Consider the following 57671-nt stretch of genomic DNA (forward strand, 5'->3'; position numbering starts at 1 on the left):
AGCTTTAGTAAAAATAAAAGCAGTACCGCAAGACAGGGATGAGGCGGAAAAGCAACCCGCCTCATCTTTTTATTACACTCACCCATCAGGAGACAAGCATGAAATTCGTATCCGCTATCATCAAGCCATTTAAGCTTGACGAGGTACGTGAAGCGCTATCCGCTATTGGCGTACAGGGCATCACAGTTACTGAAGTTAAAGGTTTTGGCCGTCAAAAAGGGCACACAGAGTTATATCGTGGCGCTGAATACGTCGTAGATTTTCTTCCTAAAGTTAAACTGGAAGTTGCAATCAAAGACGACCTGTTAGACCAAGTCATTGAAGTCATAGAAAAATCTGCAACCACTGGCAAAATTGGTGATGGCAAGATTTTTGTCTTTAATCTCGAACAAGTTTATCGCATCCGCACCGGTGAAACCGGTCCAGACGCGCTTTAACAGGAGCATGAAATGAAACAAATTCTATCTATTATCGCTTTAGTGAGTGCATTAGGCTTTGGTGGCCTAAGTTTCGCTGAAGATGCAGCTCCTGCTGCAGAAGCACCAGCAGTAACTGAAGTTGCTCCAGCAGATGCAGCCGCACCAGCTGCCGCAGCTGCACCTGCAGAAGTTCCAAATAAAGGCGATACTGCCTGGATGATCGTAGCAACCGTATTAGTATTAATGATGTGTGTACCAGGCTTGGGCTTATTTTACGGTGGTATGGTACGCACAAAAAATATGCTTTCAGTGCTTATGCAAACATTCATGATTACCAGCGTGCTTGGTGTTCTCTGGGCCATCTACGGATACAGCTTAGCTTTCACACAAGGCTCAGGTGCAACCAGCGCTTTCTTTGGTGGATTTGATCGCTTGTTTTTGGCTGGTATGACTCCAGATTCAAATGCTGCAACATTCAGTAAAGGTGTTGTCATTCCTGAGTACATCTATATGTGCTTTGAATTAACTTTCGCCGTTATTACACCAGCACTAATCGTTGGTGCTTTTGCTGAGCGTATGAAATTCTCGGCAATCCTGCTGTTCATGATTCTCTGGTTCACATTCTCATATATTCCTATCGCACACATGGTTTGGTTCTGGTCAGGCCCTGATGCTTATACAGACGCTGCTGCTGCTGATGCTGCTACTGCTACCGCTGGCTTCATATTCCAGAAGGGTGCTCTAGACTTTGCAGGTGGTACCGTTGTACACATAAACGCTGGTATTGCCGGCCTAGTTGGTGCACTGGTATTGGGTAAACGTATTGGTTTTGGTAAAGAAGCCATGGCACCGCATAGCGTTACATTAACTATGGTTGGCGCTGCGTTACTATGGGTAGGTTGGTTCGGTTTCAACGTTGGTTCAAATCTAGAAGCTAGCGGTTTCGCTACCCTGGTATTTGCTAACACCTTAATTGCAACATGCGCTGCCGCAACCTCATGGATGTTCAGTGAGTGGATATTCAAAGGCAAGCCTTCAATGTTGGGTGCTGCTTCAGGCGCTGTTGCAGGCTTGGTAGCAATTACACCAGCTTGTGGTTTCGTTGGCCCAATGGGTGCGATTGTATTAGGCCTGTTAGTTTCACCACTTTGCTTCCTCTTTGTAACTAAAGTAAAAAGTGCACTTGGCTATGATGACTCACTAGATGTGTTTGGTGTTCACTGCATCGGTGGTATTTTCGGTGCTTTAGGTACTGGCATTTTGGTCAATCCAGCATTAGGCGGCACTGGCGTATATGACTACGTCGCTAACGCTGTTGCTCCATACGACTTGGTTGCTCAAATGACTAGCCAAGCATGGGGTGTAGGTATCACCATCATCTGGTCTGCTGTAGTCGCATTCATTGCTTATAAGCTGGTAGATCTTGTAGTTGGTCTACGTGTAAGTGAAGAAGTAGAGCGCGAAGGTTTAGATACAACAGAGCATGGCGAACGTGCTTATCACTATTAAGATTAATTAGATTTAGTTGCTTAGTAATGATTTAAAACGGACACTTCGGTGTCCGTTTTTTATTTTATAAATGGTTAGGGGATTTTTTCGACATTAATCAAACTTAGCAATGCTTTTGCACCACAGCTGTGCAGTGGGCACGCAAATATAAGTTGAAGCTGTATTTTCAGCAATAAAACTACTATTTTTGGCACATTTAAGTTGGCACAAGTATTGCTAATACATATACAAGCATTATTGCTTCTCAGTTGTCGAAAGACATAAAGAATTCATGAGTGCTGGCTCCATGCATTATCTCCTCCTCTTCGGACACTTCGGTGTCCGTTTTTTTGCCTGTAAGATTTATAATCAAGCATTGATTCATTCACGGGCAACTAGGCTAAAATCAGTAATGACTGTTTATTCAACATTCTGTTAACTATTGTCATCAAAATCTGAGAACTAAATCATGCGTATCGCTATTGTTATTGATCCAATTGAATCACTAAAAATTGCTAAAGATAGCTCTGTGGCCATCATGCGTGAAGCCATTAATCGTGGACACAGCGTTTTTGTCATCATGCAAAGTGGCCTGTTATTGCGTAACAACAAAGTAAAGATGATTGCGCAAACCTTTAAGTTTCAGACAGGCAATAGTTGGTATGGAGTTGGCAGCTTTGAAGAATTCGAAGCTACAGATTTTGATGCAATCATTATGCGCAAAGATCCACCCTTCGATAATGAGTACCTATACAGCACCTACCTGCTTTCAATGGCAGTAGATCAAGGCGCGCGAGTATTTAACAACCCTCAATCCATCAGAAACTGGAATGAAAAACTCGGGATTACGCAATTTCCCCAATTCACTACTGAATTTCTGGTCACCAGCAACAATCAGCTCATACGTCAATTTATCAAAGAGCAAGGTGATATCGTCGTTAAGCCATTAGACGGAATGGGGGGCAGCAACATTTATCGCCTGAGGGCAGATGACCCGAATATCAGCGTAATACTAGAGACCATCACCAATTTTGGCCAGCAAACTATCATGGCTCAACGCTATTTGCCAGCCATTAAACAGGGTGACAAACGCATATTGGTGATTGATGGTGAACCTGTACCTTATGCACTAGCCCGTGTACCTCTAAAAGGCGAAACTCGCGGCAACTTGGCAGCTGGCGGCACAGGTATCGCCCAGCCTTTAAGTGATAGAGATTACGAAATTGCCAGCACTGCTGGCACAACACTCAAAGAACAAGGTCTTTTTTTAGTAGGCCTAGATGTGATTGGCGATTACCTTACAGAGGTAAATGTGACAAGCCCAACTTGTATGGTTGAGATTGCTAGCCAGACTGATTGTAAACCAGCCAATATATTCCTAGATGCCTTAGAACTTAAATGAAGAGTCAATAATCTTCTTTTATAAAAAATGGCCACATCTAGAAACAATCTTAATAACTCACGTAATAACTCTGTTTTAGTTATCACTCTACTGATATCGCTCTTAATACATTCTTTATTAGTCATTAAAATTAGGCTTCCCTTACAGCACCTAATAAATAGTCAATCAAATAAGCCATTGGAGATCAAGCTAAGTACCCATCAGAATCCTATTAGTCAGTCTATACCTGATATAAAATCGTCAACGGAAACAGAAAGTGTTGGCTTAGTACATACCGCTAAATCGGTAATAACTGAGCTAGTTACTGAACAACCAATCCCAATATCTAATCAGCTATTAAACCCTGTCGAATCATCACCAGCTCAACAGTCTAATGATATTAAAGTTCAAGCTATAGATCACAAACAAGCAGATATTGGACAAGATCAATTAACTCCAGCAACTGATATTAAAATTGAATTCCAAATAATTTCTGGCAATGATGGTAAATTACTTGATTCAGGACAGCAGCATTTTGCATTGGATGGGAGAAATAACTATCAGTTAGATATCAATAGTAATCATAGTGAAAATGATGCTTATGAAAACTGGGATATAGAAATTACAGGTGCCCTATATAGCAATAGGTTAAGCCCTTCGAAGTATTACACCAATGGTACGCAAGCATATAAGTTATTACGTTTGAGTCGAATATCTAGAGAGGAGTTAATATCAGCAGAACCAACTAAAGGAATGATGCCAGATGGTTTACTAGATAGACAAAGCCTAATTTATCAATTTATGTTTTCACCTCCGACAAGCACTGACAGTAAATTATTCCTTACTGATGGCGCAAAAATTAGTATTTATACAGTACATCTTTTAAATATTGAATTACTAGATACAACTTCATATGGAAAACTGACTACGGTACATCTAGTACTATCAAACTCCGATAATAATGAAACTATCGATTTATGGTTAGCGCCAACCTTCAAATATTTACCATTTAAAATACGGCATGTACAACCTGATGGAAAAATAACAGAACAACTCATACAAACAGTATCTATTAAATAGATTTAGCTTTATTCATTTTATAAATGGCCACAAACAAGGCTTTGTAAGTGACCATTCGCTACTGTTATATGCTAGCAGATATTTCTAATGAGTTATCAACTCTCTCCATGAAGTACGACGAGTATCAGCTGGCGTTGGATTATCTAATGTGCCTTTGTTTATTACATTGCCTCCCAATATTGTACCCGTCTTACCAGACCCACCTCCAGTAGCACTGCTACTAGTCGTGTATACCGTTGCGCCTGATGCCAGCTGATTTCCCAGCTTGAACGCTACTACTCCACTGGTAGAACCGCTTGCAGGGCCTCCCGTTCTATAATCTACTTGATACTGGAAGCTGTATCCGCCTAAATTGCAGGCTAGTGTAGTAGGAATATTAGTATTAAATATAAGTAAGTTTAAATCAAATGAGGGGTCTGTATTGGCACGTTCCCCTGCGACAGGCAAATCAAAATACCATCCGCCTTTAGTTGTATAGTCGACTAAATTACTCGAACTAGTCCTCACTGGGTCGCCAGCAGTACATATTAATGCTGAAATCCCGAGCGGACATGTACCTACTGATTGAGTCTGTTGAACAAAACTTGAACGCGGATCTGAATATATTGCAGTGCCTGATGCAGTAGTAGTTCCTGGGTCTTTCACTGCATAAAATGACTGAGTAGTTACCTTAGCCACATCAGTTGCATCTAAATATGCACCAGTTCCTGCATATACAACCGTGTAAGTATCAACAATTCCCAAAGTTGGCTTCGCTGTCAGCGGTTGAAGATTGCCAGCAGTGTCTTTAAAAGTTGCCATTAATTGCGCAGTTGACTTGAAAGGTATGAAAGGTACTGGAGATGTTGAAGTAAGCTGATTAGTATCGAATCTCCATAAATTACCATACATATCACCACCATAAACTGCTTTCATGCTGGCATCAGTATTTCCATTTGTAACTTGAGCCACAATTTTGGATAATCCACTTGGGGACGCAGTACTGCCAAATCCAGTACTCACACCAACAGTACTTACACCGCTCGTAGTCTGAGTCTGAGTCGGTATTCCAGTATTAGCATCAACAACAAAAAGCCGGCCTACACCATCCCCCCCCGTACTCGTGGCATCAGGAACGTTATTGTAGCCAGAGCTAAATAGCACCACCCATTTACCATCACTTTGTTTAGCAATCTGAGGATTGCCATAAGTGTATCCAAGATTAGGAGTACTGTATTCCCATAAAGCTTTTGGATTATTGGGGTCAGTAATATCTAGTGCATAATAAACTCTACCCCCTCCACCCAGCCCACCTATTAATATAGTTTTCCAAACTGCATTATCAGTACTATCGCAAGAACTAGTACAAATATCTCCAACCTCTTGTATGCCATCAACAAAATAGCGATGATATGTCGAATAATCCTTACTAGCCAGCTTGTATAAGTCTTTTAATAAGACTGATGGAATATAAGCCCAAAGCTCCTGACCAGCATCTATTCCCTGACTGATATCACTATTTTGAGCTTGAATATTTGCTGTTGCTTTAGCAGCATCTCCAGGATCAGCAATTGTAGCTTTTAGTGCTGCCTCAGCAGTAGCTGAACCCTGTGCTCTAAACGCGTGCAACATGCCATCATTAGCACCAACAATCGCAAGAGAAAGTCTGTTTGCCTTATCAGCCGCAAATTTACTATATCCAGCATCAGCGTATGAATATTTAGGTGGGCCGACATAAGTGACTGGAGAATTCACAATATCCCCTAATACATGACTCCGCTGGCGGAAGTATTTCGCATTATCAGTCACTGCACCTTCATTACTTCTATCACCAATCAAGTAATTTACGAGCGCAGCACCTGCTGCTGCATCTTGTGATGTACTAGGAATACAAGGAACGGCTTTGGCGCAAGTGAACTGAGCGATACCTGTTGTCGAATTAGTAAGCGTTGCTTTATTAAAACGAGGGTCTGTTCCAAAATTGTTCACAGTGAAGTTTTTTAAATTCGTAGATGTATTAGTGCTGTCAAATGTATATATCACACGCGACGATACTGATCTGTTATCTAACTTTGATTGCGCAGCCCAGTCAATCCTACTTGTAGTAAGGCCAGTATTAGGGTCAATTTGTTTACGAATGACTTCACCATCCCAACTTCCACTGGCAAATGACGTGCTAAAGGCAAAATTGTCTACTGAAGTCACATTTGCTGAGCTAGTAGATAGACCAGTAGATGATCCTCTCGCATTGTTCACTGTTGAAAGAGCCGTATTGATACTGTTAGCAAGACTAGTTGGGTCAGTCGCACTGTAATAGTCACCACGTCCATTAATGCCTGCATGCCACAGATCATCTATACCGGACTGATCATTTGTCAGTGGAAATGGCCAGTTACAAGTACCGCTATTTTGCCAGCTACATATTCCTGAAGCTGGAACTGCTGTAGTATCAGTAGCCACTGACGCATAATCAGGACTACCGCCATTTTCTACACTGTTGGCATACTTTTGAGTATATTGCATAAACCCTGAAGCACCCAAACCCAAGGTAAAGGTTGTCATATGCTGTGCCGTATTTAGGTCTGCTCCAGTAGGTGCAACATTATTGAGACTATCTGGACTGGCATTGGCACATATCGCGTTATTAATGGTGGTGGTACCATCAGCCGCTGTCACTGGTGCTCCAACACAATTGCCCAGTGAATAAGTGCGTAAATCTGTTTTATAGTAATACTCAGCAACGTCTGCCAGTGTATTTGATGTACCAGTGCCCGCCGCAGTGCTGCAGGTAATAGTTTGATATCCATTATCAAAAGTAGGCGACCGCGGTGTGCATACCGCAATATTGGTTGCCACAGGTGGCAGTGACTGACATGTTGTTGTTACATAGTCAGAAGTTGTTGAAGGCGTACAAGCTGGCACAAAAGTTACTGAATGCTGCTTACTTACACAATTGGTCTGCAAGTAATTTGGTCCAGCTCCAACTGATGTAGTATTAGGAGTACATGTGCTTACGGGAACGAATGTATCTGCTGTATTTGTCGTTTGAAGGCACTGCACATTTTTACCATTAGCATCAAATGTAAACAGCGGTGTAGCTGTTGCAACAGGCGTACAAGAGGGAACATTTACAAACTCATTTGCATCTACTACGCTATTAGTAGGTATCCCTGGATTAGTAACTACATCACATTTTGTCGCAGTTGTTGCTGCAACTCCATTTACGATTGAATCTCGCGCTTTGCTATCAGTATTAGCACAAGCACTTGCAACTGGTGTTGTAAAAGCATTATAAGCGCAAGCAGTATCAACCCTTCGGGTAACTCCAGAGTTTGGCACATTACTGGTAGATATAGAGCTTGGGGTGCAACTAGATACATCAGCAGATGTTGCTAAAGATGTTTGCTCAACAGTTTGGGCAGTAGATAACAAAGTACATGCCACAGCCTGCGCATTTACAAAACCTGCTTCAGACTTAACTGTACACGTGCCAGCATAAGTTGTTACAGCTGGCGCGTATTGGCAGTTCACTGCCGTTTTTGTTGTATAAGTAGGCCCCGCATCTCGTGCTACTACTGCACAAGATGAAGCATCAGAAAACAAACTATAAGCTGAGTATTGACATGTATTGGTGATAGGGCCGACATAATTTGTTCCATTGCCCCCATTGGAAGGGCTGCCAACGGTGCAGTTAGTCGCAGTAACGTCCGCAAGAGCCGAATTGGCGCTATATGTGCAGCTACGTATAGTATAAAGACTCCACGGCTGTGCTGACTGCTGATCGATTCTAGCGCAGCTGGTTGCATTAGTATTGGTACTAGTTTGCGCATAAGAACAGGTTTTGGTGTAGCCTAAACCCGCTGCTAACGAGACATCACTACATGTGCCACTGGTCACATTAGCCGCAGTACCTTGCACATATTGACATTCGGTAGCTGTTGTTAAATTTGCAGATGTTGTAGTGGTGCCAGCAGCAGGATTTCGGGGACTAGAACTGCAGCTTGTAATAGTAGGATAAGTTTTAGTAGTTGTTGCGGTACTAGGATACTCACAAGTTGTCAGAGCGGTACCATTAATAAGACTGCCAGCACTCCCTTGGCATGGAACGGCGCTTGCGCCATTAGTACCATTTGAGGGGGAAGTAGCGAATCGACATTGATTGATACTGCCATAACTTGTGCTGTTAGCAGCCTCCGATGATGGCACTGCTCCCCCAGAAATGCAAGCCTGGCCTATACTTGTGGCTGCTTGTGATTGTATAGTCGTAGAACTTGGGTAAGTGCAACTGACCTTATCTATGATGCTCCATGCAGGTCCAGTTGAATATGATTCATTGCAGGTGGTTACAGAGGTTGCTGCGCCAGCTCCTGTCTCGGCTGTTGAGTTATATTGGCAATCTTGCGCAACTACATATTGAGCATTATTACTAGTGCTAGTCGTTGATTTAGCCGTTGTATTACAAGTAGCAGTCGTATTTGCATAAGCTGCGTCCGGGGTTGTACCGTTGTAATCACAAAGAACTTTATCTCCAGTATAAGGTGATGCAGTTTGATTATGAACCGTGCAAGTACCTGATGTTGAAGTAGGGCCGCTACTTTTAGTAGCGGAATATTGACAACTCGTTTGTGTAAGTTGATCTATAGAGGTACCTGCGGTACAAGTTGGTACACTAGCGACCTGGCTTGCAGCCACCCAACCCGCTTGTACATAGGTGCAACTCACTTGCTTGCTGTAAGGAGAACTTGTGTCAGCGCCATGAGCAACACATAAGCTTGCCGTAGTTGAAGTTAATGGATATTTACTACCCTGCGCTTGATATGCACATGCATTGTACGGTAACCATTTACCACTCCCGCTACTTGGAGTACCTGCAGTGCAAGTGTTTAGATTCTGAGTAACGTTACCATCTGCATACTGACAAGCCACCACAGTCCGAGTGGTATAGCCAGACTGAGCAATTGGTGTGCAGCTACCATCCGATGCTGTCGAATCGACATACTGTGGTGAAGTAGCATCTACATATTGGCATGTCACTACTGTAGTAGTACTCCCAGAATTAGTAGTGCCTGGTATACAAGTGCCACCTGCAGGAACGTCCAGCCAACCAGTATCATTTACGTTACCGTCGGCAGTACTTACGGTTTCTTTTTGTAAATTTCTAGTATAGACCTGTAATTTTCTTGCGGTTTGTTTCAAAAGAGTATCTTGCTCATTACGTGTCGCCACGTTTTGCTGCAAAGGATAGACTGTACTACGTGGAGTGTAAGTTCTTTGTTGTAAAGAATATTTAGTTTGTATAGGTTTTACAGTAACTGTTTCAACAGGATATATTTTCTTTATTGGATCATAGGTCGTTTGCTGCAACAAATTAGTTGTTTGCTGTAAAACACTAGTGACTGAAGTGAGAGTGTTATAACTAGCCTGTAATGTCGAGGTGGCTTTTTGTAGATTTTTAGTATCCACCTGATAAGGATATATATAAAAAGTTCTCTGATTTTGATGCAAATTGCTTGTGCTTTTCGTTTGTTGCGTAGTCTTACTCATTATAAAGTTCGTATTTGTGGCAACTTGATCTACTGTTTGTGTAGTCTGCTGGATAATTTGCTGAACCGTTGCACCATCATAATATGGACGTGGTTCATTACCATCCTGTTCGCCAATTGCAGAACCGTCTAACTGAGTAGGTGTTGCGCTTTCATTCCAATATCCGTCAGTTGATAGAATTGTATAGTTTTGCTGGCATGAATACTGTACAGGGTCACTTACAGTTCTTGAGTTCAAAGTTGAACTTGGCAACAGGTTCGCATAAATCTTTCCTGCATTGGATAATGCCGTGCGAAGTGGTGTTTGCCCTGTAGGATAAGCTCTGAATAACTGTGTGTACCATAGATACTTGTTCGGATTTGAGAATGTCGTAATATCCAGATAATCGTTAATTTCTGATCGTGGAGCTGTCGGTGGAGTTTTATTTACATTTAAGGGATCCTGAGTTCCATTGTTGATAGTGAAATAACCCACCCTAAACTGACTCTCTGTTAAGTCAAATGCTTGGCTCACGACAGTTTTCATCATTTGCATACGCGTCTGGTAATAGGCATACCAGTTAGCATAATTTGTCATTTCTTCAGAGTAAGTACACAAAGTACTCGCGCAATCGGTACGGTTAGGCGCTTTTGCACAACCTGTTGTACCTGCAACACAAGCATACCCATAAGTAGATAAAATACCTACTACAGAAGTCTTGAATACACTTCCTGGCGTAGCTGTAAACGCTGTAGCAGATGCTGTTATGTTAGTAGTGATATTAAATTGTGGTGTATTTGTACTGTTCTGAGTAATAGCTGGGCTATTTGTCGTAGCAGATGGAGCAGAAATGATAAGCGTATTTCCTCCATCATAGAAAGCGCTGTAGCCCGAAACATTACAGTTACCAGTAGCTACGGCAGTACAATTATTGATTTGAGTTACAATTGCATTTAGCAAACCTGATACCGAGCTGACCGTGGTTGTAATTGGCTGACTTAATATTTGCGCACTAACTGCGGTGGCGCCAATAGTACCAACTGAAATACCACTAATAGTTGTAGAGCCAGCTCCCGAGAAAGTAATGTTTGAGATGCCGCCAGGGCTAGGTGCCCGGAAATAAGTATAACTAGTGACACTATTATTTGTGTTAGTTGTAGTTGCGACAATTTGTTTTGCTTGGCACCCACCAGTTGCTGTTGCATCTGCGCTAGATGTTGGTGCAATCGCCTCTGCAGCCGTATGGCACCAGCGCAATTTGGCCTCATATTTGTAAATAGTATCCTTAGTGGTTTTGCAATTTCTCAATAAAGGACTATCGCAAAACTCACCAGCAATTGTTGTGTAATAATTAACATTTCCAACTAAATTACCGTAATTCTTGGGGTCATTAACAAGGTCGACGGTGGTCGGATTGACTATACGATATTGAACGCCATAGCGATCCTTCGGCACCTTTGTCCATGCAGGTGTAGCTGTGAATGTGGCTGTATTAATTGCATTCTGTGAGGGATATGTAGTTTTATCGACATTGCCACCTTCGTCATACATCGTTGGCGGGGTGTAATTAATAGCAGGATTATAGGCAACACCATTAAAAGCAGAATTACTAAATAGATGAGGGATTAATACGTTTGCCCAATCTGGCAGATATGCCCAGCTCATACTAAAAGAGTCATCTAGCACAAACATAATATTTGGAAGAACTTGTTGCGAAGTATATTGAGTAGTAATAGGTTGGGTAGCTAGCTTCGTAACATCCGCATTACTGGTACCACTCAATAATACTAATAGAGTGGAAACACCCGCGATATTTTTAAAAAATTTATTAATGTTCATTATAATTCTCCCTAAACTAAACTACAGCGCAACAATTGTTTGTACATAGCTGACGGTATTACGAGGTCCTAAAACTTGACTAGTAATTCTATAATATTGCTGTCTAGGAGGAATTATAGGTACACAACCAGCTGTAATACATACAGTAGAAATAGAAGCTGGAACTGCGCAACCTGCAGAAGGTGTATCAGGATCTACATCTACACCTTGTAATTTACACATCCGCTGAATAATATAATTCACACTATTGCCTGTGCCGCCTACATCTGAACCTGCTGACTTTGCATGCATTTGCGGTATCGCAGCCAGTACACTCCAGTCATACCCAATTGTTGGATCCCAAGTAGCGGCATAGCCATCACCCAAGCTATCAACTCTCAATTTAGTACCCACGTTATTATCTTGTAACCACTTAATAGCTAGCTCAGCACCCACATCAGCCGCGTTAGTAGCAGATTGTTGAAACGCAAGATTACCTGCAATGATATTGGTTGTATCAACAGATCGAACCATAGCAATAGCTGCCAACGTCATAGCAACAAGTACGATAAGTGCTACTAGAAGAATTACACCTTCTTGTTTTGCAATTTTTGGATAATAAATTTTCATTTTAATGAATCTATATTTAGTAAAATTCAAGAATTACATTGAGATTCTGATATTGCGAGTATTGAAGTAATGTTACGTAGTGGCACTACTGTTTGAAAAACTTTGTAACGGTAGTTCTGCCATGAAAATCCGCTCGCCATAATTGTAGTGGGTATACCCGTTAGATCTATTGGAGTAGAAATAATGGCAGGAGGAGGTGCTCCAGATAAACTAGCTTGCTGACCTCTCCAAGTAATAGTATTGGTACTAGTAGTATTTGTGACCAAATCTTTTTCTGGCTGCGAACTGCGCGAAACTAATGCAATCTGAATTGACGATACTTTAAGCCAATCACAATTGGTAACTGGCTGAACTTGATCATATATATCGACAATCCCATCTAATTTTGCGCTTGTATCACGTCCATACTGAACCCGCATACTTACAATATTGTCTGAAATTGGCTCCCATATAGTTGTATCAGTAAGGTTTGCTGAGCTAGTAGAAGCACAGTTCTTAATAAAATAATCACAAACTGTAAGCCTTCCATTTCTAATGGCATAAGCCAATATTTTTAAGCTAGAACCAAGGTTATATAGATTTCCTGGACTCGCACCTGGGGGTGGTACACCTATTGGCACTTGCACATTCAAATTAGGCGCCTGAATAGTGGCTTTTTCAATATTCAAAGTACACGGATTTGGCCTGACGGCAGGTTCAGCAACCACGTAATCACCAGTAGTAAATGCTGAAATGGTATTAACGCCATATTGCTGTTGTACCGGTTGTGCAGTAATAACATCCCCTTCAGAAGCACCGTTACTACTGCCATAGTACACAAGCAAGGTATCAGTATTCGGATCACCCGCTGGAATATCGCCTGAATTAATTGTAACTGGTGCAAGTGGCAAATTTACACCCGAAGTTCCTGCAGGCAACTGAGCTTTGCAACCTATTAAGTTAGGAGCCATGAGGTTCCATCCACTTTGCCGAATATCCCTTTGAATACCATACAATGCAATAGCTCCATTATTTTGAGCATCAGCACCACCTGTAGTGCTTCGCTTTTGCCCCTCAAATAAAGAGAAAACCTGCATGATTACAATCACTCCCAAAAGACCGATAACCATAGCGACCATAACCTCAATCAGTGTAAAACCATTATTTCTATGGTTAGCTAGACTCAGAATGCCTTTATAGGAGCGAAAGCGTGAACAATCAGATTTGCGTAAATTCATAGTTTGGGCTTATACAACTTGAAAAACGACGGTGTATGTATGCGCGGGATCTGTTGATTGTTGCTTAGGTGCGCGCCACCTTACAGTAATTTGTACTGTGCTACTTAAAGTATATCCACCTGTAGTTACAGGAGTAACTGTTACTATAGGTGGCAAACCAGCACTATTAGCATCACCAGCAACACCTGGCAAAACCTTAGCGACTTCTGCTGACCATAAAGTATATGCACAAGCAGTACAATCACTCTGAAAATTAGACTTTAATGTTGCAGGCGTCCTATCCCCCACCCACATCTGACCAATTAACTGGTTTGCAAACAAACTTGCATCTGAGCGATATTTAGCATCTGAAGTGGCGCTTATAGAAGCAGCCTGAAGACCAACAACAGCTAATATGCCTAGTGAAAATATCAATATGCCAATTAAAGCTTCAAGTAACATCACACCCGATTGTTGTTTATGCATGACCATTAACATCCTTGTGGATCAGATGAGTTGAGTGCAGGGTCGCACATGCGAATATTCCCCCCCGTACTAACTGCAACATTCATACAACGTATACCATCCACAGAAGCTGTGGTACAAGCACCCCCTTTGGAATTAATAACTGAAATAACAATTGGGGCAACAGGTATAGCATTACCGCTAGCGTCAGTGCCACTACTTACTTGACGTCCCAATCCATTAAAAATGATAGTAGATGCAGTTGTTGAAGATACCTCCGCGTTAGATGCGCCATCTTTATTTGACCATGCCTGAATAACACCTGTTGAAGACGTATCAGTAACAAAACTGGCACATGCGCTCACAGGACTTCCCAAACTTACAACCCAATTTGTTCCAGAATTACTAATGGCGCAACTAGCATCAATACTAGTTGTTAACTGAAAACGAACATTTGCATTACGTCTTACAGCTTCTGCACGCGCCAACTGTAAACCATTCTGAATTGACTCAGCAGCAGTACGCACTTGCGTACTTTGTATCCACAGGCGTAAAGATGGAATGCCAGAAGCAATCAATATCCCTAATACTGCTAAAGTAATAGCAATTTCAATTAGAGAAAAACCTTTTGAATGCGTACTCATATTATTAACAGGCTCCACCAGTTCTAAGTATCCAGCAAGTTGGACTATTAGCGATCCATGAATTTTTTGCTGGGGAAGCGATAGCTGAAGCTTTCACATTGGATTGATCGATTGTGTATGAAAATCCGTTCATTGAGCTGATACCACTTGCGGTAATGATAAAAGCTGTTGCTGTATTAGTTGAATTACAGGAAAAAGTGAAATACTTACTAGGTGTAGCTGAAGCGCAACCTAGAGGAGTTCCAGCATATGTATGATTGTCTTGATAGAACTGCTCCATCTGTACACGTCTTGTCGATAGCTCTGAGGTTGCATCGGAAATTTTTGCGCGAATCACATAGTCTTGATAGGAAGGTAATGCAATAGCTGAGAGAATGCCAATAATTGCCACAACAATCATTAGCTCAATCAGTGTAAATCCTGCATTCTTGGAACTATCCATAAAATTAGTCTTGTAAAAGTCTCTCAGTGATGAACTGTCGGTGATGTTTTGAGCAATCGGTGTAATAAGCATTTTTACCCTTTCTTCCTAAAATAATATTGCCAAGATCAAAATACAAAGTCGAACAGTATCCGACAATCGGTAAATATCCGAGTATAAAGGGTAAACCAACATTATTATCGGGCTTGAAATTCCCTTTATGCTAAAATTATTCCAATTTATAGTTTTGAGTTGATAAGAATAATGTTGAGGCTTTTAAATCTATCTACGCTTTTTTCCACATGCTTGCTAAGCCTTGTTTTATCAGCATGTGGTACTAAGGGTCCACTTTACATTCCCGAGAAAAAATATCCACAGACAGCGAGCCAAGGTCAGCAGCCGCAGACTGAAAAAGCAAGTTCTACCCAACCCTAATCCAATCCAGCATGAATTCCTTTACCCTGAAAAATGGCGAACTGCACGCCGAAAATATTGCATTGAGTAAGCTAGTTGCTGAGTTTTGTACGCCTTGTTATGTGTATTCAAAAGCAGTGCTTGAATCTGCTTATGAGTCTTTTAAAGCAGGATTTGCGGGCACAGATCATTTAATTTGTTTTGCAGTTAAAGCGAATCCGAATATCGGCATACTTAATCTCTTTGCGCGACTTGGTGCAGGTTTTGATATTGTCTCAGGTGGTGAGCTCGATCGTGTGCTGGCTGCTGGTGGTGACCCGAAAAAAATCGTGTTTTCTGGTGTTGGTAAAACCGAAGCTGAAATGCGCGCAGCGCTTGAAGCTGGTATTTTCTGTTTCAACGTGGAGTCTGATGCAGAGCTTGAGCGCTTGAATAGAGTAGCCGCTAGCCTGAATAAAATTGCGCCAGTGTCGTTGCGCGTGAATCCCAATGTAGACGCAAAAACCCACCCATACATATCCACTGGCTTAAAGAATAATAAATTCGGCGTGGCGTATGAAAGCGCCTTCGCGCTTTATCAGCATGCAGCCCAATTACCGAATATCGAGGTGCACGGTGTTGATTGTCACATCGGCTCCCAGTTGACTGAGCTTTCGCCTTTTCTGGATGCGTTTGACCGTGTACTCGCGCTGGTGGATCAACTCACCGAAGCGGGCATTCACGTTAAGCATATTGATGCAGGCGGTGGCATCGGCATCTGTTATGACGATGAAACTCCGCCTGATTTTTCAGTGTACGCAAAAGCCATGCTGGAAAAGCTGGGCAATCGCAAAGTAAAGCTGGTATTTGAACCAGGCCGCGCCCTGGTCGGTAATGCAGGTTTGTTGCTCACTAAAGTGGAATACCTGAAAGAAACAGAAGCCAAAAACTTTGCGATTGTAGATGCAGCGATGAACGATTTAATGCGCCCTGCCTTATATGATGCTTATCACAATATTGTACCTGTGAAGCCTAGAGCAACTGAAGGCAAAGTCTATGAAATAGTCGGCCCAGTTTGTGAAAGTGGTGACTTTTTAGGCCATGACCGCATGCTAAGTTTGGCAGAGGGCGACTTGCTTGCGATTATGTCAGCTGGCGCATATGGCATGAGCATGAGCTCAAACTACAATACGCGCCCACGTGCTGCTGAGGTGATGGTTGATGGTGACAAGGCTTACCTGATTCGCGCACGTGAAACTGTTGCAGAGTTATTTGCCTTGGAAAAACGCATTCCTTAGCATAATTAGCAGACGTAAAAAAAACCGCAGATATTACGCTGCGGTTTTTTATTATCAAAATTCTAGTCAAAAATCACTGTCTTATTTGCATATAAAAGTATGCGGTTTTCAATGTGCCAGCGCACTGCCCTTGATAATACAATCCGCTCCAAATCGCGTCCTTTTTGAATCAAGTCTTCGACTTGGTCACGGTGCGATATACGATCAATATCTTGTTCTATAATCGGCCCCTCATCCAACACTTCGGTCACGTAATGACTGGTAGCGCCAATCAGTTTCACGCCACGCTCAAAGGCTCGGTGGTAGGGCCGCGCACCGATAAATGCAGGGAGGAACGAGTGGTGGATATTGATAATACGTTCAGGGTAGCGTTTGACGAATTCGGGCGACAGAATCTGCATATAGCGCGCTAATACAATCAGATCAATATCAAGGCTATCGAACAAGGCAAACTGCGCCGCTTCAGCTTCAGCTTTTTGGTCTTTTTTAACTTCGATGTGATGAAACGGAATGCCATAGAAATTGGCAAGGCGTTCAGTATCACGGTGATTACTGATAATGACTGGAATATCACATGCCAGTTCACCACTTTGATGGCGGTGCAACAAATCTGCCAGACAGTGGTCATATTGCGAAACCATAATCGCTAGACGTGGGCGTTTTTGACTGAGTTTCAGTTGCCAAGTCATATCAAAGCGCGTTGCTATTTCGTCAAAGCGCTCCGCAAAATTATCTGGCTGTATGGCTGAGCCATTCAAGTCCCATTCAACACGCATGAGAAAAAGATTATTTTCTGCATCCTGATGCTGGTCCGCATGCAAAATGTTAGCGCCATTGCGATAAAGAAAATCCGCGATGCCTGCTACGATGCCTTTTTGGTCAGGGCAGGTCACAAGTAAGGTTGCAGTGTTTTTAGTCATGATGCTTCATTTATTTTCAAAGTCTGGATGATGAAAGCTGGAATTTCCACTTAAGGCTGCATTATAGCAACATTAAGCCCCACGACAGTCATATCGGAAGTGCAAGACTACGGCGGTTGTGGTATCTTTTAGTGGCTTATTCTTAACTCTGTATCGCTTATAAATATGGCTCAAAAGCTATATCGCCACATGTGAAAAAACAACTACCTTACTTTTTGCTGGTCTTTTTACTACCTGTCATTGCCGTGCTTTGGTGGTGGGGTCTATTTTCTAGCGCTACATTGCAAGTAAGTAGCGAGGGCGATTACCGTTACGCTTATCTTGATGCACAGGGTGTCTATTCGAAGCTGGTCAAAAAACAGGATGAAGTATTGTTTGAACTCAAAAAACAAAATATCACGCCAGGTGCTGAAGTGACGTTGTTGATGTCAGACCCAAGAACTACCCCGCATGATGACTTGATGGCACAAGCTGGATTTATGATAGGTAAAGACGTAAACCCTTTACCTCCACTCAAGGTCAATACAATAGCTAAACGTGAAGTAGTAGTAGCTGAAATTAAGGCGCATCCATTACTTGCTTATGGCAAGGTATATTCAGCCTTACTGGATTACGCCAAGCAGCATAATACTGGCTTGCATTTACCTACATTAGAGATTTATGAGCATAGTGTTTTGCGTGTAGAGATGCCGTTCGATGAGCAACCGTTGCCTACTCAATTAAAACCAGATGCAGCAAAGACAAACAAGACCGAAAGTTTAAACCCATGAACTTTATCGCGCTCATCGGTGCGCTTGCGCTGACTTATTATCGTCCACATCAACGACCAGACTGGTTGAAATCCGTATTTCTGCCTTATGCGCATTTACTTGAGCGTAACTTCAATGGTGGCAAACGCAGGCATGGTTTGATTGCATGGCTGGTTGGCGTGTTTCTGCCCGTATTAATTGTCGGGTTTGCCTACTTCGTATTACTGGAGATTAACGCCTTACTTGGTATTTTGTTTGGTGTTGTTTCGCTTTATTTAATTTTACGCTTCAGCCATTTTAGTCAGCGTGCCGAAAACATCGCTAATGCCTTGCGTGACCGCAATATTGACCAAGCACGTGCACTACTACATCAGTGGGAAGGCGCAGAGTCGGCCAATTACACCTCTGCAGAAGTCGCGCGCATCAGTATAGAAACTACTTTACGGCGGGCGCATCATGGCTTGTTTGGGCCTATTTTCTGGTTTGTACTGTTGGGGCCTGCTGGTGCTTTGCTTTATCGTCTTTCTCACATTCTGCAACTCGAGTGGCCGCTGGAAAAAACAAATCCATTCCATCAGTTCTCACATCAGGTGTTTGAATGGCTGGACTGGCTGCCCACCAGAGTCACCGCTGGCGGTTTTGCCGTAGTCGGCGATTTTGAAGACGCTGTTTATTGCTGGCGTACCCAAGCTGAAGCGTGGAAAGATAAAGCCATAGGCATTATTCTCGCCAGTGGCGCAGGCGCACTGGGCGTGCGTTTGGGCGAGCCACTCGCGTTTAGGGGCATATTGGAATTTAGGCCAGAGCTAGGCCTAGGTGATGAGGCTGATGCAGATTATGTACAAAGCGCAGTAGGCCTGGTATGGCGTGTGTTGGTACTCATGGTGAGCCTGCTATTGCTGCTCACATTTGCACACTGGCTAGGAAACTAAAAGTTAGAAAATTAAAATGGCCAGTGATATAAACATTACCCTTGCTAACCCACGCGGATTTTGTGCAGGGGTTGATCGTGCAATTATTATTGTAGAACAAGCGCTGGAGAAATTCGGCGCGCCTATCTATGTACGTCACGAAGTGGTTCATAACAAATTCGTCGTGGATGAGTTGAAGCGCAAAGGCGCTGTATTCATAGAAGAGTTAGATGAAGTGCCAACGGGCAACACAGTCATATTCAGTGCACACGGCGTTTCAAAGGACGTGCGCGCAGATGCTGAATCTCGCGGGTTGCGTGTGTTCGATGCCACTTGCCCGCTGGTCACTAAAGTGCATGTTGAAGTGGCTAGAATGCTGGCTGCTGGTCGCGAAATTATCATGATTGGCCACAAAGGCCACCCAGAAGTCGAAGGGACGATGGGTCAAGTGCAAGCAAGCGATGGCAAGCCAAGTATGTACCTGGTTGAAACGCCTGATGATGTTGCGTCTTTGGAAGTACGCGACCCAGCTAAGTTGGCTTACGTCACCCAAACGACACTTTCAATAGATGATGCAGCCTCAATTGTGAGCGCTCTTAAAGAGAAATTCCCTCAAATCAGCCCACCACGCAGTGATTCAATTTGCTACGCCACCCAGAACCGGCAAGATGCCGTTAAGGTTCTGGCAAAAGATTGTGACTTAGTCATTGTGGTCGGCTCACCCAATAGCTCAAACTCTAACCGCCTGCGCGAAGTCGCGCAAAACCAAGGCATAGAGTCTTATATGGTAGATAACGCCACGCATTTGGATCCTAGCTGGATCATAGGCAAAAAACGTATTGGCATATCGGCGGGCGCTTCTGCCCCTGAAGTGTTGGTAAAAGAGGTGATTGCAAAATTGCAGTTGCTGACGAATGCTGAGGTCAACGAACTGCAAGGCGTGATTGAAAACGTGGTATTCCAGTTACCAAGAAACCTTACTGCAGCTTAATCGCTGAGCAATGAAAACAATAAAAAATGGCGCTTGAAGCGCCATTTTTTATTGTTTTGAAGTTACATACCTATTTCTTCAAGTTATCCAAAGCCCAAGGCGTTTGTGGATTCACAGCCAATGTGAATAATCCGCCAGCAATCGCTAGGTACAACATCAATATCTCAAGTTGGAAGCCAAGTATGTAGGCAAGAAACAATGAGAACACACCCATCACATAAGCAGCTATCTTGGTTTTATAGCCAAAAAACAAGGCTAAGCCACCGATAATCTGTATCAGGATAAATAGCGGAGCAAAAACGCCAGGCAAATTGAGATTGGCCAGCAGCATCTGGTATTTGGTATAGCCGTCTGGGTCGCTAATAATAGAAAGCAACTTAATCACGACTGCACCTAGAAAAATCTGGGAAAGTAAAATACGGCCAATAAAACTAATGAATTTATTCATAACGACTCTCTTAATCAATCTAACTGCGATTGTGAATGTAGGTTTAATTGCAACATCGGCATCATGCCCGTAAGCTAGACATGCTGCAACAATTGCTTACATCTTTGCAAAAGTCTGGAGGTTCAAATGTCTAAAATCCCAATAATCTACATTGTTTGTTGTATGGCAATGCTTAGCGCATGTTCGCCTGCGCCAGACAACACGCCTAAGATCGCTGAAGATGCACGCAATGTATTAGATAAAGCCAAAGCTGTAGATGGCACAGTGCAGCAAAATACTGAAGATACCAAAAAGAAGATTGATGCAGAATCAGAATAAATCACAGCCATTGTTCACGGTGCAAACAACTACATGGCAGGCCAGCCAGACCGCCCTGAAAACTATCCGGGAGCAAGTATTTATCAACGAACAGCTTGTACCTGTCGAGCTCGAATGGGATGAGCAAGACGCATCAGCGATTCATCTCTTAGCCACAGGCTCAGAATCCAAGCCAATTGGGTGCGCACGGGTACTAGAAAACGGCAGCATAGGACGCATGGCAGTATTGACGGGATGGCGGAATTTAGGCATTGGCAAAGCATTATTATCCACAGCGATCAATGTCTGCCGTGAACATCAATATTCAACAGTCACGCTATCAGCACAAACCCATGCAATTGGGTTTTATGAAAAAGCAGGCTTCACGATCTGTAGCAAAGTATATCTGGATGCAGGGATTCCACATCGCGATATGGGACTTAAACTGGATTCTTAGTCATTTCCCCATCTAAACTTTTCAAGTTTGCTGATAGCCACATGCTTCGGTAAAATATATGGGTTATCTCCACACCCCACTGAAAGAAACCACCCATGTCAAAAATCATTTTTAAAGCTGGCGAAGCCACTGTATATAGCGAAGGCAAAGACGTTACCGCAGCGATGCCAGAAATCCTAATAGGTACGGTTGATGGCCCAGTTGGCGCCGCATTTGCCAACATGATGGCACAAAGTAAAGGCCACACAGCCATGTTTGCTGTACGTGATATCAACCAACTGGTGCGCCCAGCCACCATGATGGTACCTAAAGTCACTTTAAAGGGTAGCACCGATGTGGGCTTGTTTGGTGGCGTGGTACAAGCCGCTGTGGCCGATGGCATTGTCGATGCAGTGATTGAAGGCATCATCCCTAAAGATCTAGCGAATGATTTATGTATTGTCGCCTTGTTGTGGATTGATCCAGGCTGTATTGAGCTGGAAAAAGTCGGTACATTAGATAAAGCCGATATGTACAAAAACAACTATGAAGCCATCAAGCTGGCACTTAAGCGCGCCCTCAATGACGAGCCGAGCATTGATGAGCTGATCGCAAATCGCCACAAGATTAAGCATTGCATGTGGGACGAAAGCTGGGGCGAGATTTAAACTTAGCCATATATCGGCCTGAACGTTATTGCTCTCGCTTGCCGTACTATTCGTACTGTCAGCACTCAAGCACCTAGTTCAGCCACGATATCTGACTAAGTTTTGAATCAGTCAGACAGTCAGATATAAATAATAAAAGCAGCCTAGGCTGCTTTTATTATTTCAAACTCTTCAAAATATTTCTCACGGGTGTTGGTAATGCAGCGTCTATGGCATCTTCTATTGGTAACCAGATAATATTCGGCGCATTTGCTTGTAATGGTTTGTGAAGAAGTTGAAGTGGCTGCGGCGTGATTTCAAGCTTGAAATGAGTAAAAGCATGGTTAACGAGAGGCAAAGGTTCTTCTACTTCGGTCTGCAAGCCAAATCGGCTGGCAGCGACTTCAACGGCAATCTCGTGCATACCAATTTCTGGCAGGCTCCATAAGCCGCCCCAAATGCCACTAGAAGGTCGCTTTTCAAGCATCACTTCATTTCCATTAAGCAATAACAGCATGGTCGTCTGCTTTTGTGGACTAACTTTGCGTGGTTTTGAAGCTGGTAACTCTTTGACGCGATTTTGTTGATATGCGCTGCAAGTTGAGTTAAGTGGGCACAACAGGCATTTAGGTTTCGACCTGGTACAAAGCGTGGCACCCAAGTCCATCAATCCTTGGGTATAGGCTACCATACCGTGCTCTGGTAGCAAACCCTCTGCTAAAACCCATAGCTGTTTTTCTACTTTGGGCAGACCTGGCCAACCCTCCACCAGATAGTGGCGTGCCAGCACACGTTTGACGTTGCCGTCCAAGATAGTCTGGGGCTGATTAAACGCAAATGAAGCTATCGCCGCCGCTGTTGAGCGACCTATGCCAGATAACTGCTGGATGACCTCAAAGTCTTGAGGGAATTGCCCACCATGTTCCGCCATGATAGTTTGCGCAGCCTTGTGTAAATTTCGCGCGCGCGAGTAGTAGCCTAGGCCACTCCAATATTGCAGCACCTCTTCTTGCGTTGCATTGGCGAGGGTAGCAATATCAGGAAAGCGCTGCATGAATTTAGCGTAATAGCCAATCACGGCGGTGACTTGCGTCTGCTGCAACATGATTTCGGACACCCAGATAGCATAAGGGTCACGTGTGTTCTGCCAAGGCAGATCGTGGCGGCCATGCACTTTTTGCCAGGCAATCAGGCGGGTTGCGAACTCACTCATATACGCACAATTCTAAAATCAAAACCCAAGAAGCTTATTCAGTTTTTTCTTGGCTTTGTCTTCGGCAGTTTCTGGCTTTTGTTCTGGCGGAGGTGCGACTTGCGTAGCCGAATTCGCTGGTGCGGCATCCTGCTTTTTATTACCACCGAGCAATGATTTCAAGGCATCCTGTTTATTACCACCCACCAGATTTTTAAGTGCTTCGCCTTGGCTGCCACCTACTTTATCCAGCAGTTTTTTCTGCGCAACACCAGTAGCAAGCGAGGCGAAATCTATCTTGTATTCGGGCTTGGCGAACGTGCCAGAGAGTTTGACGGGGACAGTGAGCCCGTTCAAATCATCCAGATCTTTACCACCCTGGCCTTTGAGTGAATTAACGATAGTTGGCTTGGCGGTGTAATTGAGGGTTTCGTTGGCAATATCAATGTCGCCGTTGCCTGTAATGCGAAACAGCGGCGCTTTCATACTCAAGTCTTCATTGTGCGCCACGCCGTTTTTAATATTGAAACTGGCGACCATTTCGCTAAAGTCGGTCTTTTGAGTTTTATCGCCAGCTATCTTGGTTTCAGACTTAAAAGCGCTCAGCTTATCTTTTACGCCGCGGATTGTGCCCGCGATATCAATGCCCTTCACTGCCCCATCAGCCAGATTGAGCGAAGCGCTACCGTTGAGCGACTTTTTTAGCACGCCTACCGTTGCACCTTGTGTTGTTACATCAAGATTTAACGTGCCCTTTCCGCTCAACATATCGTTATTAATCGCGTCAGTGAGTAACGGGCCAATGGCAATGCCTGTCATGCTTTGTTTGACTGAAATCACAGGCGTGCTGCGCGCGTCCACCTTGAGCGAGCCATTCATGTTGCCTTCATAAAGTTGCGCAGAAAACGGTGCTAACTGTGCCACGCCATCATCTGCCTGCAGCTTGATGCGCACGTTGGTAGATTTCACATTAGCAAGCTTGAGCCAGCCTATGCGCAACTCACCATTAGCGTTAATGTGTTTCAGGGCACTTAAATCGACAGGCGCATCTGGATTGGGTTTTACGGCAGGTGTCTTGCTTTCAGATTTGGTGATGTACTTATCGGCATCTAGCTTATCAATATCCACATCAAAATGATAAGTCGGCTGGACAAAATGAATCATCCCCACATTGCCGCTTACCTTGGTCTGATCGAAATTCAGCTTAAGGCTGCTAGTGATTTGCTCTTGCTTGATGTCAGCATGCGCATTCAGTAAAAAATCGGCTTGAATGCCGCCATTGGGAAATGTCGCGTCTTTCAATTGCACTTGGCCCGCAAGCTTGGGCAAATCAAAAATCAACTTTTCAATATTGCCCGTGAATGGTGACGAGAACTTGCCTGTAATTTCACGCGCGCCCTGTTTAGCTGAAAGATCGCCACTAATACTGCTGCTCTGCACAGCAGTTGGCGAGCCTGTAACATCAGCCAACAGCAATGTGGCTTTTAAAGTATCGCTCCCTTTTTCTTGCGATAGGCTGACCTGGGCACTTTTACCGCTGACTGTGTTGTTTTCTACTTTTAAACTAGGCATGGCAAGCTCAGCATTCACAGAGGCACCATCCAGATTACCCTTAGCTGCCAGCTTCAAACCCTCTACCAGTAATTCCATGTTTTCTGCTTTGGCATCAATATCACCAGCTAGCGTGATTTCTGCTTTGGTCAAAGTTGCAAGATCACCTGCTAGTTTTGCAGCTAGGCCTTTAGCCACAAAGTGCTTGTTATCTGGGTCAGCCATGAAATTGCCTTTGAGTTCGGCGTCAACTTTTAGCTTTGGTTTGCTGGCCTCTAATGTGAAGTCGGTCGCCATATCAAACGGCGTTGCAAGCGCCACATGGCCTGTCGTCAAATTAAGATTGCTGATGCTGTATTTTGCATCGGCCTGCTGATCGTCAAAAGCGAGGGCAGATTTGCTGATTTTCACGCCATCAATATCAAACTTGATCTGCTGGGAGTCTTCTTCATCCTTGCTCATCAGATCATCGAAATTGGTCGTGCCATCTTTGTAGCGGATGATATTGGCCTGTGCGCCATCCACATAAATGGTATCCACCACCAACTCTTTTTTCAGTAAGGGCAACAACGCCAGCGAGACTTTCACGCCTTCAACCGAGGCAAAGATGGCTTCGCTATTATGTTCAGAAATGGATAATTTACCGAGATTCGCACCGATTTTTGGCCAAAAAGCGAGCTTGATGTCACCGTCCAGATGCAATGTGCGCTGCTTTTTATCTTGCACCAGCTTGATAATCAGAGGCTTGTAATCATTGGGGTTGAACGTTGCTGCGATATAGCCTGCAAATAGAATGACGAGTAGTAGCAAGCCTGTAAGGGTGAATAGCGTGTACTTAAATGCTTTGTTCATGTTGCGCTCCTCAAATTCAACTGACTCTTAATCTAGCCGCAGTTCGCGTTTTTATGAAAGCCAACGCATGACCGCAGCAGAGCCCCAATACCAGGCAGCAAAGGCAAATGCTGCAAAATAAACAGTGGTAAACACCAGCCAGAAGAAACTAATAAATACCATCAAACCATCATCTTCGAACTGGCTAATACAGTAAAAAAGAATCGCGAAGCCTGGCAATACATTATTGAATGGCAGTATGAGAAACGGTATAGCCATCAATCCGCCTGCAGTAATCAAAATGAAGGCGCCGATTTTTTTGCCTCGCTCACCTTCGACTAAAAAAGGGAAGCGTGGACGAGTAAATCGCGTACAAAACCAGACCAACTTGATGCAAACCTTGCCTAAAATTCGCCAGGTCTTTTCACTCATAGCGATTTTATTGATCTGCTGCGGCAACACGGGAGACTCATTGCCACGCCACATCTGCCAGCCCAGAATCGCGAAAGTAAAACCACCAATCACCGTCAATGGCCCCAGTGGAACAGGCTGCATAAAGGGCAAGACCAGTATCAGGGCAATCAGTGTGTAAGCCGTTTTATCCAGCGTATCTAACGCTTCGCCCAAAGTGAGCGGTTGCGTTTTTGATTGCTCGGCAAAGCCATTCAAAATGGCTATGATATTTTTGTAAGTAGTCAAACGTGAGGGCTTATCAAGAACCGTTTAATACAAATAATAGGCAAGTACAACGATGCCAAACGCAATGCGATACCAAGCGAAAGCCTTGAAATCATGCTGCGCTACATAGCGAATCAGCACACGGATGGCAATCAATGCACTGACAAAGGCTGTGATAAAACCCACAGCGAATATGCCGATGTCGTCTTTTGATAACAGACCGCCACTTTTATAGACATCTAATATTGTGGCGGCAACCATGATGGGCACGGCCAAAAAGAATGAAAACTCGGTGGCTGTTTTGCGCGATAACCCAAACAGCAAGCCGCCCATGATAGTTGCGCCTGAACGCGAAACCCCAGGGAACAATGCCAAACATTGAGCAAAGCCAACTTTAAGTGCGTGCTTCCAGTCCATGTCGTCCACGCTTTGCGTATCGGCCACTGGCAGGCGTTTTTCAATAAAGAGAATGGCGATACCGCCAGTGATCAAGGCAATGGCGACTGTAATCGGAGAAAACAAATATTCTTTAATCGCATGGTGAAAGGCCAAACCAAACACCGCAGCCGGCATAAATGCAATCAGCAAGTTGACCACCAAACGCTGCGAGGCTTGTTCTTTAGTCAGGTTGAATAACACATGGCTAAATTTTTCGCGATATTGCCAGCACACCGCGAGTATCGCGCCCAGCTGGATGACGATCTCAAATACCTTGCCGCGCTCATCATTAAAATTGAGTAGGTCACCTGCGATAATCAGGTGGCCTGTGCTACTGACGGGGATGAATTCTGTTGCGCCTTCTACCAGACCGAGAATGAATGCTTTAAAGAGTATGAGGATTTCCATCGATGATTTTGTCCAAAAAGATTAAGTGATTATTTTAATAATGACACTGCGCGCATCATCAAAGCAGATTGGCTTTGCGGCACTTTGCCATCATGTGTGAGTTTATCCACGACTCTTGGTAGATAGTCTGCGAGCAATACTGCAACCTCTTTGCTACGCAGGTCGAATTTATTGCCGATTTCAGTCAAGGTATCTTCGCCCAGCGCTTTTTTGACTTGCGCGGCGGTGAGTGGCAGGTTTGCGCCATCACCAATCCACGATTCAACCTGTGCTTCAAAACCAGCATCACTAAACTTAGCTAATACACCAGGCAAACCACCATGCTGGCTCAACAAATCTAGTGCAGCTTGTACTTTAGGGGCATGTTCACCTGATAATTTGTTAATGACTGAGCCAGAAATACGATCAAATAAACCCATTTTTTCTTACCTTACTATTTTTCTTGCACTAGTTTTGTTGTGCCTGTTTTCTTGCACTAGAAGCGTTCATCAGGTCTTAAATAACGCCAAGTACCCACAGGCAATTGGCCAAGTGTTACGCTGCCGATGCGTATGCGTTTAAGGCCAACTACGGTCAACCCGACTAATTCACACATACGGCGAATCTGGCGTTTACGCCCTTCACGTAATACAAACCTGAGCTGGTCTTCATTCTGCCATGAGACTTTTGCAGGCTTTAGCGTAACACCGTCAAGTGACAATCCGAAGTTGAGCAGCTTAAGATTCCGTTCGCTCAACTCACCTTCTACACGCACCAGATATTCTTTTTCAACACTGGAATCCTCACCAATCAAATGCCTCGCCACTCGGCCATCTTGCGTGAGCACGAGCAAACCAGTGGAATCAATATCCAGACGACCGGCAGGTGCCAAGCCTTGCAAATGCGTGCGCTGGAATACGGTTTTGGTTGGGTCTTCTGTCCATTGATTATCGGGATGCACAAGGACTATCGCAGGCTGGTAGCCATCTTCAGCCTGACCAGAAACATAGCCAATTGGCTTATTCAATAAAATTGTGACAATCTCAGATTGATATTGTTGCGCCTGCTTGCTGATCTCGATATTGGCATTTGGGTCAATGCGTGTACCCAAAGTATTCATTACTACGCCATCCACCTTCACCCAGCCGTTCACAATCCAGTCATCCGCTTCACGGCGTGAGCACAAGCCTAGCTCAGCCATACGCTTGGATAACCTTGGCTGGTCGGCATTACTTGCCTCTGGTTTACCCGAAAACATGGGGTTGGTTGCGCGATTATTATTAAAAGAACCTTGCTCAAAACCATCTCTAGCCTTGCCACCACGGCGCGGTGTATCACGGCCTGATGGATCACGTGGAGCAAATGGCCTAGATTCGCGCTGCTTAAACTCATTGCGTTTAAATTCATCACGCTTGAACTCGCCGCGCTGCAAAGGTCTTTGCGCTGGTGCGCGGCTATCAGAATCTCGGTTTTTAGGGGCTTGCTGTTTAACACTAATCTCTGGTGCTGGAGCCTCTGACGTTTGAGCTGGTATTTTTTGCTCTAATTCTGCTACTTCTCTAGGGGCAGGTGCGTCACGCAAAGTACCGTCATAGCGATGGTTACGCTGACGCGTTGCCGCTGGCTTGCTTTCAGACGATCTATCTTTAAAAGATTTATCGGAGGCAGGCCTCGCTGGTGCAGCGCCTCGCTGACGTTTCGCAGGATCAGCCCGCCGCACAGGCGCTTTTTCGGCTTTAACCGCGGCTTGGTCAGTAGATTTTTTGTTGAGCTTTAAAGTAGTCAAGGGCTTGAAATAGCTTGCGCTATAGATTGAATATAAAAACAGATTATACCCGCTATCGCCGCTAGGGGTTTCAGCAACAAAAAAGCAGGCACTAGGCCTGCTTTTTTGTTGGGCAATTTAGTCGTTAGACTTTCTGATAAACCTCTGAGCCCTTTTTCACAAACTCAATGGCTTTTTCCTGCATGCCTTTTTGCAGGGCTTCCTGTTCTGAAACACCTTGCTCGGCTGCATAGTCGCGTACATCTTGCGAAATTTTCATGGAGCAGAAATGCGGGCCGCACATGGAGCAGAAATGCGCTTGTTTGGCGCCTTCTTGTGGCAGGGTTTCGTCGTGGAATTCCTTGGCTTTTTCTGGATCTAGACCCAAATTAAATTGATCTTCCCAGCGAAATTCGAAACGTGCTTTTGAAAGTGCGTTGTCGCGGATTTGCGCACCCGGATGACCCTTAGCCAAGTCAGCAGCGTGGGCGGCGATCTTGTAAGTGATGATACCAACACGCACATCTTCTTTATCTGGCAAGCCCAAATGCTCTTTTGGTGTGACGTAACACAGCATGGCACAGCCGTACCAACCGATCATGGCGGCGCCTATGCCCGAAGTGATATGGTCATAACCTGGCGCAATGTCGGTGGTTAATGGACCTAGTGTGTAGAACGGAGCTTCACCACAGTGTTCCAGTTGCAGCTCCATGTTTTCCTTGATCAAGTGCATAGGCACGTGGCCTGGACCTTCGATCATGCACTGTACGTCGTGCTTCCAAGCGATCTGTGTCAACTCACCTAGTGTTTTCAGCTCGGCAAATTGCGCTTCATCATTGGCATCGTAAATAGAACCCGGACGCAGGCCATCACCGAGTGAGAAGCTCACATCGTAAGCCTTCATGATTTCGCAGATGTCTTCAAAGTGCTCGTAAAGGAAGCTTTCTTTATGATGCGCCAGACACCATTTCGCCATAATCGAACCACCGCGCGACACGATACCCGTCATGCGCTTGGCAGTCATTGGGATGTAAGCCAAACGAACACCCGCATGGATAGTGAAGTAATCCACGCCTTGTTCAGCTTGCTCAATCAGGGTGTCGCGGAAAATTTCCCAAGTCAGCTCTTCGGCCTTGCCGTTGACCTTTTCCAGCGCCTGATAGATCGGAACTGTACCAATCGGCACGGGTGAATTGCGAATGATCCATTCGCGCGTTTCGTGGATGTTTTTGCCCGTAGACAAATCCATCACGGTATCGCCACCCCAACGGGTGCCCCAGACCATTTTTTCTACTTCTTCAGTAATTGAAGAGCCTAGCGCAGAGTTGCCGATATTGGCATTGATCTTCACCAGGAAATTACGGCCAATGATCATCGGCTCGATTTCAGGGTGGTTAATGTTCAACGGAATAATCGCGCGGCCAAGGGCTACTTCACTACGCACGAATTCTGGCGTAATCACTTTAGGGATGCTCGCGCCAAAATCATGGCCTTTATGCTGCGTTTGCAACAATTCGCTCATGTTTTCGCGGCGCTGGTTTTCACGGATGGCGATGTATTCCATCTCCGGCGTGATGATGCCTTTACGTGCGTAATGCATCTGGCTGACATTCATACCAGCTTTGGCGCGGCGTGGTTTGCGCGTCAGGTTGAAACGCATTGCGGTAAGAGCAGGGTCAGTTTTACGTTGTTGGCCAAACTCAGAGCTTGGGCCATCTAGTTGCTCGGTATCGTTACGTTCTTCAATCCACTTTGCACGCATGGCTGGCAAGCCATTGCGGATATCGATGCTGATTGTTGGATCAGTATAGGGGCCTGATGTGTCATAGACCATGACAGGCGGGTTCTTCTCATCTTTGCCAGCGCCGAACATAGATGGCGTATCTGACAATGAAATCTCACGGAACGGCACGCGAATATCTGGGCGCGAACCTTCAATATAAACTTTACGTGACTTGGCAAAAGGCTGTGTGGTGCCTGCATCAATCTCAGCGGTTTCGCCGTCAAATTTAGCATGCAGGTTTTTATCGATGGTATTCATGGTGCTCCTTGAGGGCAGTATCGTAAGGAGCTTGACTGGCTTCCCTACTGGTTAAACAGTAGAAAAGCATCATTTCTGCTTTCCTACGGCGGCATTACCCGCATCAGGTTCAAAGGGTGTATCTCACTATTGTTGACATGCATCACTGTCAAAATAGACCCCTAGCAATACCCTCGAAATTACGCGAAACTTGCAATAAAAGCAAGTTTAAACTAGTAATCGAAGCATAGATTCACCTGTAAAGAGCTTGCAAACTAAACACTTACGGATATTGGGCTATAATCATTTTTTGAATAGTTTTCATGACGGAATTGCGTATGCATACACAGCCAGTTTCTACCCCATTCAATACAGCAGAGGCCGTTGAACAAGCCCGCTTCAACATGATTGAACAGCAAATCCGCACTTGGGAAGTGCTGGATGGCAATGTGCTTGATCTGCTAAAAAAAGTGCCGCGCGAAAATTTTGTGCCAGTGCAATACAGCGGACTGGCTTTCGCTGACCTCGAAATACCGCTGGGCAATGGCGAACTCATGCTTTCACCCAAGATTGAAGGCCGCATTATGCAGGCGCTGGAAATCAAGAAAACTGACAAGGTTTTAGAAATTGGGACTGGCAGCGGGTATCTAACTGCACTGCTGGCAAGCCAAGCTGCACATGTGTATAGCGTTGAGATCATGCCCGACCTCAGCTACCAAGCAGACAAAAGACTGCAAGACCACAACATCAACAACGTCACGCTGGAAATTGGCGATGCCGCCAATGGCTGGACAGCACATGGCCCTTACGATGTGATTGTGTTTGGTGGTTCATTGCCCCTTAGCCCAACCCATGCGCAGCAATCACTTGCGATTGGTGGCCGTATGTTTGTTGTAGTCGGCGATCTGCCAGCCATGCAGGCCATCATGATCAGGCGCATTTCAGAAGATGGTTTTAAACGCGATGTGCTGTTTGAAACTGCCCTGCCTATATTATCTAACGCACTGCAACCAGACCGATTCAGCTTCTGATTTTCAGACAAGTAAGAGGGGCGGCTTTTTAGCCGCCTTTTTTATTGCTCGCGCAATCATTATTCCCTAGTCATACCATCCAACACAAAAGATAACTTGACGGCGTTAACTTAACAATGTTTAATTAACAACGTTAAGTTAATTTTTAAGCCTACTCATGCCACCCAAGCACAAAACCGCCGATGAGCGCCTGCAACTACATACCAGCATTCTGGATGCTGCTCGCGAACTATTTGTAGAGCGCGGCGTGGAAGCCACCACCATGCGCGAAATTGCAAAACGCATCGGATACTCGCCGACCGCGCTATATCTGCATTTCAAAGATAAAGACGATATTTTGCGCGCCCTGTGCGAAACCGACTTTCTGGCATTGGCAGCGGGTTTGCAATCCATCATAGGCATCCATGACGTACGCCAGCGGCTGAGCATGTTGTGCGACGGATATGCGGAATTCGCGCTTAGCCACCCCAACCACTACCGCCTGATGTTCATGACACCACAGCCAGTCATCGACAAAACAGAACTAAAAATGATTCATCGCGGCAACCCCGAGCAGGACGCATACGCACAGCTGAAATCTATCGTTCAGGATGCATTTGAAGGTGGACACTTTCGGCCTGAGCTAACCAATGTAGACCTGATTTCGCAAACCTTATGGGCAGGCATTCACGGCGCATGTTCATTGCAAATCAGCAAAGGCAATGATGACTGGGTGGAGTGGCGGCCAATTGCAGAACGTATCCAAATGATGCGCGAAACGCTGATGATCGGCATTTTGCGAGCAGACCAAACAAAGATGTAACGAATCTATTGAAACCATATTTTAGAAAACGCTCATGATCATGCACATCAATAAAAAATTAGCACTGTTAATCCTGTTAGCCACTCCGCTTGTCGCTTGCAAACGACCCGAGCCTGCCGAGCCGCCTCCACGGCCTGCGCTCACCATGCAAATAGATGCTTCATCAAGCGCACAAGAAGGCTGGTTGGTTGGTGAAGTGCGCCCCAGATTTGAATCCGCACAAGGCTTTCGCATAGGTGGCAAGATCACCGCACGCAAAGTTGAAGTAGGCGATATTGTGAAAAAAGGCCAGGTACTGGCTGTACTTGATACTGCGGATACTGGGCTGGCATTAGCCTCGGCAGAAGCACAAATACGCGCCGCTGAAGCAGACTCCGCACTTGCCAAAGCAGATTATGAAAGACAAAGCCAACTGCTCAAGCGCAACTTTATCTCCGCTGCCGCCCTTGATAGTTTTGATGCAAAAGCAAAAGCAACAGCTGCTCGCGTTGCGCAATTACGTGCTGATGCAGATGTGGCAAAACACCAATCTCAATACACCTCACTGATTGCAGAGCGTGATGGCGTGATTACAGAAATACACGCCGAGCCTGGCCAAGTGGTTTCCAGTGGCGAAACGGTTGCAAAAGTAGCGGTGCCCGATGTGCTGGAAGTGTTGATTGCAGTGCCTGAATCACGCATCAAAAACCTTGCGGCAGGTAGCGCAACCGCAGTGAGGCTTTGGGCTGACCGTAGCAAACCCTATGCGGGAAAAATACGAGAAATATCGCCTTCAGCAGACAGCCTGACGCGCACTTTCAATGTACGTGTGAGCGTCACCAATCCTGATGCGGGCATTCATATGGGCATGACCGCAGGTGTGAAATTACCTAGCCCTGCCAATAGCAACGCAAGCGAAGAAAGCCACAGCTACACCATCCCCAGCTCGGCAGTCACGGAACAAAATGGCACAACACTGGCTTGGGTGGTGGACGATAAAACACACAAAGTACAACCAAGAAGTATCAGTGTTGGCCCCTATACTGAATCAGGCGTAACCGTAAGCAGCGGCTTGAGTGAGGGCGAGACCATCGTAGTTGCTGGCGTGCACGCGCTGGTGGCTGGCCAGGTAGTCACACCTGTAGCTGCCCACATCAACCAATAGCCAACTGATAGACAACCATCATGACAACTCCTGATCCATCCACTAAAACGGGTTTCAATTTATCCGACTGGGCATTGCACCACCAAAAACTGGTGTTGTATTTCATGCTGGTACTGACCATTGCTGGCTTGGTGGCTTATACCCACTTAGGTCAATCTGAAGACCCACCATTCACGTTCAAAGTGATGGTCGTTCGCACAGGCTGGCCTGGTGCCAGTGCGCAAGAAGTAGCAGAACAGGTGACCGACAAACTTGAAAAAACTCTGCAAGAAGTACCGCATGTGGATTTCTTGCGCAGTTATTCACGCCCAGGCGAGTCACTGATATTCGTGCTGGCGAAAGATTCGACGCCAAAAAGTGAAGTGCCCAATATGTGGTACCAGGTGCGCAAACGCGTGAACGATATTCGCAACACCCTGCCCGATGGTATTGAAGGCCCGACCTTCAATGACGATTTCGGTGATGTATATGGCAACCTCTATACGCTCAGTGGCGATGGCTACGATTATGCTGAACTCAAGCGGCAGGCCGATATAGTCCGCGCAGAGTTGCTTAAGGTGTCTGATGTTGCCAAGGTGGATTATTTTGGCGAACAGAAGCAAAAGATATTCATCGAGCTCACTAACGCCAAGCTGGCTACGTTGGGTTTGGATATCCAAACCCTGATCAGCACTTTGCAAAGGCAAAATGCCGTAACAACTGCTGGAGCTTTTGATACTTCGGCCGAACGCATCCGCATTGCGGCCACTGGTCGTTTTGACCAGATTGAAGCGCTGCGCGATATACGTTTCCGAGCAGGCAATAACGAGTTCAGGCTGGGCGATGTCGCCAAGGTGTATAGCGGCTATGAAGACCCGCCTACGCAGCGCATCCGCTATATGAATAAAGAAGCCATACTGATTGGTGTATCCATGGTGGATGGTGGCGATATTATCCAGCTGGGGCATGGGCTCGATAATGCCACGACTAAAATTGCCGCGCATTTACCAGTGGGTTTAAAGCTGGATACGGTGTCTTCACAACCTCGCTCAGTGGCTCGCTCGGTCAATGAGTTCGTGCATTCACTGGCTGAAGCCTTGATTATCGTGTTAGCGGTCAGCCTGTTATCACTGGGGTGGCGCACAGGTTTTGTGGTGGCGATTACCATTCCCGTAGTGCTCGCCATCACCTTTCTCGTGATGGATATATTCGGCGTTGGCCTGCATAAAATATCGCTTGGCGCACTGATACTGGCTTTAGGCTTGCTGGTAGATGATGCCATCATCGCGGTCGAAATGATGGCGTCCAAGATGGAACAAGGCTGGGATAGAATGCGCGCCGCTTCATTTGCCTTTACCTCCACCGCCATTCCTATGCTTACTGGCACACTGGTCACGGTAGCAGGTTTTCTACCGATTGCCATGGCGCAATCGGCCACGGGCGAATACACGCGCACCCTGTTTCAGGTCCCTGCGATTGCCCTGCTCATTTCATGGCTGGCAGCGGTGATATTCGTGCCTTATCTTGGCTTCCATCTGTTGCCAAAACCAAAAGCGCACGATGCACATGATCTCGATATTTATAGTTCAGGCTTTTACAAGCGCTTTCGCAGCTTGGTCACGCAATGCGTGAAACATCGCTGGATCGTCATAGCGATTACCGTATCAATGTTCGCTGCAGCCATCGCGGAGTTTGGTCTGGTACAGCAACAGTTTTTCCCTGACTCCACCAGACCTGAGCTGATTGTAGATCTACGTCTAGCAGAAGGTGTTTCATACGCCGCTACCGAAAGCGAAGTAAAAAAACTGGAAAGCTGGCTAGGCAAGCAAGAAGGCATTGAAAACTACGTCGCCTATGTTGGCACAGGCAGCCCGCGCTTTTACCTGCCACTAGACCAGCAACTGGCACAACGCAATTTCGCGCAATTTGTCGTGCTGACAAAAGACAGCAAAGCGCGTGAAGCCTTGCGTAGCAAACTATTGCACTTATTTGATACTGACTTCCCCACCTTGCGTGCTTCGGTATTACGTTTGGAAAACGGCCCGCCCGTTGGCTTCCCGGTGCAGTTCCGCATCTCGGGGCCAGATATTCCACAGCTACGCAACATTGCACACAACATTGCCGATGTGATGCGCACCAATCCACACCTGACCAATGTGCAACTGGACTGGGACGAGCCGACCAAGGTGATGCAAGTGGAAATAGACCAATCCAAAGCTAGGCTTCTCGGTATTAGCTCGGCAGAGATCGCCAATATCCTGAATGCGGCTACACAAGGGCTATATGTCACGGAGTTTCGTGATGGCATTGAAAAGATTGATCTAGTTGTCCGCGGCTCACCAGCCGAGCGCCATTATTTGTCGCACTTGCCAGATTTAATGATTCCCAATGCCACAGGCAAAAGTGTGCCGCTCTCGCAAATTGCTACCATCAACTCCACTTTTGAAGATGGTGTGATCTGGCGTCGCAATCGCATGCCAACCATTACTGTGCGCGCTAACTTGCTAGGCAATATACAAGCGCCTGTTGTCTCTGGGCAAGTAGAAGAAAAACTTGCAGAGATTCGCAAACAATTGCCATTGGGTTATCAACTGGAAACTGGCGGCGCGGTTGAAGAATCCGCCAAGGGCAGCAAGTCTATTGGCGCAGGCGTGCCCGTGTTTATCTTTGTGGTACTGACCATTTTGATGATTCAGCTACAAAGCTTCTCGCGCACCATGCTGGTATTGCTTACAGCGCCACTGGGCTTGATTGGCGTGACCATTGCGCTATTGGTCTTTGATAAACCATTCGGCTTTGTCGCCATGCTCGGCACCATTGCGCTCTCCGGCATGATCATGCGCAACTCGGTGATTCTGGTGGACCAGATTGAGCAAGATAAACTGGCTGGAAAACCAGACTGGGAAGCGGTTGTAGAATCTACCGTGCGCCGCTTCAGGCCGATAGTATTAACCGCCGCTGCCGCAATCCTGGCCATGATTCCGCTAGTCGACAATGCTTTCTTTGGCCCGATGGCAGTCGCGATTATGGGCGGGTTAACGGTGGCAACCATGCTCACATTGCTATCACTGCCCGCCATTTATGCAGCTTGGTACAAAGTAAAAATGCCAACGCAAACGAAAGACCTTTAATCATGCGTAAATCGATTATTTCAGGCTTGCTGATGGCAAGCACCTTTTCCACCAGTTCAGCTTTTGCTGCCCAAAACCTGCTGGATATTTACCAACTAGCCTTACGCAATGACCCAACGCTGGCCTCGGCACGCAGCGGCAATGTTGCAGCGCAGGAAAAAACCGAGCAGGGCAAAGCGCTGTATAGGCCCAATGTCAGCTTTAACAGCAATGCCAGCCACACCGAAGGCAATGTGAAATTTATTGGTGCGCCGCCCATTTTTGGTACTGGCGGCAATCTATCTTACGAAACCTATGGCTACGGCTTGAATGTCAGCCAGCCGATTTTTCGTAAGCAGAATATCGTGCAATACCAGCAGTCCAAGATACAAGTCTCGCAGGCCGATAAACAACTGATACTGGCTCAGCAAGATTTGATCTTGCGCAGTGCGCAGGCCTACTTTGACGTATTGCAGGCACAAGACAAGATTGACCTGATCAATGCGCAGAAAAGCGCGATTGCACGCCAGCTGGAGCAAGCCAAAGCTAACTTCGATGCAGGTAACGCAACCGTGACAGATACGAATGAAGCACAAGCCAGGTTTGATCTGACGACAGCCCAAGAAATCGCCGCAAATAACGAACTAGCGGTAAAAAATCGTGCCTTGCAATCTGTGATTGGCCAGCAACCGCAAGTGTTAGCGAGCGTTCACACAACGATTAAAACTGAAGTGCCTGTACTTCCATCTGGTGAGCCTGCTGACCTGGATAAATGGGTAGAAATCGCGGAACAAAACAATATCAGCTTGAGCATTCAACATGAAACTCTCGAGTTGGCGAACAGCGAGGTTGACCTGCAAAACGCCGGGCATTTACCTACACTGGATGCCGTAGGTAATTTTAATAATACCCGGGCGGGCGGCAGTGTGAACGGCTTTGGCAGCGATGCGCAAACCACTACGATTGGCCTGCAACTGCAAATACCGATTTACCAAGGTGGCGCAGTGAGTTCAAAAGTGCGAGAAGCCGTAGCTAATAAACAAAAGGCGCAAGATGACTTGGAGGTAGCGCGTCGCAAAACGGATCTGGATACACAGCAGGCCTATCTCAATTTGGCGAGTAACATCGCCCAGGTGAAGGCTTATGAGCAAGCACTAACTTCTAGCCAAAGCCAGCTGGATTCGACTAACTTGGGTTATCAAGTCGGCATACGCACCAGCGTAGATGTACTGAATGCACAGCAGCAGTTTTACAGTGCACAACGCGACTTACTTCAATCGCGCTATAGTTATCTTTTAAGCGTGCTTAAATTGAAATCTGTCAGTGGATTGTTAAATGAGACAGACCTTGAAGCCACTAACCAACAACTTGTGAGCAAAGAATAGGCACATTAATGCAGCCCATCACCCATACATCGCAGCGCAATCTCAGCCATCTGATCATCATTGATATGCAGGGCAAGCTAGCGAGTGCGATGGATGCTGACGCCATGCAAAGTACCAGCAAAAACTGTGGCATCTTGCTGCAAGCGGCTCAATTTCTGGAAGTGCCAGCTTTATATACTGAGCAATATCCCAAAGGGCTAGGTGTTACCTTGGCCGAGCTCGCAACACATTTGGCCAGTGCGCCTAAAGTAGAAAAAACCACCTTTAGCTGTTGCGACGAACCAAAATTCAATCGCCATCTCACCAGCGATAGACCGCAGCTGGTTCTTGCAGGCATGGAAGCCCACATCTGCGTACTGCAAACCGCATTATCGCTGGCTGGTACAAACCATCAGGTGTTTGTGGTGGAAGATGCCATCATTTCACGCAACCCTGCCAATAAAACCAATGCCATTCAACGCATGCGCGAAGCTGGCTGCATTATCACCAACACAGAATCTGTGGTTTTCGAATGGCTTAAAGTCGCTGAAGGCGATGCTTTCAAACAGATTAGTCGTCTGATACGCTAGCACCTTAACTGCCCTTCTAATCTGGGCTGACAGCTTATTTACAAAGGTGGGCGATGACTTTAACTCGGCTGATATTCATTGTGCTCGTCTTGTATGGCGGCATTCACTGGTGGCATCAGCGCCCCGTGACCCATGGACCTGGCGTTACGGCAAGTGATGAGCCTATTCAAAGTAGAGCCGATAGTGACAGCGCTATCACTAAACATGGTTATAACATCGTCCCGCTGCAAGACTTCTCCATTGATGCCCGAGTGCTCTCGGCAACTCACTACACCTTTGGCCGTGAAGCCGATTTATCGCCAGTTGATCTGGCACTTGGCTGGGGCAGGATGTCTGACGAATCTGTGCTCAAAAATATCAGCATCAGCCAGAGTGGGCGTTTCTACTTTTGGCAGGTGCAGGAATTCCCCATACCGCGTAGCGAGATCGAAACACATAGCGCCAATATGCACATGATTCCCGCCGACTCTGAAGTTGAGAAAACCCTGCTTTCTATTAAGCAAGGCCAAGTGGTGCACATTAGCGGCTATCTGGTAGAGGCGAAAGCCAGTGACGGCTGGCATTGGCGCAGCTCATTAACGCGAGATGACACAGGTGCTGGTGCCTGCGAAGTAGTCTATGTTAAGTCAGTGTATGTGACTCAAGGCTAAAAACTAATTTAGTTGATTTCGTCATTCCCGCGAAAGCGGGAATCTATTTTAATAAAACACATGGATACCCGCTTTTGCGAGTATGACGAATAAATCAGTCCCTCTCTAATTAGCTACTGGCAAATACTCAGCCTAAATATTGATCTACCAAATCAGCAATACGCTCAGTTGCACCGCTGGCACTCTGACTAAAATTTAACGCAGCCCAGCTCATGCTCTGGCGTAATTCAGAATCACCGAACAAACGCTGCAAAGCGGTCACCAGGTCATCGGTATTTTTCACACGCCAAGCTGCTTTTGCTGCAATCGCCTGCTCAGTTGCCAGTGTGAAGTTGAACGTATGCGGGCCAATCAATACGGGCTTGCTCATGGTGCAGGCTTCGATCAGGTTTTGGCCGCCCAATGGTAGAAGACTGCCACCAATAAATGCCACATCGCAAGCGGCATAATAGGTAAACATCTCTCCCATTGAATCACCAAGCACGACTTGCGTAGTGAGCGGCAAATCAGCATTCAGTTGAGAGCGGCGCTGAAAATGGATGCCACGTTTTTTAAGTAGATTACCCACTTCATCAAAGCGCTGTGGGTGGCGCGGCACAATCACGGTCAAGAGGTTGGGGATTTGCAAGGCAGTGATGGCATCAAGAATCAGCGTTTCTTCGCCATCGCGCGTACTGGCGGCAAGAAAAACGGGGCGATTCTTACCTAGCAGATCCCGTAATTGCTGACCTTTTTCGATCGCATCCGCAGGCGGGTTCACATCAAACTTGATATTGCCCATTACTTTTACATTGCCCGCACCCAAATTCTGTAAACGCTCTGCATCAATATCGGTCTGTGCGGCAATCGCACTGAGGCTAGCCAGACCTTGGGCAGTCAACTTTGAAGCTTGCGCATAACCATGGGCTGATTTTTGTGAAAGGCGGGCATTCACCAGCAACAGGGGAATATTACGCTGCTTGCACGCGGCAATGAGATTAAACCAAAGTTCGGTTTCCATCAGCATGCCTATCTCTGGCTTGAAATGGCGCAAAAATCGGCCTACTGCATCAGGCAGGTCATAAGGTAGATATACACGTAGAACAGTATTGCCAAAAAGCTGTTCGCCTGTTTCACGGCCTGTTGGCGTGGAATGAGTAATCAATATCTGATGTTGTGGATGGCGTTGCTGCAAAAGCTTGACCAAAGGTTCGGCCGCTCGGGTTTCGCCCACCGATACACAGTGCAACCAAATCACAGGTTTATCGGACTTCATCGCATAAAAACCAAACCGTTCGCGCCAGTGTTTTAAATAAGCTGGCTGGCGCAATCCGCGCCATAGTAGGCGAAGAGGTACAAAAGGGACGATGAGATATAAAACAGAGGTGTAAACGAAACGTGGCATGGCTGGATTTTCTCACACATTTGCATGCACGGTTCGGGCTGGATTGTCCAAATATTTATTTTTATTTTCGTGAGCGAGGGCTTACCTTGCCCACAAACGAAGCGTAGCAGCGCATTAGCGAAAATGCTCTAAACCCGGGCTCCAAAATAGAGCGCGTGCACCAAAGAATTTTCTTGACCATCACTACAAAATGACATAATTTTACGTTCAATCACAACATATTGTGGTCTGGCAGTTTATTTGCCCTAACAACAGCGCCGCCAAAAATAATAAGCGCAAGCAGAATTAAGGAAGGAATACCATGCTTAAAGCAGTTCAGGCTATTAAAGAATCTACCCCAGAGAATGAAGTCCCTATTCAACCAGTCTCGCTCGACATCTGGGATAAGAAATATCGCCTAAAAACCAAGCAAGGTAAGTTTATTGATGAAAACATTGACGACACCTATAGCCGTGTTGCTCGCGCATTGGCGGATGCAGAAGATACCGAGGCAAAGCGTACCCTCTGGTATGACAAATTTTTGTGGGCTTTACGTCGCGGCGCAATCCCCGCTGGCCGTATTACTTCAAATGCTGGCGCACAAGAACACAAGCCAGCCACCAGCACTATCAATTGCACTGTGTCTGGCATTGTTGAAGACAGCATGGATGACATTCTGGGCAAAGTACACGAAGCGGGCTTAACCCTAAAAGCGGGTTGTGGCATTGGCTATGAATTTTCTACATTGCGCCCTAAAGGTGCTTTTGTGGCAGGCGCTGGCGCTTACACCAGCGGCCCGCTGTCATTCATGGATATCTACGACAAGATGTGCTTCACCGTGTCATCTGCTGGTGGCCGCCGTGGTGCGCAAATGGCAACTTTTGATATTTCACATCCTGATGTCACTGACTTCATCAAGGCCAAGCGTGAGGCGGGTCGTTTACGTCAGTTCAACCTCTCATGCCTGATCACCAAAGAATTCATGGAAGCCGTCAAAGGTGATTCAGACTGGAAACTGGCTTTCCCTGTGACATCAAAAGAAGCCACGATTGATAACCTCAATCTGGAAGACGACACTCAAGTCGTTTGGCGCGAGTGGCCAGTAAAAGGCAAATACCTGACCCGCGAATCAGACGGCAAAGTAGCCTGCCGCGTTTACAAAACCATCCGCGCACAACGCCTGTGGGATGTCATCATGTCCAGCACCTATGACTTTGCTGAGCCTGGCTTCATACTGATTGATCGCGTGAATGAAATGAACAACAACTGGTTCTGCGAAAACATCCGCGCGACCAACCCTTGTGGTGAACAGCCTTTACCGCCTTATGGTGCTTGCCTGCTAGGTTCAGTCAACCTGACCAAATTTGTGCGTCACCCATTTACCGATGATGCCTATTTTGACTGGGCTGAATATCGCGAAGTGGTCGCTACGTTTACCCGCATGCTGGATAACGTGGTTGAAGTGAATGGCCTGCCACTGCAACAGCAACGTGACGAAATCGCCCGTAAACGCCGCCACGGCATGGGTTACCTCGGTTTGGGCTCAACCCTCACCATGCTGAAAATGAAATATGGTGAAGATTCTTCACTTACTTTCACCGAAGAAGTCACCAAGATCATGGCTGAAGTCGGCTGGGAAATCGGCGTGGAACTGGCTGCTGAAAAAGGCCCAGCACCGATTATGGATGAAGAGTTTGTAGTCACTGCCGACATGCTGGCTAAACGCCCAGAAATGGTCAAAGACGGCATTAAGCTCGGCGCTAAAGTAAAAGGCAAAGTACTCATGGGTAAATATAGCCGCTATATGCAGCAGTTCCCTGAAAGCCTACGCGAGAAAATCGCTGAGTCTGGTGTGCGCTTTACCCATCACAGCTCAATTGCGCCAACTGGCACCATTTCACTGTCACTGGCTAACAATGCCAGTAACGGGATTGAACCTTCATTCGCGCACCACTACGCACGTAACGTGATTCGCGAAGGCAAGAAATCAAAAGAAAAAGTCGATGTATTCTCATACGAGTTGCTGGCGTATCGCGAGTTGATTAACTCAAAAGCCATGCCGTTCTCTGATAAAACCGACGAACAATTGCCTGACTACTTCCTTGATTCATCGACTATTCAGGCCAAAGCCCACGTGGATATTCAAGCTGCTGCGCAAAAATGGATTGATAGCTCAATCTCAAAAACCATCAACGTGCCAACAGACTATGACTACGAAGATTTCAAGAACATCTACGTTTACGCCTATGAAAAAGGCCTGAAAGGTTGCACCACGTTCCGCTTTAATCCAGAAGCCTTCCAGGGCGTGTTAGTGACTGAAAAAGATCTAGAAAACACCGTGTATAAATTCACGCTGGAAGATGGCACCGAAGTTGAAGCCAAAGGCAATGAAGAGATTGAATACGATGGCGAAATGCACAGCGCTGCCAATCTTTACGATGCTTTAAAAGAAGGTTACTACGGTAAATTCTAAGCGACGTTTTTAAAACATTCTAGGAGAGCAACGGATTAACAGTCCGTTGCTCTGACTCAAGGAGAAGCATCATGGCAATTAAAATAGAAAAGAAAATCACTGGCTACAACGTCATCACTGAAGAAGACAAAGCCAAAACTGCTGAAAACGAAAAAGCCCAAGCGCAGAAAATGGCTGAAATCGTGCAGTTCGGCGAGCCTTTAAGCCGTCCAGAAAAGCTGATCGGCAATACCTATAAAGTAAAAACACCAGTCACTGAGCATGCGCTCTACATCACCATCAATGATGTAGTCGTTAACCCAGGTACGCCACAAGAACACCGCCGCCCATTTGAAGTATTCATCAACTCCAAAAATATGGAACACTTCCAGTGGATAGTCGCGCTTACCCGCGTGATGTCTGCCGTGTTCCGCAAAGGTGGCGACATTACTTTCTTGGTAGAAGAGCTACACAGCGTGTTTGACCCCAGCGGCGGCTACTTCAAAAAAGGTGGCAAATACATCCCTAGCTTGGTAGCTGAAATCGGCGAAGTATTAGAGCAACACCTGCAAGAAATTGGCATGCTCAAAAAAACCGAACCTGATGTACATCAGAAAAAACTGATCGACGAGAAACGCACCGAGTACATGGAAAAACACTCCAACGAACCCATCAATGAAGAAGGCTACCCAAAAGGCGCCCAACTCTGCCCTAAATGCAGCACCAAAGCAGCGATTGTGATGGATGGTTGCCTGACTTGTTTGAATTGCGGCGAAAGTAAGTGTGGTTAAAAGACAAAGGGGCTTCGGCCCCTTTTTTGTTGTTACTGACACTCAATGCTGCAACTAAGACGCGAAATGCTGCAATCTTGTACAGTAAATGCTGCAACTAAATAGGAAACCCGCTAAATGCGGGTTTTTTATGTGCGGTTGAGGGGTTTACTACCCAGATTTGGATTTAGGCTTTGGAAATGAATGGCCTATGAATTTGTAACTGACACCATAAGCAGCGATTAAGTCAGCATAACCCGCGATCTTATACAGCATAAGCAGCGACTAAATAACAAACCCGCTAAATGCGGGTTTTTTTTATGTGTGGTTGAGGTGTTGCTATTCCCAAGATTTCAATTTGGGCCTTGTGAAATGAATTACCAATAAGGCTTACAACAATTCTTTCGAGAACTTGAAGTGTAGTGCTGCTTTGTCAGGAACATCTACATGCTCCCCAGTCTTGGGGTTACGACCTGTTCTGGCAGGTAGAATACGGCGAGAGAAGCTACCGAAGCCACGAATCTCGGTTCGGTTACCTGTGATTAAACTGTCACCTATGCTGTCGAGAATATGTTCAACACAGCTTTTGATATCAGCTAGTGTTAGCTTTGGAAACTTAGTTGAGAGTTGGATGATGAGTTCAGATCTAGTCATCTAGAAAGCTTAAGATAAATAAGCTTTTCTGGTCAATACGGAGATAGTCTTACATTCTTCAGGTATGGCCGCTTTCGGCCAATAGCGGCAATTTGATCTCTCAAAACTACTACTGATTTCCATACTGTTAGAGCCTAACAAACCCAATCTACATTGCTATCTTCACCTAACTATCGCCCACCTAATTATCCTAAAGATTTCAATCTCCCAACCCGTTAAAGATATCATGCTTCTAGAGTGTTTATGAGCAATGACGTTCCAAATTAGTACCTAAAAAAGAATATACATATCAATAGAGAAACAAGACTCACGTGTCAACTATTGAACCCATAGAAAAATGAAATCGTTGGAACAAATACCGCGCCCAACTCTGCTGAGTTATATCCTTTTACCGCTGGCTTATTGCTTGAGCGCAAAAGTAAGCCTTGCATTGGCTACTTCGCAGGAGGGAGTGACGATCCTGTGGTTGCCAAATGCTTTTACCTTGGCAACTCTGCTTTACTACCGCGGTCAGCGATATTGGTTTTTTATGCTACTGGTCATGTTGTCTGAAGTAGCAGGCGACTCCCCACGATTTGAATGGCATGAATCCATCATGTTAGGAATTGCTAATATTATTGAAGTCACAATTGCGTACTTGATTATGCGTGAAAGTGGCGTCTCAAGAAAATTAAATGATTTACGTGATGTTGTTCAATTTTCTGTCGCAGGCCCCTTAATTGGATCTCTTTTTGGCGGATTAACTGGTGCGGCAATCATTAAGTCTTTTAGTGCAAATGCAGACAATTATTTATCCATTGTGCAAGTGTGGTGGTTAGGAGATGCACTTGGATTAATGATCCTAACGCCTATGTTGCTAGCTTTCTTATATCCGAAGAAGCAAACATTTCAGCCTTTTCAGAGCGTTGATTTGTTAGTCTGTGTCATTACGGCAGGCTTGGCTGGATTGGTTTTCTCGGCCAGCAATGCAGAAATAGGAGGCGTTTTTCTTACCCCGACGCTTCTACTGCCTTCAATGTTGTATCTGGCTGCTCGCACGAATTTGAAATGGACAGCTATCGGTATATGTATTCTTTCATTCTCCCTTACTCTATTGATTTCACATGGAGAAAAACCATTTGGGGATTTGCCCATGACCCTTACTATCTTGCATGGGCAAGAGTTCATTTTTACCCTTAGCATCGCCAGTATGGGACTTGCCACCTTGATGTCTCATATTCGTGATCATAAGCATCATCTGGAGACTCGGGTAGCAGAGCGAACCGAAGAACTAAAGATCGCAAATCGTCAGCTTGAAGAACTAAGTACTACTGATGGCCTCACAGGAATCGCCAATCGTCGTCGTTTTGATGAGGAATTACAAAGTGAATGGTCACGTGCAGTGCGATCTTCTCAACCACTATCTCTAGCAATCATTGATATAGATTGGTTCAAGAACTATAACGATCATTATGGTCATCAAGAGGGGGATGAGTGTTTACGTAAGGTGGCTGGTATTCTGGCTTCTGTTATATCCCGTGGTGGTGATTTTCTGGCACGCTATGGTGGAGAGGAGTTCGTTTTCATTGCTCCAGACACAGATGTCGACCATGCGGCCGCCATCGCTCACAAAATTTGTGATGCATTTCAAGCCGCTGGATTACCCCATGAATTATCTAACTATGGATACGTCACCGTCAGTATTGGTGTTGCGTCTATGATCCCTCAGCAGGCAAGCAAACCATATACATTAGTGAAAGCCGCTGACAAGGCGTTATACCTCGCTAAAGGACAAGGACGCAATCAAGCTGTATATGCTGAGATATGACCTTTAATCTCCCCCTGATCCTTTTCAACCACCCATGATCATGACGCACTATCCGATCAAATCCATCATTAGCAGCCTCACATTCTTCCATACCCGATAATCTCGCGAGGAATTTGACTCAGTGCAATTTCGCGTTGCACTGCACCTAGTTTAAAAGCCTCTTTCGGCATACCGTAGACAACACAGCTATCTTCATCTTGCCCTAAAGTGGTAGCGCCAGCTTCTAACATTTCTTTTAAACCTTGCGCGCCATCATCACCCATACCCGTCATGATGATACCCAGTGCATTTTTTCCTGCACTCTGCGCAACGGAACGAAAAAGTACATTTACTGAGGGTTTATGGCGGCTCACCAATGGCCCATCGACAACATCAACATGATATTGCGCACCGCTGCGTTTTAGGAGCATATGCTTTCCACCTGGGGCAATCAGCGCCCGACCTGGCATCACGCGATCACCTGTAACGGCCTCTTTTACTTCAATCTCACAGAGTTGATTCAAACGCGCGGCAAATGCGGCAGTAAAGCTTTCTGGCATATGCTGCACAATGACAATACCAGGCGAAACTCTGGGTAAGGCTGTCAACACTCGCTCCAACGCCTGTGTGCCACCAGTAGATGTGCCAATTGCAACGATACGGTCCGTCGTTTGCGCCATTGCATGACTATGTGCTGGCAAAATAGCATCGGCACTGAGTTTCGGAGCAACTTTGACTGGGTTATCAGCCGACATAATACGTTTGAGATTAGCTTTTGCTGCCACTTTAACCACTTGTACTATGTCTTCAGAATCATCTTTAATAAAATCCTTAAGTCCTATCTTGGGTTTGGTGATAATGCTAACAGCACCAGCAGCAAGGGCTTGCATGGTAGTTTCTGCCCCTTTCTCCGTTAAAGTAGAACAGATAATGACTGGCGTTGGGCGTTGCGACATGAGTTTTTTTAGAAAAGTAATGCCATCCATACGCGGCATTTCCACATCCAGTACGATCACATCTGGCCATTCCTTTTTCATCTTTTCCATTGCAAATAGCGGGTCAACCGCCGCACCTATGACTTCAATGTCTGGAGATTGGTTTAATTTTTCTGTTAATACCTGACGTACTACAGCCGAGTCATCAACAATCAACACTTTTATTTTTTTCAATCTGCCTCTCCAATTAGCTGCTTTCTAATGCGCTTATTCTTGATGAACAACGGCTTTTTTCTTTTTAAGAGGTTTAGTTTCTTCTATCTGTGGCAAATGATGGTGCCTGACCCACACATGACCGCTCCACACATCAAAAATAATATATCGGTGGCCACTACCACCCACATGCTCTGCCTGACTATTAAACCCATATTTTTTTAACTGGGCGCGTACTGCCTCTATATTCTTCAACCCGATATCAATGCCTTTTCTTTTATTCTGACTAGGGAACATATCACCACCGCCAAATAATTTAACCTGATATTGCTTCGGGTTAGTATCTGCCTGCTTCATTTCTGCTAATAACAATTCCATTGCTTCATCCGCGTACATACCATTAGTCGGCATATCTGGAGGCTGAATTTTGTTAGCGGGACGCTCTGGCAGCATGATGTGGCTCATGCCCCCTAACAGTCGCTGTGGATGCCAAAAAGTCATGGAAACGCATGAACCCAATATCGTCCGCATGCGGGTCTCTTTATCGCCGAAATAATACTCACCAGGCCGGATAAACACCTCTAATACATGTTTGGGTTTAGGCATAGAATAGTTTAGCCGTCCAATGACTCATTAATCTTGGGGCTTACGGTAAATAGAGGGCAGGATGGCTTCATAAGCACTACTGACCCCATTCAAGCTTTCTGAATGGCTAATGATGAAGTAACCACCAGGCCGCAATAATGACAACATTTGCTGAGTAATTTGTCGCTTGGTTTCAATATCAAAATAAATCATGACATTACGTAAAAAGATCACATCAAACTCACCAAGTGCTGGGTAAGGCTTGGTCAGGTTAATCGATGTAAACGCAACTTTCTGACGCAACTCTTTTACGATAAGTAGCTTATCCGCATGGTCGCCAGTACCTTTCAAGCAATACTTGGTTAAGTAATGGCGTGGGATTTCTTCAGCACGCGAAATTGGATAATAGCCTGCACGTGCTTGCTCAAGCACGCGCGTACTAATGTCTGATGCTACAACCTCCCAGGGTTCAGTCTGGAGATATTCAGCCAGCAACATGGCAATGGTATAAGGCTCTTCACCACTGGAGCTAGCTGCACTCCATACCCTGAAATTACGGCCCTTAGTACGTTTAGGTAATATATGATTACGCATAAAATCAAAATGCTTAGGCTCACGAAAAAAGTGTGTTTCGTTAGTAGTCAGCAGATCAATGGCTATTTGCCGCTCTTCAGCGTGCTTGGGATTGGTAATGAGGCTGTAATAATCAGTATAGGTTTTAAGCCCTTGGCTACGTAACCGCTTTGCCAGTCGACCACTCACTAATGGCTGCTTGCTGTCTGCCAAGCTAATGCCAGCATGTTCATAAATAAACGATTTGAACAAGCTAAACTCTTTATTACTAATGGGTGTTAATTCCATCGGTTAATCCCTATTAAAAAAACTAAACTGCAACCAACTCACGTGATACACGCACCAGATGATCAAACTGGTCATGCGGCATCGGTTTACCAAATAGATATCCCTGGGCGGTATAACAACCGTTGGCACTCAGGTATTCGGCCTGTTCTTCAGTTTCCACGCCTTCAGCGACTAAATCCAAGTGCAGTATTTTGGAAAGTTGCACCATGAGCTTCACTAACGCTGACTTCTCCAGATCAATTGGGATATCACAGATAAACGAACGATCAATTTTGATCTGACTAATCGGGTAACGTGTGAGATAGCTCAATGAAGAATAGCCAGTGCCAAAATCATCAATTGATATATCAAAGCCGATCTCACTCAAGGCAATGAGTTTATTGAGCATGTCAGAGCTTTTATCAAGTAACAGACTCTCTGTGATTTCAAGTTTGATCCACTGGGGTTGGCAACCAGTTTCAGCTAATAGCGTTTTAATGGTCAGGACTAAATCGTTGCGAATAAACTGGCGCGTAGATAAATTCACAGCGATTTTAAAAGGTGCTTCACTCTCTTTATTCCAGGTGACGGCGGCTTTAAAAGCAGTATTGAGTACCCAAGCACCAACCTCAATAATCTGGCCAGTTTCTTCAGCTAGTGAAATGAATTTATCTGGTGATAGCAAACCTAGGGTAGGGTGCTGCCAGCGCACTAAGGCCTCTGCACCAATCAGCCCATGGTGAGTTAAATCAACTTGCGGCTGATAATAGAGCACCAACTCTTCACGCGATACCGCTTTGCGTAACGCAGCATCAAGCTCTGCGCGTGCCAATGATTGCAATGTCATATCTCCCACATAAAACTGGGCGTTGTTACGTCCCATTTCTTTAGCGTGGTACATGGCCGTATCGGCATAATTCAATATCTGGTTTGCATCTTGTGCATCGTCAGGATACAAGGCCACACCGATGCTCATAGTGATTGAAAGCTCTTGATCAGATACCTCAAACGGCTGGGAGAATAAGGCCATTATTTCTTCTGAAAGTACCATCAAAGCTGCTTTTGATTGTATGTGTGGTAGTAATATCGCAAATTCATCCCCCCCCAGTCTGGCTAGCATGTCAATTTGCCTTAAGACAGTTTTGAGTCGATGAGCTACTTCCGATATCAGTAAGTCGCTGCTGGCATATCCCAGCAGATCGTTTACCTCTTTAAAACCATCTATATCCAGCACCATGAGTGCAAATGGTTGCAATGTAGAGTCGCCAGGAGGAGAAATATACTTTTTAGTTTTCTCAAGCAAAAGCAAACGGTTGGGTAACTGGGTAAGTGGGTCCAAGTAACCCAAGTGATGAATGCCTTGCTGGCTATCAAGAATGGCCGTCATGTCTTGCCCAACACCTAAGACAGAAGTCATTTCACCTTGCTGATCAAACTCTGGCAGTAATTCGACTTTCAGTACCCGGTCTTCACCATTTTCAGCCTTCCACTGCATGTGCGCGGTGACATTACGCCGAGTTTTAAAAACATTAAGAACACATTGCTCATACTCATCGGCAGAGTGTCCGCCTGGATACTCCGAGGGTGTTTTCCCCATCAAGTAATCAGCACTTTTATCCATATACGAGTTAAAGCGGTTACTGACGTAGATTCTTCTAGCATGGCTGTCATAGCGAATAATCAAATTAGGACTGTTTTCGATGAGCTTGCGATATTCCTGGGCAATACTCACAAGCTTGATCACCTCCAACCCCTGTCGTTTGGCTTTAATCAATAAATAACAGCCAGCAATTGCCATTGCTATCAGGAGGAACAGCAAAACACCCAACACAATATGAGAGATAGCCATCTATTCATCATCTCGTTTTAAGTGACTCTTGGATGAAGTTATTGAGTAAACACTTATTCACGATGATTAATTAGCAAACTTAGGCTGCATCACCAACAGCAGCCAGTGTTGCTATCTCTTCAAGTGATAGCACATAACTTACATTCAGAATAATGACAAACTTGCCTTCGACTTTACCCATCCCAGCAATAAAATCAGCCCGGATATTCGCACCAAAATTAGGGGCTGGCTCAATCTGGTCAGGCAATATATCCATCACCTCGTTGACGGCATCTACCATTACCCCAACCACTTGCTGTTCACCTTCGTACTCAACTTCAATAATGACCACACAAGTACGACGTGACAAACTGGTAGGTTGTTTACCGAAACGTGCGCCTAGATCAATCACGGGCACGACTGCTCCACGCAGATTAATCACCCCACGTATAAACTCTGGCATACGCGGCACTTCAGTTAATTGGCCATATTCAATAATCTCTTTGATATTAAGAATATTGATGGCGAAGACTTCTGTCCCCAGCATAAATGTAAGGTATTGCTGAGAGTCTGCAATACCCAGCGCTGCGAGCTGCAAACTAGTAGCGGGTGAGGCACCTGATGTTTTAATGGCTGCGTTCATATTGGCTCACCTAATATCAGAATTTAACGAATTGAGATTCATCAAGACTCATGCTTGTTGGTATATCGCTTACCTTGGCACGACTAGTTTTAGCTTTAGCCGCAGGTTTTGCCGCAATGTAATTGGTACTACCCGCGTCCGCAAGTTTGAATAGACTCACCAAACTTTGTAACTGCTCGGCCTGACCACTCATTTCTTCAGCTGTGGCGGCAAGCTCTTCTGATGCACTGGCATTTTGCTGCGTGATCTGGCTGAGTTGACTCATGGCTGCGTTAATCTGGCCAGCCCCTGAGCTTTGCTCTTCACTGGCAGCGGTGATTTCCTGAACGAGGTCTGAGGTCTTCTGGATGCTCGGCACCATTTCATCCAGCAGCTTGCCAGCACTTTCTGCAGTTACAACGCTACCCGAGGCAAGCTCACCAATTTCTTGCGCAGCGACCTGGCTACGCTCGGCTAGTTTGCGAACTTCGGCTGCGACCACAGCAAAGCCTTTACCATGCTCACCAGCTCTTGCGGCTTCAATTGCGGCATTGAGGGCCAACAGGTTAGTCTGGTAGGCAATGTCATCAATAATGCCAATCTTGCCAGCAATACTTTTCATGGCCACTACGGTTTCATTCACGGCTTTACCCCCTTGTTCTGCCTGTTTTGAAGCCGTAGATGCAATGCCATCGGTAACTTTGGAATTTTCTGTATTCTGATTAATTGAGGCACTCATCTCCTCGACTGAAGCACTTGTTTCCTCAACTGATGCAGCTTGTTCGTTGGTGGCCTGACTAATGCTCTGTGCAGTAGCTGAGACCTCTTCAGAAGCACTACTGAGTGCATCGGCAGAAGAACGTACTTCTCCGATAATACTGGAAAGTTTCTCTACCATATTGCTCATAGCAGCTAGCATGCTTGTCGTATCGCCAGGTTTTAATGTCACATCAACGGTCAAATCACCTGCAGCCACTTTGGATACAATTTCTGCAGCATAGCTGGGCTCACCACCCAACTGTTTAAGCAAGCCTGCAGTAATAAACCAACCTAAGGCAGCCGCTATGGCAATTACAATAGCAGCAACAATTGTAGCAATAGTGCTTGCTTGAGATTTAGCAGCTATAGCCTTGTCTGCACCTTTTTTTGCCAACTCTACGTTGTAATCAAAATCATCATTAATTGCAGAACCAATCTCATCAGCAATGGGCCCGATTTTGTCTAGCGCATCTCTCGCCTGATCCGACTTATTTGCACGCGATAACACTAACACTGGTGGATATCCTGCGACATACTCATCCAACTTGCTTTTAGCAAGGGTAACCATGGCCTTATCTTTGTCATCGGTCACATCGTTTGTCAGATATTTTTCAATAGCGTCATACGCACCTTTTTTATGCTCTTCAATTTTTGCTTCGATTTCATCTAGTTTCTTGGGATTAGTATTCAAAACATGTTTATTTAGCATAAGACGTAAACGAAGCGTGTGTTTTCTCATCTGATCCAAGTCAATTAAGCTTGGTACCGAGTTAACCGTACCGTAATTAGCCGCCTCATATACGCTATCCATCTGGATACGCCCCATTACAGCCAAAGCGATCAAACCGATAATGGCGGCTAGGACTAATAAAATCATTTTTTTTGCGACAGTTAATTTCATTTTATTGCTCCATATTTAGAATTTATTTCTAATGAAACTCTTGATTAATTTATGTGGATAATGCGCCAGCAACTTCTGTAGCATCCTGCTGAGCAACTTGACGTAGTAACCCTGAGACGTCTAGAATTAAAGCTACATCCCCTGTTCCTAATATAGTAAAGCCGCCAATACCGCGAATCTGACTAAACACTTTACCCAAGGGTTTAATCACTGTTTGGAATTCTCCTAGCAATCTATCGACCACCAGCCCTACTTTGGTATCGCCATAACGAACTACTACAACGTTCTCACGTTTAACGGACTCCCCCTCAACCTCAAAGTGTTTTCTTAAACGAATAAATGGCAACACCTCACCTCTGAGATTAAGGTAATTCCCCTCGACATTTCCCTGACTCCACTCGCCCAATTCGATACATTCAATGACCATGTCAAGTGGAATAATGTAAGTGGATTGCCCAACACCAACTAAGAACCCGTCAATAATGGCAAGCGTCAATGGCAGGCGAATGCTCATGGTTGCACCTTTGCCCAGTTCAGATTGAATATCTACGGTTCCGCGCAAGGCCTGGATATTGCGGCGCACAACATCCATGCCGACACCTCGGCCGGAAAGGTTACTGACGGCATCGGCAGTTGAAAATCCAGCTTCAAATATGAGGTTGTAAATTTCGTTATCAGAGAGTTGTTGTTCTGGTTTGACCAAGCCGCGTTCTATGGCTTTTGCCAAGATTTTGTCGCGATTCAAGCCACCGCCATCATCGCTGACTTCTATCATGATGCTGCCAGCATCATGATAGGCATTGAGTTTGAGCGTGCCTTGCGCTGGTTTGCCCCTTGCTAGACGCACATCAGCTGGTTCAATACCATGATCCATAGAGTTGCGCACCAAATGCGTAAGCGGGTCGCCGATTCTTTCAACCACAGTTTTATCAAGCTCGGTATCTTCACCGCTGATTTCAAGGTGGATGTCTTTGCCCAACTCTTTGCTGACATCACGCACTACACGCTGAAAACGGTTAAATGTAGCGCCTATCTGTACCATACGCAGGGCTAGTGCTGAATCACGTACTTCTTCCACCAAGCGGGAAATCGTTGATGTAGCTTCTAACATATCCACCATCGCTGCACGCTGCGCGATCATATTGGCACCAGCACCTGCAATGATGAGTTCACCGACAAGGTTGATGAGTTGATCCAGCTTGACTGCATCTACACGGATTAAATTAGCTTCAGCGGTTTTAGTTTCTTTGACTTGTTTTTGTTTTTCTAGCGCAGCAGCCACTACACTTGGCTGAACAATTCTTTCATCCACCAAAACCTCACCAATTGGCTTTTGTTCAGCTTTGCCTTCGGTAGCCTGATTTTGTAAAACACGCTGCAACTCAGTTTCAGTGAGTGTGCCGCACTGTAAGAGAATTTCGCCCAAGCGCATCTCAGCTTCTGGAAGATCATGAATAAACTGGATGTATTCACTGATTTTGCTACGCGGCGGCAATATATGAATCAGGCTATCTTCACGCACAAAATCAAATACACTTTCAATCGTAGCTTTATCAGTATCGCTCTTGAAGTTGATTTCGAAACCCAGATAGCAAGACTCAGCGTCCATCTCGCTAGCTTTTGGTATTGCATCGGTGATGGTCACAATACGAACAATCGTGCCCAAGGTACGCAAATAGCGAATAAACGATAACGGATCCATACCATTGCGGAATACATCGGGGCCAAAGCGTAAAGACAAATGCCAGTTATCAGTTTCAACTGCACCACCGCCTTCACTTTCAACTGATGACTCAGCCTCGGCAAATGTAGTCACACTTCTTTTGCTGGTAGTTGGCACTGCCGCGGTGCTTGTTGAAGACTCCGACGATTGGATAACCAGATAGGCATTCAATCGTCCAATTAGAATCTGGCTAACAGTCTCTGTATCCTCATCAGGTAGTGACCCATCAGCCACATGACCAAGCAAGCGGCCAAGGTGATCGCAGACTTCTAGCAGCAATGCAACGAGTGGTTCATCTATGGTTAATTCGTTACTGCGCACTTTATCGAGCACGCTCTCAGCTACATGGGTAAATGAGACAACGAAGTTAAGCCCAAACAAGCCCGCCGAGCCTTTAATCGTATGAGCAGCACGGAATATGGCATTTATGCTATCCATATCATCTGGCGCATGTTCAAGATGCAGTAGCGCATCTTCCATATGCTCCAAAAGCTCGCGGCCTTCAATAATAAAGGTCTGTAAGGCATCGTCCAGATTCATTGCATATTCCTTTCAGCCCGCGGCTAGATTGGCTTGTTATCTAATTCACTTAATTACCTGTAACCTTTATTGATGCTCCATACATAAAACGATCTAAGCCTGGATCACTACTGGATCTCCAAAAAAACTGCCAAGATCCGTTAAATCCAGCATGTCTTGTACTGATGCGCTGTGTCCCGTAAAACGCAGTTGTGTTCCGCGAGTAATGCTTTCAATCTTGGCCATCAGCATGATTTGCAGACCCGCACTATCAATTTCAGTGATTTGCGATAAATCAAACTCAATCTCTCGCGCTTTAGCCAAGGGTTCTTCCAATGCCGCTTTTAGCTCTTGAGCAACAAATATCGTCATCTCGCCATCCACTGCTAGCTGGCAGAGGTCTTTTTTCATCACTATATTGATAGCCATTTTTTTGCCTCGTTTATTTGCTTATACGTTAAGACTTTGGCCTTGTGTTACGGGCATTTAGCACTTACGGGAGAATCAGTTTTGAGACTGCATTTAGCAGTTGTGCTGGCTGAAATGGCTTCACCACCCAGGCCTTTGCTCCCGCTGCCTGACCTTGTACTTTTTTGTCTTCACCACTTTCAGTAGTAAGCATGATGACGGGAGTGAATTTATACGCTGGCAGCTGTTTAGCGGCCTTCACAAACTCAATACCATTCATATTGGGCATATTCACATCACTGATAATCAAATGGATTTTCTGGCCCGTAAGCTTCCTTAATGCATCCTGACCGTCCTCAGCCTCAATGACCTCATACCCTGCACCTTCAAGTGCTATGCCGACGACTTGCCGTAGTGAAATTGAGTCATCTACTACCATGATTGTTTTAGCCATATCGAAATCCCTGAGTCCAATGGTTAGAAAAATGTAATATCGTCCGAACTATCTGCTGCATTACTACTGGTCACCTGCGCTGGCGCTGAAAAAGACTGGGCATTAATCGTTTGCGTGCGGTATGGGGTTTGTGTTGCTGGCCTGCTATATCGCTGATGCACTTCATGCTGTTGCTGCATGGTGTAGCTGGCAGAGAGTTGTGCCAGCCATTGATTAGCGTCCACTTCTGTAGCGCCGCTTACCAACGTCTGCTCCAAGCGTGTTAAATCTTGCTGCACGTGCGAGAGCATTTGCGTAACGCGGTCTTGAAACTGTAGCGAAACCAGCACCTGTGAGATTTCACCGCCAACATGCTGACCTTCTGCGCGCATAGCATCGCTGGCCTCTACCACCGCATTGGCCGCATCACCAAATTTACTGATCACCTTTGCAACCACCTGTTCGGCATGAGTCACCATTTCCAAATCTTTTAGCTCAAACTCTTGAGAGAGCGTCATGGTTTCGCTGATAGCAGCGTTAACCACACGGATTTTTTCTGCGATCTGCTTGCCTGTGATTGCAGAATGGTTGGACAGTTGGCGTACCTCATTGGCAACTACGGCAAAGCCGCGACCTGCATCACCAGCATGTGCCGCCTCAATCGCCGCATTGATCGCCACCATGTTGGTTTGGCGAGCAATCGAGCTCACATTTTCTGCCATGCTCTTTAATTCTTTGATGAATATGGATAAATCAAGCACGGCTTGCACTAATGCTTTTTTTTCATCTAACGACGATTTGAGCAGGGTGATAATTGAAGTCAGATCAGATTGGCTTTGATGCAACAGTAAAACCAAACCTTCGTTGCCACCAGAAGTTTGCACTGTAGATTTTATGCGTTGCGATAACCCGTAGAAACGCTGACTTAGTGCGATAATCGCTTCATCAGTTACTGTCCGTGCAGCTTCAATCTGCCCCGCCCAGATGGGTAACACACGTTCACAGAGGTAATCTAGCCCTTGTACTCCATCGGGCACTGGCGCTAGATAATTATCTTCCGTTTCCACAGCCGCTCCCCTCATCTGATATCAGTATTAGCTTTAAAGCTAATTTGACTGTCGAGGTCATCTTATGCGTATAAAAACTATCCCGACAATCAGCGGAGTCTTGCTATTTCAATCATATTTACTAAGAAAAATCTTAGTAATAAATAA

49 protein-coding genes and 1 riboswitch are annotated in these 57671 nt (G+C 45.5%); of the genes, 22 read left to right on the plus strand and 27 right to left on the minus strand.

Translation table 11 applies throughout. The features are described 5' to 3' along the window. Positions 1–98: 98 nt before the first annotated feature. The 4 genes from glnK (at position 99) to ZMTM_RS12525 (ending at position 4368) form a co-directional block, all read left to right on the plus strand. Entirely contained in the window at positions 99–437 is a 339-nt protein-coding gene (gene glnK / locus ZMTM_RS12510) for a P-II family nitrogen regulator (RefSeq protein ID WP_221764159.1), read from the plus strand. A 12-nt stretch (positions 438–449) separates the two neighbouring features. Next, a complete protein-coding gene (locus ZMTM_RS12515; protein WP_221764160.1) occupies positions 450–1928 on the plus strand; it encodes an ammonium transporter in 1479 nt (492 codons plus the stop codon). 448 nt (positions 1929–2376) lie between these two features. Next, a complete protein-coding gene (gshB, locus tag ZMTM_RS12520) occupies positions 2377–3309 on the plus strand; it encodes a glutathione synthase (RefSeq protein WP_221764161.1) in 933 nt (310 codons plus the stop codon). 177 nt (positions 3310–3486) lie between these two features. Then, the gene (locus ZMTM_RS12525; RefSeq protein WP_221764162.1) at positions 3487–4368 is read left to right on the plus strand and encodes a DUF3108 domain-containing protein; all 882 of its coding nucleotides are present in this window, start codon (positions 3487–3489) and stop codon (positions 4366–4368) included. 84 nt (positions 4369–4452) lie between these two features. Here ZMTM_RS12525 and ZMTM_RS12530 read toward each other — a convergent pair whose 3' ends face one another. From ZMTM_RS12530 to ZMTM_RS12555, 6 genes are read right to left on the minus strand one after another with little or no spacing between them, the layout of a single operon-like run. Beyond that, a complete protein-coding gene (locus ZMTM_RS12530; RefSeq protein ID WP_221764163.1) occupies positions 4453–11709 on the minus strand; it encodes a pilus assembly protein in 7257 nt (2418 codons plus the stop codon). Positions 11710–11730: 21 nt separating this feature from the next. Beyond that, entirely contained in the window at positions 11731–12348 is a 618-nt protein-coding gene (locus tag ZMTM_RS12535; protein WP_221764164.1) for a pilus assembly PilX family protein, read from the minus strand. Then, a complete protein-coding gene (locus ZMTM_RS12540) occupies positions 12345–13535 on the minus strand; it encodes a PilW family protein (protein WP_221764165.1) in 1191 nt (396 codons plus the stop codon). The genes ZMTM_RS12535 and ZMTM_RS12540 overlap by 4 nt, the downstream gene beginning before the upstream one ends. A gap of 9 nt (positions 13536–13544) precedes the next feature. Further along, on the minus strand, positions 13545–14000 hold the full coding sequence (locus ZMTM_RS12545) for a PilV family protein (protein WP_221764166.1): 456 nt from the start codon (positions 13998–14000) through the stop codon (positions 13545–13547). A gap of 5 nt (positions 14001–14005) precedes the next feature. After that, complete coding sequence (locus ZMTM_RS12550; RefSeq protein WP_221765726.1) at positions 14006–14623, minus strand: GspH/FimT family pseudopilin; 618 nt, start codon at positions 14621–14623, stop codon at positions 14006–14008. A 4-nt stretch (positions 14624–14627) separates the two neighbouring features. Further along, a complete protein-coding gene (locus ZMTM_RS12555) occupies positions 14628–15137 on the minus strand; it encodes a type IV pilin protein (protein WP_318840505.1) in 510 nt (169 codons plus the stop codon). Between the two features lie 171 nt (positions 15138–15308). Between ZMTM_RS12555 and lptM the strand changes: the two genes are divergently transcribed. Then, positions 15309–15479 (plus strand): LPS translocon maturation chaperone LptM, encoded by a 171-nt coding sequence (gene lptM / locus ZMTM_RS12560; RefSeq protein WP_221764167.1) that lies wholly within the window; start codon positions 15309–15311, stop codon positions 15477–15479. A gap of 11 nt (positions 15480–15490) precedes the next feature. Then, positions 15491–16735 (plus strand): diaminopimelate decarboxylase, encoded by a 1245-nt coding sequence (lysA, locus tag ZMTM_RS12565; RefSeq protein ID WP_221764168.1) that lies wholly within the window; start codon positions 15491–15493, stop codon positions 16733–16735. 62 nt (positions 16736–16797) lie between these two features. Here the strand turns inward: lysA and purU are convergent, their stop codons facing one another. Further along, positions 16798–17655 (minus strand): formyltetrahydrofolate deformylase, encoded by an 858-nt coding sequence (gene purU, locus ZMTM_RS12570; RefSeq protein WP_221764169.1) that lies wholly within the window; start codon positions 17653–17655, stop codon positions 16798–16800. Positions 17656–17846: 191 nt separating this feature from the next. Here purU and ZMTM_RS12575 point away from each other — a divergent pair, with 191 nt between their 5' ends. Genes ZMTM_RS12575 through ispH form a run of 3 tightly spaced genes read left to right on the plus strand, consistent with a single transcriptional unit; the run spans position 17847 to position 20306 of the window. Further along, positions 17847–18425, plus strand: a complete 579-nt coding sequence (locus ZMTM_RS12575; protein ID WP_221764170.1) for an AraC family transcriptional regulator — start codon at positions 17847–17849, stop codon at positions 18423–18425. Next, positions 18422–19336, plus strand: a complete 915-nt coding sequence (locus tag ZMTM_RS12580) for a CobD/CbiB family protein (RefSeq protein WP_221764171.1) — start codon at positions 18422–18424, stop codon at positions 19334–19336. Before ZMTM_RS12575 ends, ZMTM_RS12580 begins: the two co-directional genes overlap by 4 nt. A gap of 16 nt (positions 19337–19352) precedes the next feature. Continuing rightward, positions 19353–20306 (plus strand): 4-hydroxy-3-methylbut-2-enyl diphosphate reductase, encoded by a 954-nt coding sequence (gene ispH, locus ZMTM_RS12585; protein ID WP_221764172.1) that lies wholly within the window; start codon positions 19353–19355, stop codon positions 20304–20306. Positions 20307–20376: 70 nt separating this feature from the next. On the opposite strand, the gene ZMTM_RS12590 is transcribed toward ispH, so the two are convergent. After that, positions 20377–20754 carry a DoxX family protein gene (locus ZMTM_RS12590; RefSeq protein ID WP_221764173.1) on the minus strand — a complete coding sequence of 126 codons (378 nt, stop codon included), beginning with the start codon at positions 20752–20754 and terminating at the stop codon, positions 20377–20379. Positions 20755–20880: 126 nt separating this feature from the next. Between ZMTM_RS12590 and ZMTM_RS12595 the strand changes: the two genes are divergently transcribed. The 3 genes from ZMTM_RS12595 (at position 20881) to fae (ending at position 22155) form a co-directional block, all read left to right on the plus strand. Beyond that, positions 20881–21072, plus strand: coding sequence for a hypothetical protein (locus tag ZMTM_RS12595; RefSeq protein ID WP_221765737.1), 192 nt, complete (start codon positions 20881–20883; stop codon positions 21070–21072). Beyond that, positions 21056–21508 carry a GNAT family N-acetyltransferase gene (locus ZMTM_RS12600; protein WP_221764174.1) on the plus strand — a complete coding sequence of 151 codons (453 nt, stop codon included), beginning with the start codon at positions 21056–21058 and terminating at the stop codon, positions 21506–21508. Before ZMTM_RS12595 ends, ZMTM_RS12600 begins: the two co-directional genes overlap by 17 nt. A 95-nt stretch (positions 21509–21603) precedes the next feature. Further along, positions 21604–22155 carry a formaldehyde-activating enzyme gene (gene fae, locus ZMTM_RS12605; protein ID WP_221764175.1) on the plus strand — a complete coding sequence of 184 codons (552 nt, stop codon included), beginning with the start codon at positions 21604–21606 and terminating at the stop codon, positions 22153–22155. A gap of 157 nt (positions 22156–22312) precedes the next feature. Here fae and mutY read toward each other — a convergent pair whose 3' ends face one another. From mutY to thiC, 7 genes are all read right to left on the minus strand, one after another. Continuing rightward, a complete protein-coding gene (gene mutY, locus ZMTM_RS12610; protein ID WP_221764176.1) occupies positions 22313–23347 on the minus strand; it encodes an A/G-specific adenine glycosylase in 1035 nt (344 codons plus the stop codon). Between the two features lie 18 nt (positions 23348–23365). Next, positions 23366–25729 carry an AsmA family protein gene (locus ZMTM_RS12615; RefSeq protein WP_221764177.1) on the minus strand — a complete coding sequence of 788 codons (2364 nt, stop codon included), beginning with the start codon at positions 25727–25729 and terminating at the stop codon, positions 23366–23368. Between the two features lie 51 nt (positions 25730–25780). Continuing rightward, a complete protein-coding gene (locus ZMTM_RS12620) occupies positions 25781–26407 on the minus strand; it encodes an exopolysaccharide biosynthesis protein (protein ID WP_221764178.1) in 627 nt (208 codons plus the stop codon). A 24-nt stretch (positions 26408–26431) separates the two neighbouring features. After that, entirely contained in the window at positions 26432–27232 is an 801-nt protein-coding gene (locus ZMTM_RS12625) for an undecaprenyl-diphosphate phosphatase (RefSeq protein ID WP_221764179.1), read from the minus strand. A gap of 29 nt (positions 27233–27261) precedes the next feature. After that, entirely contained in the window at positions 27262–27651 is a 390-nt protein-coding gene (locus tag ZMTM_RS12630) for a YidB family protein (protein ID WP_221764180.1), read from the minus strand. A gap of 56 nt (positions 27652–27707) precedes the next feature. After that, on the minus strand, positions 27708–28997 hold the full coding sequence (locus ZMTM_RS12635) for a pseudouridine synthase (RefSeq protein ID WP_221764181.1): 1290 nt from the start codon (positions 28995–28997) through the stop codon (positions 27708–27710). Positions 28998–29121: 124 nt separating this feature from the next. Continuing rightward, positions 29122–31017: a phosphomethylpyrimidine synthase ThiC gene (gene thiC / locus ZMTM_RS12640; protein WP_221764182.1), complete on the minus strand. Its 1896-nt coding sequence runs from the start codon at positions 31015–31017 to the stop codon at positions 29122–29124. Positions 31018–31080: 63 nt separating this feature from the next. Next, positions 31081–31190, minus strand: a riboswitch (TPP riboswitch). 144 nt (positions 31191–31334) lie between these two features. On the opposite strand from thiC, the gene ZMTM_RS12645 reads away from it, so the two are divergent. The 7 genes from ZMTM_RS12645 (at position 31335) to ZMTM_RS12675 (ending at position 39666) form a co-directional block, all read left to right on the plus strand. Further along, a complete protein-coding gene (locus ZMTM_RS12645) occupies positions 31335–32027 on the plus strand; it encodes a protein-L-isoaspartate O-methyltransferase family protein (RefSeq protein WP_221764183.1) in 693 nt (230 codons plus the stop codon). Between the two features lie 157 nt (positions 32028–32184). After that, positions 32185–32829, plus strand: a complete 645-nt coding sequence (locus ZMTM_RS12650; protein WP_221764184.1) for a TetR/AcrR family transcriptional regulator — start codon at positions 32185–32187, stop codon at positions 32827–32829. A 34-nt stretch (positions 32830–32863) separates the two neighbouring features. Continuing rightward, positions 32864–33973 (plus strand): efflux RND transporter periplasmic adaptor subunit, encoded by a 1110-nt coding sequence (locus ZMTM_RS12655; protein WP_221764185.1) that lies wholly within the window; start codon positions 32864–32866, stop codon positions 33971–33973. A gap of 20 nt (positions 33974–33993) precedes the next feature. Continuing rightward, positions 33994–37083 carry an efflux RND transporter permease subunit gene (locus tag ZMTM_RS12660; RefSeq protein WP_221764186.1) on the plus strand — a complete coding sequence of 1030 codons (3090 nt, stop codon included), beginning with the start codon at positions 33994–33996 and terminating at the stop codon, positions 37081–37083. A gap of 2 nt (positions 37084–37085) precedes the next feature. Beyond that, on the plus strand, positions 37086–38447 hold the full coding sequence (locus ZMTM_RS12665; protein WP_221764187.1) for a TolC family outer membrane protein: 1362 nt from the start codon (positions 37086–37088) through the stop codon (positions 38445–38447). A gap of 8 nt (positions 38448–38455) precedes the next feature. Further along, positions 38456–39016: a hydrolase gene (locus ZMTM_RS12670; protein ID WP_221764188.1), complete on the plus strand. Its 561-nt coding sequence runs from the start codon at positions 38456–38458 to the stop codon at positions 39014–39016. Positions 39017–39069: 53 nt separating this feature from the next. Then, entirely contained in the window at positions 39070–39666 is a 597-nt protein-coding gene (locus ZMTM_RS12675) for a hypothetical protein (protein ID WP_221764189.1), read from the plus strand. Positions 39667–39793: 127 nt separating this feature from the next. Here the strand turns inward: ZMTM_RS12675 and waaA are convergent, their stop codons facing one another. After that, positions 39794–41050 (minus strand): lipid IV(A) 3-deoxy-D-manno-octulosonic acid transferase, encoded by a 1257-nt coding sequence (waaA, locus tag ZMTM_RS12680; RefSeq protein ID WP_221764190.1) that lies wholly within the window; start codon positions 41048–41050, stop codon positions 39794–39796. A 301-nt stretch (positions 41051–41351) separates the two neighbouring features. Between waaA and ZMTM_RS12685 the strand changes: the two genes are divergently transcribed. After that, the gene (locus tag ZMTM_RS12685) at positions 41352–43502 is read left to right on the plus strand and encodes an adenosylcobalamin-dependent ribonucleoside-diphosphate reductase (RefSeq protein ID WP_221764191.1); all 2151 of its coding nucleotides are present in this window, start codon (positions 41352–41354) and stop codon (positions 43500–43502) included. Positions 43503–43573: 71 nt separating this feature from the next. Next, positions 43574–44272 carry a TSCPD domain-containing protein gene (locus ZMTM_RS12690; protein ID WP_221764192.1) on the plus strand — a complete coding sequence of 233 codons (699 nt, stop codon included), beginning with the start codon at positions 43574–43576 and terminating at the stop codon, positions 44270–44272. A 369-nt stretch (positions 44273–44641) separates the two neighbouring features. Here ZMTM_RS12690 and ZMTM_RS12695 read toward each other — a convergent pair whose 3' ends face one another. After that, entirely contained in the window at positions 44642–44905 is a 264-nt protein-coding gene (locus ZMTM_RS12695; protein WP_221764193.1) for an HU family DNA-binding protein, read from the minus strand. 337 nt (positions 44906–45242) lie between these two features. On the opposite strand from ZMTM_RS12695, the gene ZMTM_RS12700 reads away from it, so the two are divergent. Continuing rightward, positions 45243–46712 (plus strand): sensor domain-containing diguanylate cyclase, encoded by a 1470-nt coding sequence (locus ZMTM_RS12700; protein WP_221764194.1) that lies wholly within the window; start codon positions 45243–45245, stop codon positions 46710–46712. Positions 46713–46789: 77 nt separating this feature from the next. Here ZMTM_RS12700 and ZMTM_RS12705 read toward each other — a convergent pair whose 3' ends face one another. The 10 genes from ZMTM_RS12705 to ZMTM_RS12750 form a co-directional block, all read right to left on the minus strand. After that, entirely contained in the window at positions 46790–47860 is a 1071-nt protein-coding gene (locus ZMTM_RS12705) for a protein-glutamate methylesterase/protein-glutamine glutaminase (RefSeq protein ID WP_221764195.1), read from the minus strand. Between the two features lie 33 nt (positions 47861–47893). Beyond that, entirely contained in the window at positions 47894–48445 is a 552-nt protein-coding gene (locus tag ZMTM_RS12710; RefSeq protein WP_221764196.1) for a chemotaxis protein CheD, read from the minus strand. 27 nt (positions 48446–48472) lie between these two features. Continuing rightward, a complete protein-coding gene (locus ZMTM_RS12715) occupies positions 48473–49285 on the minus strand; it encodes a CheR family methyltransferase (protein WP_221764197.1) in 813 nt (270 codons plus the stop codon). A 22-nt stretch (positions 49286–49307) separates the two neighbouring features. Further along, positions 49308–51113: a putative bifunctional diguanylate cyclase/phosphodiesterase gene (locus ZMTM_RS12720; protein WP_221764198.1), complete on the minus strand. Its 1806-nt coding sequence runs from the start codon at positions 51111–51113 to the stop codon at positions 49308–49310. A gap of 79 nt (positions 51114–51192) precedes the next feature. After that, a complete protein-coding gene (locus tag ZMTM_RS12725; RefSeq protein ID WP_221764199.1) occupies positions 51193–51735 on the minus strand; it encodes a chemotaxis protein CheW in 543 nt (180 codons plus the stop codon). A 16-nt stretch (positions 51736–51751) separates the two neighbouring features. Next, a complete protein-coding gene (locus ZMTM_RS12730; RefSeq protein WP_221764200.1) occupies positions 51752–53374 on the minus strand; it encodes a methyl-accepting chemotaxis protein in 1623 nt (540 codons plus the stop codon). A gap of 49 nt (positions 53375–53423) precedes the next feature. Beyond that, positions 53424–55637 carry a chemotaxis protein CheA gene (locus ZMTM_RS12735; protein WP_221764201.1) on the minus strand — a complete coding sequence of 738 codons (2214 nt, stop codon included), beginning with the start codon at positions 55635–55637 and terminating at the stop codon, positions 53424–53426. A 93-nt stretch (positions 55638–55730) separates the two neighbouring features. Then, positions 55731–56045, minus strand: coding sequence for an STAS domain-containing protein (locus ZMTM_RS12740; protein WP_221764202.1), 315 nt, complete (start codon positions 56043–56045; stop codon positions 55731–55733). A gap of 64 nt (positions 56046–56109) precedes the next feature. After that, positions 56110–56478 carry a response regulator gene (locus tag ZMTM_RS12745; RefSeq protein ID WP_221764203.1) on the minus strand — a complete coding sequence of 123 codons (369 nt, stop codon included), beginning with the start codon at positions 56476–56478 and terminating at the stop codon, positions 56110–56112. Between the two features lie 23 nt (positions 56479–56501). After that, a complete protein-coding gene (locus tag ZMTM_RS12750) occupies positions 56502–57524 on the minus strand; it encodes a methyl-accepting chemotaxis protein (RefSeq protein WP_221764204.1) in 1023 nt (340 codons plus the stop codon). Positions 57525–57671 lie beyond the last annotated feature (147 nt).

Source organism: Methyloradius palustris (genome assembly GCF_019703875.1).
Lineage (GTDB): Bacteria > Pseudomonadota > Gammaproteobacteria > Burkholderiales > Methylophilaceae > Methyloradius > Methyloradius palustris.

Excerpts from the sequence above, each read along its gene's own strand:
- glnK (WP_221764159.1), top strand. The coding sequence starts at position 99 with ATGAAATTCGTATCCGCTATCATCAAGCCATTTAAGCTTGACGAGGTA.
- ZMTM_RS12515 (WP_221764160.1), top strand. The coding sequence starts at position 450 with ATGAAACAAATTCTATCTATTATCGCTTTAGTGAGTGCATTAGGCTTT.
- gshB (WP_221764161.1), top strand. The coding sequence starts at position 2,377 with ATGCGTATCGCTATTGTTATTGATCCAATTGAATCACTAAAAATTGCT.
- ZMTM_RS12530 (WP_221764163.1), bottom strand. The coding sequence starts at position 11,709 with ATGAACATTAATAAATTTTTTAAAAATATCGCGGGTGTTTCCACTCTA.
- ZMTM_RS12540 (WP_221764165.1), bottom strand. The coding sequence starts at position 13,535 with ATGAATTTACGCAAATCTGATTGTTCACGCTTTCGCTCCTATAAAGGC.
- ZMTM_RS12545 (WP_221764166.1), bottom strand. The coding sequence starts at position 14,000 with ATGCATAAACAACAATCGGGTGTGATGTTACTTGAAGCTTTAATTGGC.
- ZMTM_RS12550 (WP_221765726.1), bottom strand. The coding sequence starts at position 14,623 with ATGAGTACGCATTCAAAAGGTTTTTCTCTAATTGAAATTGCTATTACT.
- ZMTM_RS12555 (WP_318840505.1), bottom strand. The coding sequence starts at position 15,137 with ATGCTTATTACACCGATTGCTCAAAACATCACCGACAGTTCATCACTG.
- lptM (WP_221764167.1), top strand. The coding sequence starts at position 15,309 with ATGTTGAGGCTTTTAAATCTATCTACGCTTTTTTCCACATGCTTGCTA.
- lysA (WP_221764168.1), top strand. The coding sequence starts at position 15,491 with ATGAATTCCTTTACCCTGAAAAATGGCGAACTGCACGCCGAAAATATT.
- purU (WP_221764169.1), bottom strand. The coding sequence starts at position 17,655 with ATGACTAAAAACACTGCAACCTTACTTGTGACCTGCCCTGACCAAAAA.
- ZMTM_RS12580 (WP_221764171.1), top strand. The coding sequence starts at position 18,422 with ATGAACTTTATCGCGCTCATCGGTGCGCTTGCGCTGACTTATTATCGT.
- ispH (WP_221764172.1), top strand. The coding sequence starts at position 19,353 with ATGGCCAGTGATATAAACATTACCCTTGCTAACCCACGCGGATTTTGT.
- ZMTM_RS12590 (WP_221764173.1), bottom strand. The coding sequence starts at position 20,754 with ATGAATAAATTCATTAGTTTTATTGGCCGTATTTTACTTTCCCAGATT.
- ZMTM_RS12595 (WP_221765737.1), top strand. The coding sequence starts at position 20,881 with ATGTCTAAAATCCCAATAATCTACATTGTTTGTTGTATGGCAATGCTT.
- ZMTM_RS12600 (WP_221764174.1), top strand. The coding sequence starts at position 21,056 with ATGCAGAATCAGAATAAATCACAGCCATTGTTCACGGTGCAAACAACT.
- fae (WP_221764175.1), top strand. The coding sequence starts at position 21,604 with ATGTCAAAAATCATTTTTAAAGCTGGCGAAGCCACTGTATATAGCGAA.
- mutY (WP_221764176.1), bottom strand. The coding sequence starts at position 23,347 with ATGAGTGAGTTCGCAACCCGCCTGATTGCCTGGCAAAAAGTGCATGGC.
- ZMTM_RS12615 (WP_221764177.1), bottom strand. The coding sequence starts at position 25,729 with ATGAACAAAGCATTTAAGTACACGCTATTCACCCTTACAGGCTTGCTA.
- ZMTM_RS12625 (WP_221764179.1), bottom strand. The coding sequence starts at position 27,232 with ATGGAAATCCTCATACTCTTTAAAGCATTCATTCTCGGTCTGGTAGAA.
- ZMTM_RS12630 (WP_221764180.1), bottom strand. The coding sequence starts at position 27,651 with ATGGGTTTATTTGATCGTATTTCTGGCTCAGTCATTAACAAATTATCA.
- thiC (WP_221764182.1), bottom strand. The coding sequence starts at position 31,017 with ATGAATACCATCGATAAAAACCTGCATGCTAAATTTGACGGCGAAACC.
- ZMTM_RS12645 (WP_221764183.1), top strand. The coding sequence starts at position 31,335 with ATGCATACACAGCCAGTTTCTACCCCATTCAATACAGCAGAGGCCGTT.
- ZMTM_RS12650 (WP_221764184.1), top strand. The coding sequence starts at position 32,185 with ATGCCACCCAAGCACAAAACCGCCGATGAGCGCCTGCAACTACATACC.
- ZMTM_RS12655 (WP_221764185.1), top strand. The coding sequence starts at position 32,864 with ATGATCATGCACATCAATAAAAAATTAGCACTGTTAATCCTGTTAGCC.
- ZMTM_RS12660 (WP_221764186.1), top strand. The coding sequence starts at position 33,994 with ATGACAACTCCTGATCCATCCACTAAAACGGGTTTCAATTTATCCGAC.
- ZMTM_RS12665 (WP_221764187.1), top strand. The coding sequence starts at position 37,086 with ATGCGTAAATCGATTATTTCAGGCTTGCTGATGGCAAGCACCTTTTCC.
- ZMTM_RS12670 (WP_221764188.1), top strand. The coding sequence starts at position 38,456 with ATGCAGCCCATCACCCATACATCGCAGCGCAATCTCAGCCATCTGATC.
- ZMTM_RS12675 (WP_221764189.1), top strand. The coding sequence starts at position 39,070 with ATGACTTTAACTCGGCTGATATTCATTGTGCTCGTCTTGTATGGCGGC.
- waaA (WP_221764190.1), bottom strand. The coding sequence starts at position 41,050 with ATGCCACGTTTCGTTTACACCTCTGTTTTATATCTCATCGTCCCTTTT.
- ZMTM_RS12685 (WP_221764191.1), top strand. The coding sequence starts at position 41,352 with ATGCTTAAAGCAGTTCAGGCTATTAAAGAATCTACCCCAGAGAATGAA.
- ZMTM_RS12690 (WP_221764192.1), top strand. The coding sequence starts at position 43,574 with ATGGCAATTAAAATAGAAAAGAAAATCACTGGCTACAACGTCATCACT.
- ZMTM_RS12695 (WP_221764193.1), bottom strand. The coding sequence starts at position 44,905 with ATGACTAGATCTGAACTCATCATCCAACTCTCAACTAAGTTTCCAAAG.
- ZMTM_RS12700 (WP_221764194.1), top strand. The coding sequence starts at position 45,243 with ATGAAATCGTTGGAACAAATACCGCGCCCAACTCTGCTGAGTTATATC.
- ZMTM_RS12710 (WP_221764196.1), bottom strand. The coding sequence starts at position 48,445 with ATGCCTAAACCCAAACATGTATTAGAGGTGTTTATCCGGCCTGGTGAG.
- ZMTM_RS12715 (WP_221764197.1), bottom strand. The coding sequence starts at position 49,285 with ATGGAATTAACACCCATTAGTAATAAAGAGTTTAGCTTGTTCAAATCG.
- ZMTM_RS12720 (WP_221764198.1), bottom strand. The coding sequence starts at position 51,113 with ATGGCTATCTCTCATATTGTGTTGGGTGTTTTGCTGTTCCTCCTGATA.
- ZMTM_RS12725 (WP_221764199.1), bottom strand. The coding sequence starts at position 51,735 with ATGAACGCAGCCATTAAAACATCAGGTGCCTCACCCGCTACTAGTTTG.
- ZMTM_RS12730 (WP_221764200.1), bottom strand. The coding sequence starts at position 53,374 with ATGAAATTAACTGTCGCAAAAAAAATGATTTTATTAGTCCTAGCCGCC.
- ZMTM_RS12735 (WP_221764201.1), bottom strand. The coding sequence starts at position 55,637 with ATGAATCTGGACGATGCCTTACAGACCTTTATTATTGAAGGCCGCGAG.
- ZMTM_RS12740 (WP_221764202.1), bottom strand. The coding sequence starts at position 56,045 with ATGGCTATCAATATAGTGATGAAAAAAGACCTCTGCCAGCTAGCAGTG.
- ZMTM_RS12745 (WP_221764203.1), bottom strand. The coding sequence starts at position 56,478 with ATGGCTAAAACAATCATGGTAGTAGATGACTCAATTTCACTACGGCAA.